At 69.4% G+C, this 55523-nt stretch carries 52 protein-coding genes (2 of these 52 only partly in view); 25 read left to right on the top strand and 27 right to left on the bottom strand.

Translation table 11 applies throughout. The features are described from left to right. Together GBB76_RS10715 and GBB76_RS10710 are read right to left on the bottom strand one after the other, a co-directional pair. On the bottom strand, nucleotides 1–198 hold the beginning of the coding sequence (locus GBB76_RS10715) for an ABC transporter ATP-binding protein (RefSeq protein WP_152303288.1). 618 nt of this gene lie to the left of the window's left edge; 198 of the gene's 816 nt are visible here — the first part of the coding sequence; the start codon lies at nucleotides 196–198; the stop codon falls past the left edge of the window. Beyond that, nucleotides 198–1289, bottom strand: a complete 1092-nt coding sequence (locus GBB76_RS10710; protein ID WP_152303287.1) for an iron ABC transporter permease — start codon at nucleotides 1287–1289, stop codon at nucleotides 198–200. Before GBB76_RS10710 ends, GBB76_RS10715 begins: the two co-directional genes overlap by 1 nt. Before the next feature lie 191 nt (nucleotides 1290–1480). Here GBB76_RS10710 and GBB76_RS10705 point away from each other — a divergent pair, with 191 nt between their 5' ends. Further along, the gene (locus tag GBB76_RS10705) at nucleotides 1481–2359 is read left to right on the top strand and encodes an alpha/beta hydrolase (RefSeq protein ID WP_152303286.1); all 879 of its coding nucleotides are present in this window, start codon (nucleotides 1481–1483) and stop codon (nucleotides 2357–2359) included. 75 nt (nucleotides 2360–2434) lie between these two features. Next, complete coding sequence (locus tag GBB76_RS10700) at nucleotides 2435–2965, top strand: disulfide bond formation protein B (RefSeq protein WP_202911078.1); 531 nt, start codon at nucleotides 2435–2437, stop codon at nucleotides 2963–2965. Nucleotides 2966–2986: 21 nt separating this feature from the next. On the opposite strand, the gene GBB76_RS10695 is transcribed toward GBB76_RS10700, so the two are convergent. The 4 genes from GBB76_RS10695 to GBB76_RS10680 all read right to left on the bottom strand — a co-directional run bounded on the left by GBB76_RS10695 (nucleotide 2987) and on the right by GBB76_RS10680 (nucleotide 7964). Then, nucleotides 2987–3544, bottom strand: coding sequence for an HNH endonuclease (locus tag GBB76_RS10695; protein WP_152303285.1), 558 nt, complete (start codon nucleotides 3542–3544; stop codon nucleotides 2987–2989). A gap of 157 nt (nucleotides 3545–3701) precedes the next feature. Further along, complete coding sequence (locus tag GBB76_RS10690; protein ID WP_152303284.1) at nucleotides 3702–4361, bottom strand: alpha/beta hydrolase; 660 nt, start codon at nucleotides 4359–4361, stop codon at nucleotides 3702–3704. 10 nt (nucleotides 4362–4371) lie between these two features. Further along, nucleotides 4372–6357 (bottom strand): M23 family metallopeptidase, encoded by a 1986-nt coding sequence (locus GBB76_RS10685; RefSeq protein WP_246668892.1) that lies wholly within the window; start codon nucleotides 6355–6357, stop codon nucleotides 4372–4374. A gap of 242 nt (nucleotides 6358–6599) precedes the next feature. Next, the gene (locus GBB76_RS10680; RefSeq protein ID WP_152303283.1) at nucleotides 6600–7964 is read right to left on the bottom strand and encodes a PHB depolymerase family esterase; all 1365 of its coding nucleotides are present in this window, start codon (nucleotides 7962–7964) and stop codon (nucleotides 6600–6602) included. 309 nt (nucleotides 7965–8273) lie between these two features. On the opposite strand from GBB76_RS10680, the gene sdhC reads away from it, so the two are divergent. The 9 genes from sdhC (at nucleotide 8274) to GBB76_RS10635 (ending at nucleotide 16152) form a co-directional block, all read left to right on the top strand. Next, nucleotides 8274–8666, top strand: a complete 393-nt coding sequence (gene sdhC, locus GBB76_RS10675; RefSeq protein WP_152303282.1) for a succinate dehydrogenase, cytochrome b556 subunit — start codon at nucleotides 8274–8276, stop codon at nucleotides 8664–8666. Between the two features lie 4 nt (nucleotides 8667–8670). Next, on the top strand, nucleotides 8671–9069 hold the full coding sequence (gene sdhD, locus GBB76_RS10670) for a succinate dehydrogenase, hydrophobic membrane anchor protein (RefSeq protein WP_152303281.1): 399 nt from the start codon (nucleotides 8671–8673) through the stop codon (nucleotides 9067–9069). A gap of 6 nt (nucleotides 9070–9075) precedes the next feature. Next, nucleotides 9076–10911: a succinate dehydrogenase flavoprotein subunit gene (gene sdhA / locus GBB76_RS10665; protein WP_152303280.1), complete on the top strand. Its 1836-nt coding sequence runs from the start codon at nucleotides 9076–9078 to the stop codon at nucleotides 10909–10911. A gap of 113 nt (nucleotides 10912–11024) precedes the next feature. After that, on the top strand, nucleotides 11025–11483 hold the full coding sequence (locus GBB76_RS10660) for a hypothetical protein (RefSeq protein ID WP_152303279.1): 459 nt from the start codon (nucleotides 11025–11027) through the stop codon (nucleotides 11481–11483). A 25-nt stretch (nucleotides 11484–11508) separates the two neighbouring features. Next, nucleotides 11509–12291 (top strand): succinate dehydrogenase iron-sulfur subunit, encoded by a 783-nt coding sequence (locus GBB76_RS10655; protein WP_152303278.1) that lies wholly within the window; start codon nucleotides 11509–11511, stop codon nucleotides 12289–12291. A 191-nt stretch (nucleotides 12292–12482) separates the two neighbouring features. After that, a complete protein-coding gene (gene gluQRS / locus GBB76_RS10650) occupies nucleotides 12483–13358 on the top strand; it encodes a tRNA glutamyl-Q(34) synthetase GluQRS (protein WP_152303277.1) in 876 nt (291 codons plus the stop codon). 67 nt (nucleotides 13359–13425) lie between these two features. Beyond that, nucleotides 13426–14115, top strand: coding sequence for a spermidine synthase (locus tag GBB76_RS10645; protein ID WP_152303276.1), 690 nt, complete (start codon nucleotides 13426–13428; stop codon nucleotides 14113–14115). 5 nt (nucleotides 14116–14120) lie between these two features. Further along, nucleotides 14121–14792 carry a DUF2161 domain-containing phosphodiesterase gene (locus GBB76_RS10640; protein ID WP_162375684.1) on the top strand — a complete coding sequence of 224 codons (672 nt, stop codon included), beginning with the start codon at nucleotides 14121–14123 and terminating at the stop codon, nucleotides 14790–14792. Between the two features lie 70 nt (nucleotides 14793–14862). Further along, complete coding sequence (locus GBB76_RS10635; RefSeq protein WP_246668891.1) at nucleotides 14863–16152, top strand: glycerophosphodiester phosphodiesterase family protein; 1290 nt, start codon at nucleotides 14863–14865, stop codon at nucleotides 16150–16152. A gap of 108 nt (nucleotides 16153–16260) precedes the next feature. Here GBB76_RS10635 and GBB76_RS10630 read toward each other — a convergent pair whose 3' ends face one another. The 4 genes from GBB76_RS10630 to GBB76_RS18755 form a co-directional block, all read right to left on the bottom strand. Then, nucleotides 16261–17205: an AEC family transporter gene (locus GBB76_RS10630; RefSeq protein ID WP_152303275.1), complete on the bottom strand. Its 945-nt coding sequence runs from the start codon at nucleotides 17203–17205 to the stop codon at nucleotides 16261–16263. A gap of 2 nt (nucleotides 17206–17207) precedes the next feature. Next, nucleotides 17208–17501, bottom strand: coding sequence for a hypothetical protein (locus tag GBB76_RS10625; RefSeq protein WP_152303274.1), 294 nt, complete (start codon nucleotides 17499–17501; stop codon nucleotides 17208–17210). 186 nt (nucleotides 17502–17687) lie between these two features. Then, the gene (locus GBB76_RS10620) at nucleotides 17688–18284 is read right to left on the bottom strand and encodes a disulfide bond formation protein B (RefSeq protein WP_152303273.1); all 597 of its coding nucleotides are present in this window, start codon (nucleotides 18282–18284) and stop codon (nucleotides 17688–17690) included. An 8-nt stretch (nucleotides 18285–18292) separates the two neighbouring features. Further along, nucleotides 18293–18448 carry a DUF5993 family protein gene (locus GBB76_RS18755; RefSeq protein ID WP_202911076.1) on the bottom strand — a complete coding sequence of 52 codons (156 nt, stop codon included), beginning with the start codon at nucleotides 18446–18448 and terminating at the stop codon, nucleotides 18293–18295. A 544-nt stretch (nucleotides 18449–18992) separates the two neighbouring features. Here GBB76_RS18755 and GBB76_RS18845 point away from each other — a divergent pair. Next, entirely contained in the window at nucleotides 18993–19217 is a 225-nt protein-coding gene (locus GBB76_RS18845) for a hypothetical protein (protein ID WP_246668890.1), read from the top strand. Between the two features lie 37 nt (nucleotides 19218–19254). On the opposite strand, the gene GBB76_RS10610 is transcribed toward GBB76_RS18845, so the two are convergent. Further along, nucleotides 19255–21471: a primosomal protein N' gene (locus GBB76_RS10610; protein ID WP_152303272.1), complete on the bottom strand. Its 2217-nt coding sequence runs from the start codon at nucleotides 21469–21471 to the stop codon at nucleotides 19255–19257. A 120-nt stretch (nucleotides 21472–21591) separates the two neighbouring features. On the opposite strand from GBB76_RS10610, the gene GBB76_RS10605 reads away from it, so the two are divergent. From GBB76_RS10605 to GBB76_RS18940, 3 genes are all read left to right on the top strand, one after another. Continuing rightward, complete coding sequence (locus GBB76_RS10605; protein WP_152303271.1) at nucleotides 21592–22593, top strand: tyrosine recombinase XerC; 1002 nt, start codon at nucleotides 21592–21594, stop codon at nucleotides 22591–22593. A 30-nt stretch (nucleotides 22594–22623) separates the two neighbouring features. Continuing rightward, complete coding sequence (locus tag GBB76_RS10600) at nucleotides 22624–23058, top strand: VOC family protein (protein ID WP_152303270.1); 435 nt, start codon at nucleotides 22624–22626, stop codon at nucleotides 23056–23058. A 114-nt stretch (nucleotides 23059–23172) separates the two neighbouring features. Next, nucleotides 23173–23301: a hypothetical protein gene (locus GBB76_RS18940; protein ID WP_256366624.1), complete on the top strand. Its 129-nt coding sequence runs from the start codon at nucleotides 23173–23175 to the stop codon at nucleotides 23299–23301. Between the two features lie 194 nt (nucleotides 23302–23495). Here the strand turns inward: GBB76_RS18940 and lpdA are convergent, their stop codons facing one another. Further along, nucleotides 23496–24896 carry a dihydrolipoyl dehydrogenase gene (lpdA, locus tag GBB76_RS10595; protein ID WP_152303269.1) on the bottom strand — a complete coding sequence of 467 codons (1401 nt, stop codon included), beginning with the start codon at nucleotides 24894–24896 and terminating at the stop codon, nucleotides 23496–23498. A gap of 290 nt (nucleotides 24897–25186) precedes the next feature. Between lpdA and GBB76_RS10590 the strand changes: the two genes are divergently transcribed. Continuing rightward, nucleotides 25187–26854, top strand: a complete 1668-nt coding sequence (locus GBB76_RS10590; RefSeq protein ID WP_152303268.1) for an L-lactate permease — start codon at nucleotides 25187–25189, stop codon at nucleotides 26852–26854. Nucleotides 26855–26959: 105 nt separating this feature from the next. Here GBB76_RS10590 and odhB read toward each other — a convergent pair whose 3' ends face one another. From odhB to zapE, 5 genes are all read right to left on the bottom strand, one after another. Then, nucleotides 26960–28201 (bottom strand): 2-oxoglutarate dehydrogenase complex dihydrolipoyllysine-residue succinyltransferase, encoded by a 1242-nt coding sequence (odhB, locus tag GBB76_RS10585; protein WP_152303267.1) that lies wholly within the window; start codon nucleotides 28199–28201, stop codon nucleotides 26960–26962. Between the two features lie 62 nt (nucleotides 28202–28263). Further along, nucleotides 28264–31245 (bottom strand): 2-oxoglutarate dehydrogenase E1 component, encoded by a 2982-nt coding sequence (locus GBB76_RS10580; protein WP_152303266.1) that lies wholly within the window; start codon nucleotides 31243–31245, stop codon nucleotides 28264–28266. 308 nt (nucleotides 31246–31553) lie between these two features. Then, entirely contained in the window at nucleotides 31554–32519 is a 966-nt protein-coding gene (gene mdh / locus GBB76_RS10575) for a malate dehydrogenase (protein WP_152303265.1), read from the bottom strand. Nucleotides 32520–32677: 158 nt separating this feature from the next. After that, nucleotides 32678–33394 carry a DUF1003 domain-containing protein gene (locus GBB76_RS10570; RefSeq protein ID WP_152303264.1) on the bottom strand — a complete coding sequence of 239 codons (717 nt, stop codon included), beginning with the start codon at nucleotides 33392–33394 and terminating at the stop codon, nucleotides 32678–32680. 85 nt (nucleotides 33395–33479) lie between these two features. Beyond that, a complete protein-coding gene (zapE, locus tag GBB76_RS10565; RefSeq protein WP_152303263.1) occupies nucleotides 33480–34700 on the bottom strand; it encodes a cell division protein ZapE in 1221 nt (406 codons plus the stop codon). Nucleotides 34701–35004: 304 nt separating this feature from the next. Between zapE and GBB76_RS10560 the strand changes: the two genes are divergently transcribed. From GBB76_RS10560 to GBB76_RS10545, 4 genes are all read left to right on the top strand, one after another. Next, entirely contained in the window at nucleotides 35005–35880 is an 876-nt protein-coding gene (locus tag GBB76_RS10560) for a trypsin-like peptidase domain-containing protein (protein ID WP_152303262.1), read from the top strand. 193 nt (nucleotides 35881–36073) lie between these two features. Beyond that, nucleotides 36074–36730, top strand: a complete 657-nt coding sequence (locus GBB76_RS10555) for a GNAT family N-acetyltransferase (protein ID WP_152303261.1) — start codon at nucleotides 36074–36076, stop codon at nucleotides 36728–36730. Nucleotides 36731–36812: 82 nt separating this feature from the next. Continuing rightward, nucleotides 36813–39401 (top strand): DUF3772 domain-containing protein, encoded by a 2589-nt coding sequence (locus GBB76_RS10550; RefSeq protein ID WP_246668889.1) that lies wholly within the window; start codon nucleotides 36813–36815, stop codon nucleotides 39399–39401. A 78-nt stretch (nucleotides 39402–39479) separates the two neighbouring features. Next, the gene (locus GBB76_RS10545) at nucleotides 39480–40103 is read left to right on the top strand and encodes a CAP domain-containing protein (RefSeq protein ID WP_152303260.1); all 624 of its coding nucleotides are present in this window, start codon (nucleotides 39480–39482) and stop codon (nucleotides 40101–40103) included. Nucleotides 40104–40141: 38 nt separating this feature from the next. Here the strand turns inward: GBB76_RS10545 and GBB76_RS10540 are convergent, their stop codons facing one another. Together GBB76_RS10540 and GBB76_RS10535 are read right to left on the bottom strand one after the other, a co-directional pair. Then, nucleotides 40142–41269 carry a GTP-binding protein gene (locus GBB76_RS10540; protein ID WP_152303259.1) on the bottom strand — a complete coding sequence of 376 codons (1128 nt, stop codon included), beginning with the start codon at nucleotides 41267–41269 and terminating at the stop codon, nucleotides 40142–40144. Between the two features lie 79 nt (nucleotides 41270–41348). Continuing rightward, the gene (locus tag GBB76_RS10535) at nucleotides 41349–42788 is read right to left on the bottom strand and encodes a D-alanyl-D-alanine carboxypeptidase family protein (RefSeq protein ID WP_152303258.1); all 1440 of its coding nucleotides are present in this window, start codon (nucleotides 42786–42788) and stop codon (nucleotides 41349–41351) included. 177 nt (nucleotides 42789–42965) lie between these two features. On the opposite strand from GBB76_RS10535, the gene hisE reads away from it, so the two are divergent. Together hisE and GBB76_RS10525 are read left to right on the top strand one after the other, a co-directional pair. Beyond that, nucleotides 42966–43400: a phosphoribosyl-ATP diphosphatase gene (gene hisE, locus GBB76_RS10530; protein WP_152303257.1), complete on the top strand. Its 435-nt coding sequence runs from the start codon at nucleotides 42966–42968 to the stop codon at nucleotides 43398–43400. Between the two features lie 86 nt (nucleotides 43401–43486). Further along, nucleotides 43487–44068 carry a YqaA family protein gene (locus GBB76_RS10525; protein WP_152303256.1) on the top strand — a complete coding sequence of 194 codons (582 nt, stop codon included), beginning with the start codon at nucleotides 43487–43489 and terminating at the stop codon, nucleotides 44066–44068. Between the two features lie 9 nt (nucleotides 44069–44077). On the opposite strand, the gene cysW is transcribed toward GBB76_RS10525, so the two are convergent. The 7 genes from cysW to GBB76_RS10490 form a co-directional block, all read right to left on the bottom strand. Beyond that, nucleotides 44078–44914, bottom strand: coding sequence for a sulfate ABC transporter permease subunit CysW (gene cysW, locus GBB76_RS10520; RefSeq protein ID WP_152303255.1), 837 nt, complete (start codon nucleotides 44912–44914; stop codon nucleotides 44078–44080). Then, entirely contained in the window at nucleotides 44911–45732 is an 822-nt protein-coding gene (gene cysT / locus GBB76_RS10515; protein ID WP_152304832.1) for a sulfate ABC transporter permease subunit CysT, read from the bottom strand. The genes cysW and cysT overlap by 4 nt, the downstream gene beginning before the upstream one ends. Nucleotides 45733–45923: 191 nt before the next feature. Next, nucleotides 45924–46946, bottom strand: coding sequence for a sulfate ABC transporter substrate-binding protein (locus GBB76_RS10510; protein WP_152303254.1), 1023 nt, complete (start codon nucleotides 46944–46946; stop codon nucleotides 45924–45926). A gap of 180 nt (nucleotides 46947–47126) precedes the next feature. Beyond that, a complete protein-coding gene (locus GBB76_RS10505; protein ID WP_152303253.1) occupies nucleotides 47127–47873 on the bottom strand; it encodes a phosphoadenylyl-sulfate reductase in 747 nt (248 codons plus the stop codon). Continuing rightward, complete coding sequence (locus GBB76_RS10500) at nucleotides 47870–48382, bottom strand: DUF934 domain-containing protein (protein ID WP_152303252.1); 513 nt, start codon at nucleotides 48380–48382, stop codon at nucleotides 47870–47872. The genes GBB76_RS10505 and GBB76_RS10500 overlap by 4 nt, the downstream gene beginning before the upstream one ends. Then, on the bottom strand, nucleotides 48369–50024 hold the full coding sequence (locus tag GBB76_RS10495; RefSeq protein ID WP_152303251.1) for a nitrite/sulfite reductase: 1656 nt from the start codon (nucleotides 50022–50024) through the stop codon (nucleotides 48369–48371). Before GBB76_RS10495 ends, GBB76_RS10500 begins: the two co-directional genes overlap by 14 nt. A 27-nt stretch (nucleotides 50025–50051) precedes the next feature. Next, the gene (locus GBB76_RS10490) at nucleotides 50052–50360 is read right to left on the bottom strand and encodes a DUF2849 domain-containing protein (protein WP_152303250.1); all 309 of its coding nucleotides are present in this window, start codon (nucleotides 50358–50360) and stop codon (nucleotides 50052–50054) included. Nucleotides 50361–50495: 135 nt separating this feature from the next. Here GBB76_RS10490 and cysD point away from each other — a divergent pair, with 135 nt between their 5' ends. Both cysD and cysC read left to right on the top strand, forming a co-directional pair. Next, on the top strand, nucleotides 50496–51302 hold the full coding sequence (gene cysD / locus GBB76_RS10485) for a sulfate adenylyltransferase subunit CysD (RefSeq protein WP_152303249.1): 807 nt from the start codon (nucleotides 50496–50498) through the stop codon (nucleotides 51300–51302). Nucleotides 51303–51312: 10 nt separating this feature from the next. Next, the gene (gene cysC, locus GBB76_RS10480; protein WP_152303248.1) at nucleotides 51313–53304 is read left to right on the top strand and encodes an adenylyl-sulfate kinase; all 1992 of its coding nucleotides are present in this window, start codon (nucleotides 51313–51315) and stop codon (nucleotides 53302–53304) included. 63 nt (nucleotides 53305–53367) lie between these two features. Here cysC and GBB76_RS10475 read toward each other — a convergent pair whose 3' ends face one another. Beyond that, nucleotides 53368–54540, bottom strand: a complete 1173-nt coding sequence (locus tag GBB76_RS10475) for an FAD-binding oxidoreductase (protein WP_152303247.1) — start codon at nucleotides 54538–54540, stop codon at nucleotides 53368–53370. Nucleotides 54541–54648: 108 nt separating this feature from the next. On the opposite strand from GBB76_RS10475, the gene GBB76_RS10470 reads away from it, so the two are divergent. Then, on the top strand, nucleotides 54649–55523 hold the 5' portion of the coding sequence (locus GBB76_RS10470; RefSeq protein WP_152303246.1) for a CoA ester lyase. Its footprint extends 25 nt past the window's final position; 875 of the gene's 900 nt are visible here — the first part of the coding sequence; it begins with the start codon at nucleotides 54649–54651; the stop codon falls past the right edge of the window.

The raw sequence follows: 55523 nt of genomic DNA, 5'->3' as shown, positions 1-55523 counted from the left end.
CAGGCCGGCGAGCGCGCGCAGCAGCGTCGTCTTGCCGGCCGCATTAGGGCCGATCAGCGCCGTGACGCCGCCGCCCTCAATGGCGGGCAGGGTCAACCCGTCGAGGATGCGGCGCTTTCCATAGCCGGCCGACAGGGTGTCGATGCGCAGGCGCGGGGCGGCAAAGGCAGGGGCAGGGGCAGGGGGAGGCGGCGCCATCACAGCCGCTCCCGCCGCGCGAAGATGAGCGCCATGAAGAAGGGCACCCCGATCAGCGCGGTGACGATGCCCACCGGCAGCAGCGCGCCGGGCACCAGCGTCTTCGAGGCCACCGAGGCCAGCGACATGATCGCCGCTCCCGCCAGCATGGAGGCGGGCAGGAAGAAGCGGTGATCCTCGCCGACCAGCATCCGGGCGATGTGCGGCGCCACCAGCCCGATGAAGCCGATGGTGCCGACAAAGGCGACCGAGGTCGCCGCCAGCAGGCTCACCCGCAGCAGCGAGAAGAAGCGCAGCCGCGCCACCGAGATGCCGAAGGAGCGCGCGCGGTCCTCACCGAGCCGCAGCGCCGTCATCCGCCATGAGGCCCGCAGCGCGAAGGGGACGACGGCGAGGATCACGAGGCCCAGCACGCCGAGCTTGGGCCAGGTCGCCCGCGAGAGGCTGCCCATGCTCCAGAACACCAGCTGCTGCAACGCCTCCTGGCTGGCGACGAACTGCACCAGCGCCACCAGCGCGTTGAAGGTGAACACCAGCGCGATGCCGAACAGCACCAGCGTCTCCACCCCGGTGCCGCGCAGGCTGGACAGCGCCTGCAGCAGCAGCACCGAGCCGAAGGCGAACAGGAAGGCGAAGGCCGGCAGGTTCCAGTCGGCCGGCAGGAAGGGCAGGCTGGCGCCGAGCACCAGCGCCAGCGCCGCGCCGAAGGAAGCGGCGGAGGAGACGCCGAGCGTGAAGGGGCTGGCCAGCGGGTTGTTGAGGATGGTCTGCATCTCGGCGCCGGCCAGCGCCAGCGCCACGCCCACCAGCACCGCCATCAGCGCATAGGGCAGGCGCACCTCCCAGATGATGACGCGGGCGGGCGCGTCCAGCGCGGCGGGGTCGAGAAGGCCGGTCACGACCGTGCCGATGGGCAGGTTGGAGGGGCCGGTGGCGATGTCGAGCACCAGCGCCACCAGCATCAGCGCGCCGAGCCCGGCGAGGATGGCGAGGCGCCGGCGCACGAGGCGCGCATAGGCGGCCAGTGCCGCCACGGGTGCGCCCGTGCCGGCCCCCGGTCGGTCGTCGGCTCTGGCGGAAGGCTCGCTCATCCTGTCTCCGGTGGCCGGTCGGCGGCGGTCAGAGGGTTCTGCATGAGCGGCCGAAGGCGGTCAAGTTCCTGTTACGGAAAGGAAATTCCTTGGAATGGTTCCATTGTCGGAGCGTGCGCTTGCGCTGCCTCGCCCATGGGCTAGAGCTTGGCTATCGCCGATCTTTTCGCCCCACCTTTCCGCGACTGCCGATGAACCCCGTCACCCTGCCCGATGCCGAATGGTTCGACCTCGCCCCGGCGCGCGGAGGGGGCGCGAGCGACGGCCGGCCGTGGCGCATCTTCCTCGCCCGGCCGCCCGGCGAGGCGCCGCCGGCGGGGTTCCCGGCGGTCTTCATGCTCGACGCCAATGCGGGTTTCGCCACCTTCGCCGAGGTGATGCGGCGCGGCGCGGTGCGCCCGCCGGCCACCGGCATTTCACCGGCCGTCATCGTCGGCATCGGCTATCCCGAGGGCGACGACCACCGGGCGCGGCGAAGCTTCGACTACACCGCCGGCCCCGGCGCGGAGGCCGGCCGGCCCGGACAGGCGCGTCCGACCGGCGGGCGCGACGCCTTCCTCGCCTTCATCGAGGGCACGCTGAAGCCGCATGTCGCGGGCATGCTGCCGCTCGATCCGGCGCGGCAGACGCTGTTCGGCCATTCGCTGGCCGGCTGGCTGGTGCTCGACGCGCTGGCGCGCGGCGGCGCCACGTTCCGCTCCCATGTCGCGGTGAGCCCGTCGATCTGGTGGGACGAGGCGCGGCTGGTCGAGGGGCTGGCGCAGGCCCGGGGCACGCCCGCGCGGCTGGCGGTGCTGGTGGGGGAATGGGAGCAGGCGCTGGCGCCCTGGCAGGCCTCGCGGCCGGAGGCGGCCGAGATGGCGGCGCGCCGGGCGCGGCGCGGCATGGTCGACCGGGCGCGGGATTTCGCCGCCCGGGCGGCGCGCGAGCTGGGTCCGCAGGCGCGGGTGGAATTTGAGCTGATGGCCGGCGAGGACCACGCCTCGATCCTGCCGGCGGCGATGGCGCGGGCGCTGCGCTTCGCCCTCGCCGACGCGCCGCCCGGAGATGCCGTCGCTTCAGACAAGTGACCTGCGCGGACAAGTGACTTGCACCGGGCGGGCCAGCGGCTAGTTGTAGCGCGAACCGACCAGATGGGGCCTTTCATGACCGCTTCGCACACCGCCGCCGCACCGCTTTCCTCGCCCGCCGTGCGCAACCGGCAGATCACCGCGGGGCTGATCGTCGCCGTCATCGGCGCGGGCACGCTGGCGGGGGCGTGGTACTTCCAGCTCGTCGTCGGCCTCGCCCCGTGCCCGCTCTGCCTGGAGCAGCGTATCCCCTATTACATCGGCGTTCCGCTGGCGCTGGTCGGCGCGTTGCTGGCCTTCGCCCGCCGGCCGGGACAGGCCCGCATCGCCATCGTGCTGGCGGCGATGCTGATGGCGCTCGGCACCTTCCTCGCGGTCTATCACGCCGGCAACGAATGGGGCTTCTGGGCCGGGCCGACCGCCTGTTCGGGCAGCGGGCCGGCGATGCAGAACGGGGATATTCTCGGCCAGCTCCAGCAGGCCCGCGTGGTGCGCTGCGACGAGGCGCCGTGGCGGCTGCTCGGCCTCTCGCTCGCCGGCTACAACGCCTTCATCGCCGCCGCGCTGACGCTGGTCGCCATGTGGGGCGCCGCCGCGCGCGACTGAACGGGCCGGCGGCGCGTCCGCTTACGGGTCGAGTTCGGTGTCCCAGTAGAGATAGTCGACCCAGCTACCGTGCAGGTAGTTCGGCGGGAAATGCCGGCCGTTCTGGTGCAGATCGAAGATCGACGGCTGGAAGGGCCGCTGGCGCGGGATCATGTGCGCGTCGGCCGGCATCATGCTGCCCTTGCGCAGGTTGCAGGGCGAGCAGGCGGCGACGACGTTCTCCCAGGTGGTCTGGCCACCGCGCGAGCGCGGGATCACATGGTCGAAAGTCAGGTCGTCGCGCGAATCGCAGTACTGGCAGGTGAAGCGGTCGCGCAGGAACACGTTGAAGCGGGTGAAGGCCGGCTGGCGCGCGGGCCGGATGAACGCCTTGAGCGAGACCACGCTCGGCAGACGCATCTGGAACGTCGCGCTGGAGACCTGACGCTCGTAATATTCGACGATGTTCACGCGGTCGAGGAACACGGCCTTGATCGCGTCCTGCCAGGACCAGACCGAGAGCGGGTAATAGCTCAGCGGCCGGTAATCGGCGTTGAGCACGAGGGCCGGCCAGGCACCTGGAGACAAAGTCGCCGTCAACGCTCGCTCCCTGCATGAAGCGCCGCCAACGGCTGAATCGGCGCCGCTCGACGCACCGCGATAGTCTATATGTAGCGTGTCAATCTTGTGAAGCGCCTGTATGCGCGCGAGCCGCGCCGGCGCCGCCCTTCATCCGCGCGACCGTCGCGCGCGGCGCTCAGGCGAGGACTTCGCCCAGGAAGCTGCCGGCCAGCGTCAGCCCGATCTCGTCGATGCCGTGGGTGAGCCCGCTGGAGAGGCGCGCGCGCACCGCGATGCCGCGCTTCTCAAGGCTTTCCACCGCGCGTGGCAGGGCGACGGGGGGAATCACCGGGTCGAGATCGCCATGGATCAGCAGCACCGGCGGGCGGGCGACGATTTCGGCGTCGAACGCCTCCAGCGCGCGCTCTGGCGGCAGCACATGGATGCCGGAGAAGCCGACAATGCCGGCGGGCGCGACCTTGCGGCGCAGCCCGGTGTGCAGCGCCATCATCGTGCCCTGGCTGAAGCCGACCAGCGCGAGCCGCGAGCCGGGCAGGCCGAGCCGGGCCAACTCGGCGTCGAGGAAGCCGTCGAGCGCGGGATGGGCGCTCTGCACCCCGGTCCAGCGCTCGCGGTCGTCGCGCTCGACATAGCCGAACCATTGCCGGCCGACCGGGGCGATGGCCAGCGGCTCGGGCGCGTGCGGGGAGACGAAGGCGGTGTCGGGCAGCTGCGGCGCCCAGTACTGGCCGAGGTCGATCAGGTCGCGCCCGTCGGCGCCGTAGCCGTGCAGCAGCACGACGAGCGAGGTGGCCGGACGGCCGGAGCGGGGCGGCAGGCGCGGTCCGTCCAGCATGGCGCGGCCCTCAGTTGGTGCCGTCGTCGCGCGCCCCGGCGCCGGAGGCGACCTTGGCGGCGGGGCCGTGGTTCAGCAGCGAATCGATGCGCGTGCGCTCCTGCTCGAAGGCGGCGAGGACGCGCCCGTCGAGCGCCCGCCCGCGCGGCAGGCGGATGCGCATCGGATCGACGAAGCGCCCGTTCACCAGCACCTCATAGTGCAGGTGGGCGCCGGTGGAGAGGCCGGTCGAGCCGATATAGCCGATGAGCTGTCCCTGCCGCACCCGCAGCCCCTCGCGTATGCCCTTGGCGAAGCCGGACTGGTGCGAATAGGTCGTCACATAGCCGTTGGCGTGCTGGATCTCGATGCGGCGGCCATAGCCGGACGTCCACGCCGCCTTGGTGATGACGCCGTTGCCGGCGGCATAGATCGGTGTGCCGGTGCGGTCGGCCCAGTCGACGCCGGAATGCAGGCGGCTGTAGCCGAGAATGGGATGGCGGCGCATGCCGAAGCCCGAGCGCAGCTGGCCGGCCGAGATCGGCTTGCGGACGAGGAACTTCTTCGCGCTCTTGCCGGCCTCGTCGTAGAAGTCGATCAGCCCGTCGTCCTGGGTCTGGTAGCGGTAGTAGCGCCGCTCCTCGCCGCCGACCGAGAGCCCGGCGAACAGCACGCCGCCGGCGCCGCCCGCCTCGTCCGGCTCATAGACCACTTCGAGCGAATCGCCCGCCCGCACCCGGCGCTGGAAATCGACGTCGAAGGAATAGACCCGGATCATGCTCTCGATGACCGGGCGCGGCACCTCGTGGCGCAGCGCGGTCTCCCAGATGCTGTCATAGAGCGTGATGCCGCGTCCGCCGCCCTCGTCGTCGCCCTCGTCCGGGGCCACGTCGGCGACCTGGATGTCGGCCGGCTCCTGCACGGGGAGGAACTTGCCGAGATCGGAGAGCGCCACCGTGCCCTGATGGCCATTGTCGCCGAATACGGCGACGCGCAGCGGCACCACGCCATTGCCCGAGGCGTCGAGCAGCACCTTTAGCCGCAGGCCGGGGGTGAGGTTGCCCTGCAATTCGCGGGCGTTGAAGGCGGAGGAGGCGGCATCGGCCGAGACCTCGGCGACGCCCATGTCGACGAGGATCGAGGCGATGGTGTCGCCCGACTTGGCGACGACGGTGCGCTCCGACCAGTCATTGCCGCCGGAGGCATCCTCGGCCGATTTGTCGACCGAGCTGACATTCTCCGGCTGGTGCAGCGCCTTCACCGGGTCGGCGGCGCCGGCGGGCGCATAGGCGAGCGGCCCGACGCCGGCGGTCGCGATGCCGGGCAAGGCGGGCGCGCGGCTTTCGGCCGGCAGGCTGAATTCGGCGGTCTCGCGCACCTTCATCAGCACGTCTTCCATCGGAAGCTCGGCGGCGAAGCGTGTGCTCGGCGGCAGGCTGCCAATGTCGCGCAGGGCGATGGTGAGGTCGCCCGTCGGCTCGGCCTGAGCGGTTTCCGCGTCGTTGGTGTTGCTGGATTCGGCGACCAGCTTGGCCGGATTGAAGCGCGGCACGTCGACCGAGGCGGAGGTGATCCCCTGGGCGAGATTGGTGGCGACCTTGGTGACGGCGCGCACCTTGATGATCTCGCGGTCGCCGTCCTTGGAGGTGGTGGCCAGGCGCAGCGTCTGCTTGGCGCTGAAGCTTTCCGACAGGATCGACATGCGGTCGCCCTTGCGGGCAACGTTGGAGGGGCGCTCGCCGGCGGCGAGCGCGCCGCGCAGGGCCGAGCGCACCGTCTCCGGGGTCTGTGCGAAGCGATATTCGCCATCGAGCGCGGCATAGACCGCCCCGCCCATCAGCGCGGCGCCGCAGATGCCGGTGAGCAGCGTGGCCATGAGCCAGCGCAGGGAGACCCGGCGGCGGTTGATCGGCTCCTCGGCGTCGCCGTCGACGCCGAGCGGTGGCTCGTCGCCGAGGTCGAAACCCGCCGCCTGGGAGCGCCTTACGCTGGCCGGTCCGCGTCTGGTCTCCAACAAGCTTCCCCGCGTTCCCCGGCGCTCCGTTGCTGCGGTTGCTGACCGCCGCCGGACGCCCTGTTCGACTTGGAGCCCGCCGGGGCGGACCTGTTCGGATGGTTCGGCAATACCTTGCCGGATCGGGTCGCGACGATGGCGCCGGCAACCTCGGCCGTCAACCCGTCCAGCCGGCGAATCGCCTTCCGGGCAGGGCCGGGGATCTAGACCCGGCGCTCACGGCGAAAGCATGGCGGCGTGGGCGATTACTGCACGCTTGCGGCGCGCCGCCGCAGCGGGGAGGGCGGCGGCAGCGGCACCATGGCGACGGTGGTGCGGGCGCTCGCCGCGGCCGCCGGCGCGGTTCCGGCACGGACGAAGTCGGACTGGAGCGGCATCGGCGCGCCGGCCACGAGCGGGCGGTGCAGCGCGGGAACGGCGGCCTGCGCCGCCACCGGCGCGCCCGGCGTCGTCGGGACGATGCCCTGCCAGGCGGTGGCCGGAGAATCCGGGTTGCGCAGGATCGGCGCGGGGCCGGAGAGCGGGGCCGGCTTCGCCCCGGTCGTCGAGGCGAGGGCGAGCGCGGGGCGCGCCGGCGGGGTGGGGGCGGCCGAGGTGGAGGCAACCGGGGCGGTGGCAGGCTGGGCGGGTCGGCCGGCGATGACGGTCTCGGGCGCCACCGGCGCGGCCGAGGGGCCGCCATAGCGCTTGAAGAAGCTCCATATCTCCTCGGGCGCGTCGAGCCCGCTGCTGCGGGGCCCGAGCAGCACGGAGGCCAGCGCGTCGACCGCTCCGGTCGACTGCGAGGGCGGCTGATGGCCGCCGGCGACCTCGTAATAGGCGACCTCGCCGCCCGGCGCGCAGCGCTTCCAGCGGGTGATGCGCGCGTGCGGGGCGCTCGAAATCTCGGGCTTGGCGCAGCCGTCGAGGCGGGCGAACAGCGCGGCGGTGGCGTTGGCCGACATCAGCCGGGCGCCGGGGGTGGGGCGGCCGAACATCGGCACGATGGGATCGTACGTGCCGTTCATCAGCAGGATCGGTATCGGCCGCGAGGGACGGCAGCTGTCAGAATAGCCGACCGGCACCGTCATCATCAGCGTCGCATAGGCCTGGAAACGGTCGGCGTAGCGGCAGGCGATGTAGGCGGTCAGGAAGCCGCCATTGGAGAAGCCCATCAGATAGACGCGCGAGGGATCGGCTATCCCCTCGGCGACGAGCCTGTCCAGCAGGTCGACGATGAAGCGGCCATCGTCGCGCTTGTAGAGCAGCGGGATGAAGCCGGCGATCGAGCTGCGCCCGTCGTTCCACAGCAGGTTCAGGCCCTTGGGATAGGCGACGACGAAGCCTTCGCGGTCGGCGACCGCGTCGAGGTCGAGATAGCGCTGCATCATGCCGGCCGGCTGCAGCGCGCCGTGCAGGGCGATCACCAGCGGGCGCGGGCCGGGCGAGGCAGCGGCGCCCCGGGGCATGTGGAGGATGTATTCGCGGTTGAGGCCGCCCGAGGCGACGGTGCGCTCGGTGTCGGGCGCGGCGCGGCGCGCCTGCGCACGAGCGTCGCCGGTCCCCGCGAGCAGGGCGCAGGCGGACAGGATCAATGCGCCGATCAGGACACTGGGTTTCGCGAAATGCATGGAACGCAACCTCGAACGCGGCGGGTTTCGCGCCAAACCCGTTCAGACAGCCGATTTCGGACAATTAAAAGGCAAAGGTGGTTAATGACCCGTCTCCATGCCGCTTCGTCTGTCACGTCGACGTGGCCGAAACTCTGCAAAAGAGGGTGGCCGGGCCGGGAAGCGGTGCGCTAGGGTGCGCCTGCTGCGGCGCAACCGGAACAATGGGCGCTGCGGGAGGAACGATAGACGCCACCTTTGGAATGATTGCGAACTGCAATCGTTTCCGCTACGCACACATCATCTTCCTGAGTGATCTGGGACACCGACATGGCAGGAGCGGCCGAGCGGCCCCTTTCCCCACATCTGCAGATTTACCGGCCGATGCTGACGATGATGATGTCCATCGTCCATCGAATCACCGGCGTGGCGCTGTATTTCGGCACGCTTTTGCTGGTGATCTGGCTCATCGCCGTGGCAAGCTCGGAGCAGGCCTTCGGCCTGGTGAACGGGCTGTTCGGCAGCTGGCTCGGCCTCCTCGTGCTGGTCGGCTACAGCTGGGCGCTGATCCACCACACGCTGGGCGGCGTACGCCACTTCGTCTGGGACACCGGCGCCGGCTTCGGCCCCGAATGGCGCGAGGTTCTGGCCCGCGCCACCATCGGCGGGTCGATCGGCCTGACGGTGCTGCTGTGGATCGTCATCTGGCTGGTGAAGGGCTGACGCGATGAGCGCAACTCCGGGTTCTTCGCTGCGCACGCCGCGCCGCCGGGTCGCCGGCCTCGGCTCGGCCCGCTCCGGCACCGGCCATTTCTGGCTCCAGCGCGTCACCGCGCTCGGCAATCTCATCCTCCTCGTCATCGCGCTGCCGATCCTCATCTGCGTGGCCGGCAGCGGCTACGCGGCGACGGTGGCGACGCTCGGTCATCCGCTGGTGGCCATCGTGCTGCTGCTGCTGCTGCTCTCGGTGACGATGCACATGCGCCTCGGCATGCAGGTGGTGATCGAGGACTATGTCCATCACGAGGGGGCCAAGGTGCTCGCGCTGGTCGCCAACACCTTCTTCACGACGGCGGTCGGGCTGGCCGGCGCCTTCGCCATCCTCAAGATCAGTTTCGGAGGCTGACAGACCATGGCCGGGACGACTTCCGCCAATGGCGCTTCCAACGGCGCGGCGCGCGCCGCCTACCCGATCACCGATCACACCTATGACGTCGTCGTGGTGGGAGCCGGCGGCGCCGGCCTGCGCGCCGTCGTGGGCTGCTCGGAGGCCGGGCTGCGCACCGCCTGCGTGACCAAGGTGTTCCCCACCCGCTCGCACACTGTCGCGGCGCAGGGCGGCATCGCCGCCTCGCTCGGCAATATGGGCACCGACGACTGGCGCTTCCACATGTACGACACCGTGAAGGGGTCGGACTGGCTGGGCGACCAGGACGCCATCGAATATCTGGTGCGCCATGCCCCCGCCGCCGTCTACGAGCTCGAGCACTGGGGCGTGCCCTTCTCGCGCACCGAGGAAGGCAAGATCTACCAGCGCCCGTTCGGCGGCATGACGGTGGAATACGGCAAGAGCCCGGCGCAGCGCACCTGCGCCGCCGCCGACCGCACCGGCCACGCCATCCTGCACACGCTCTACGGCGCCGCGCTGAAGCATTCGGCCGAGTTCTTCATCGAGTATTTCGCGCTTGACCTGATCATGGACGATGACGGCCGCTGCCGCGGCATCGTCGCGCTGAAGATGGACGACGGCACGCTGCACCGCTTCCGCGCGCAGACCGTGATTCTCGCCACCGGCGGCTATGGCCGCGCCTATTTCTCCGCGACCAGCGCCCATACCTGCACCGGCGACGGCAACGCCATGGTGCTGCGCGCCGGCCTGCCGCTGCAGGACATGGAGTTCGTGCAGTTCCACCCGACCGGCATCTACGGCTCGGGCTGCCTGATCACCGAGGGCGCGCGCGGCGAGGGCGGCTATCTCACCAATTCGGACGGCGAGCGCTTCATGGAGCGCTACGCGCCGTCCGCCAAGGACCTCGCCTCGCGCGACGTCGTCTCGCGCTCCATGACCATGGAGATCCGCGAGGGCCGCGGCGTCGGCAAGAACAAGGACCACATCTACCTGCACCTCGACCATCTCGACCCGGCGATCCTGCATGAGCGCCTGCCGGGCATTTCCGAGAGCGCGAAGATCTTCGCCGGCGTCGACGTGACCAAGGAGCCGATCCCGGTGCTGCCGACCGTCCACTACAACATGGGCGGCATCCCGACCAACTTCCACGGCGAGGTCGTCACCAAGAAGGCCGGCAATCCCGACCATGTGGTGCCGGGCCTGATGGCGGTGGGCGAATGCGCCTGCGTGTCGATCCACGGCGCCAACCGCCTCGGCTCCAACTCGCTGACCGACCTCGTGGTGTTCGGCCGCGCGGCGGCGCTGCGCTGCGCCGAACTGCTGACCCCCGGCGACAAGCAGCCTGAGCTGCCGTCGGACTCCGCCGAGCTGGCGCTCTCGCGCCTCGACCATTTCCGCAACGCCCATGGCGGCACCCCGACCGCCGAGCTGCGCCTCTCCATGCAGAAGGTGATGCAGAACAACTGCGCGGTCTACCGCACCGGCGAGGTGCTGGAGGAGGGCCGCAAGCTGATCGCCGACGTGTTCGCCGGCACCAGCGACATCGACGTCACCGACCGCTCGCTGATCTGGAACTCCGACCTCATCGAGACACTTGAGTATGACAACCTGATCGCGCTCGCGACGGTGACGATGGAAAGCGCCGCCGCCCGCACCGAGAGCCGCGGCGCCCATGCGCGCGAGGATTTCCCCGAGCGCGACGACGCCAACTGGATGAAGCACACGCTGGCCTTCGTGGATTTTGAGAAGCAGAGCGTGCGCCTCGACGAGCGCCCGGTGCACACCTACACGCTGTCGAACGACATCCAGTACATCGAGCCGCGCAAGCGGGTGTACTGATGATAACTCAGGGTTGTGAGCAGCTCTTGTCCAGCCGTATGATGATAGGGGGCGGCCCCTTTCAGCCACGGCACTATGCGGGCCGGCCTCTACTCAACGCTAGGGGGCGGAGCATGTGGTATCAGGAGCTGGTTCAACTCGCTGTCAGCAATATCTACGTTTCGGCGGCGGCGCTTACCGCCGTGGTCTGCTCGATCATCGCTCTGTTGTTCGTGTTCTCGAAGAACCGGAGCCCCGAATCGAAGCGCGATTCCCGGCTGGTCGCCGTCGCTCATTCCGAGAATGTATCAAGAATAGAAGAAGACATTGTCACTATAATCGTCGAAAAAAGCTTCATCAAAAGTAATATACAGAGAATACTGGACGAGCGAAAAGTCGAGCCTCGGTTCACGTTTCGGGAGTTTGCGCTTTTCGGAATGCCGGCTCTGATAACGCTCTGTCTTATCGTGTTTTCAGGCATCATCATATTCAAGGCCAGCAATCCGGCCAAGGCTGAGTTGCCTGCCTTTATGGCTCAGGCGTTTACGGCGGTCGTTGCCTATTATTTCGGTGCGGCGACAGCGAAGAGATAAAGAGCATATTGGCGAAGGTAGAGAGATGGTCCAGCTTACCCTGCCGAAGAACTCTCAGCTTGTCGAAGGCAAGGTGTGGCCCAAGCCCGCCGGCGCCAACCGGCTGACCGAGTACAAGATCTACCGCTGGAACCCGGATGACGGGAAGAATCCGAGCGTCGACACCTATTATGTCGACCGCGACGATTGCGGGCCGATGGTGCTGGACGGGCTCATCTACATCAAGAACATCATCGACCCGACGCTGACCTTCCGCCGCTCCTGCCGCGAGGGCATCTGCGGCTCCTGCGCGATGAACATCGACGGTACCAACACGCTGGCCTGCCTCAAGAGCATGGACGACGTGACGGCCTCGTCGGTGAAGATCTACCCGCTGCCGCACATGCCTGTGGTGAAGGACCTGGTGCCGGACCTCACCCAGTTCTACGCCCAGCACGCCTCGGTCGAGCCCTGGCTGCACACCGAGACGCCCGCCCCCGAGAAGGAGTGGCGGCAGGCGCGCGGCGACCGCGAGAAGCTCGACGGTCTCTACGAGTGCATCCTGTGCGCCTGCTGCTCGACCTCCTGCCCGAGCTACTGGTGGAATGGCGACCGCTATCTCGGCCCGGCGGCGCTGCTTCAGGCCTATCGCTGGCTGATCGACAGCCGCGACGAAGCCACCGGCGACCGGCTCGACGATCTGGAAGACCCGTTCCGGCTCTATCGCTGCCACACCATCATGAACTGCGCCAAGGCCTGCCCGAAGGGGCTGAACCCGGCCAAGGCGATCGCCGAGATCAAGAAGATGATGGTGGCGCGCCAGTTCTGAGGCGGCCTGCCGGCCCTACCGCGTCAGGGCGCCGACGTCATCCTGAGGCGCGCGCGACGCGCGCCTCGAAGGACGCAGGTCGCTGATGCGAGCCTGGTCGCCCACGCCTGCGTGCTTCGAGGCCGGCCGTCCCGGCCGGCACCTCAGCATGACGGGTGGACGTCGCCGCCCCGCCGGTATTCTCTCCTGCTATGTCCGCCCCCCGCCCCGTCTTCCGCTTCGCGCCGAGCCCGAACGGGCTGCTGCATCTCGGCCATGCGCGCTCGGCGCTGCTGAACGCCGCGATGGCGGAGGCCGCCGGCGGGCGGCTGCTGCTGCGCATCGAGGATATCGACGCCACGCGCTGCCGGCCGGACTATGAGGCCGCCATCCATGAGGACCTCGGCTGGCTCGGCCTCGACTGGGAGCGGCCGGTGCGCCGGCAGTCGGAGCATCTGGCCGAACACGCCGCCGCGCTGGCGCGGCTGGAGGCGATGGGCCTCGTCTATGCGAGCTTCGAGAGCCGGGGCGACATACGCCGCGCGCTGGAGAACCGGCCGGACTGGCCGCATGACCCGGACGGGGCGCCGCTGTTTCCCTTCCCGCGCGTGGCGACGGACGAGGCCGAGCGCGCGCGCCGGGCGGCGGCGGGCGAGCCCTTCGCGCTGCGGCTCGACATGCGCCGGGCGGCGGCGCTGGCACGGGCGCGCGGCGGCCCGCTCGACTGGCGCGAGGTGCCGGAGCGCGGGGGCGAGGGCGAGACGGTCACCGCCGATCCGCTGGCCTGGGGCGACGTGGTGATCGCCCGCAAGGAGGTGCCGACCTCCTATCATCTCGCCGTCGTCGTCGACGATGCGCTTCAGGGCGTGAGCCATGTGGTGCGCGGCGCCGACCTGAAGGCGGCGACCTCGGTGCACCGCGTGTTGCAGGCGCTGCTCGGCCTGCCGGCGCCGCTCTACACCCACCATTCCCTGCTGCTGGACGACGAAGGGCGCAAGCTCTCCAAATCCATCGGCTCGGAAAGCCTCGCCGCGCTGCGGGCGCGGGGGATGACGCCGGACGAGGCGCGACGTCGGGCGGGGGTATGACCGCCGGGCCTTGTCCCCGCTCCGCGATCGGCGCTACCGAAGGGCAGCCCTTGCCCCGGATGGCCCGATGATTCCCTGGATCCTGCTCGATACCGCCCAAGTGCCCGACGGGGGCGAGCTGCGCCTCAAGCGGCGGGGCGACGAATTCTCCATCATGGCGGGCGCCACCGAGCTGATGAACAGCCGCCTCAGCGGCTCCGAGCAGGCGCTGGCCACGCTGGCCTGCGCGCGGCTCGGCCCGCGCCCGGCGCTGCGGCTGCTGATCGGCGGGCTCGGCATGGGCTTCACCCTGCGCGCCGCGCTCGGTGAGGTGGGTGCCGACGCGCAGATCGTGGTGGCGGAGCTGGTGCCGGCGGTCATCGCCTGGGCGCGCGGGCCGATGGCGGCGATTTTCGGCGACAGCCTGACCGATCCCCGCGTGAGCCTGCATGAAGGCGACGTCGCCGGGGCGATCCGCGACGGGCGGGGGAGCTATGACGCCATCCTGCTCGATGTCGACAACGGGCCGGGCGGGCTAACCCGGGCGGCCAATGACGGGCTCTACAGCCCCGCCGGGCTCGGCGCCGCGCGCGCGGCCCTGCGCCCCGGTGGCGTGCTGGCGGTGTGGTCCTCGGCGCCGGACAGCGGCTTCACCGCACGCCTGCGCCGGGCCGGCTTCGCGGTCGAGGAGGCGCGGGTGCGCGCCCATGGCAAGAGCGGGGCGCGGCATGTCATCTGGCTCGCCGTCAGGCCGGACGGCCGGGCGCCGCAGGAGTAACGGCGCTGGAAACCTCGCTCTATCTACCGATCAAACGGTTCCTCGAAGAACGCGGCTTCGCCGTGAAGGGGGAGATCGGCGGCTGCGATCTGGTGGCGCTGTCGGACGACGCGGTGCCGCTGGTGGTGATCGGCGAACTGAAGCTCAGCTTCAATCTGGAGCTTGTGCTGCAGGCGGTCGACCGCGCCGGCGCCGGCGACGAGGTGTGGCTGGCGGCGCGGGCCTCGCTGCGCGGCAAGGGTCGCGAGAGCGATTCGCGCTTCCGCAATCTCTGCCGCCGGCTCGGCTTCGGCATGCTCGCCGTCTCGCCGGAAGGCGAGGTGACGATTATCGTCGCCCCGGACGCGCCGATGCCGCGCAAGGACCCGCGTCGGCGCTCAAGGCTGGTGGCGGAGCACAAGCGGCGGCAGGGCGATCCGGCGGTGGGCGGCGGCTCGCGGGTGCCGATCATGACCGCCTATCGCCAGCAGGCACTGGCCTGCGCCGCCGCGCTTGTCGCCGGGCCGGCGCGCCCGCGCGACCTGCGCGCCACCGCGCCCGATGCCGGCAAGATCCTGCTGGACAATGTCTATGGCTGGTTCGTCCGCGCCGAGCGCGGCGTCTACGCCCTCACCCCGGCGGGGCACGAGGCGCTGGCCCGCTGGCCGCAGGCGTCCAAGGAGGAGGCGCCCGGCTGAGCCCGCGTCAAACCGCTGTCACCGCCAGCGGATAGCCAAGGCGCACCGCCCGAGCCGACAGGAACCCCCCATGTCCATGTTTCACGCCCTGCGCGCATCCCTGCATCCCGCCCTCCGGCCCGCTCGCCGGACTTTGACCACGGCCCTGTTCGCGCTGGCGCTTGTCGCCCCGGCGGCTGCCGAGACCGGCGTTGCCGGGATCGGCAGCATCGAGATCGGCCCGCGTCCGTTCTATCTCGTCGGCGAGATGAAGGACGGGGCGTTGAAGGACCAGCTGGCCCAGTGCAAGGGCCCGTTCACGGCGAAGAATTTCTCCATCGCCCATCGCGGCGCGCCGCTGCAGTTTCCCGAGCACACCCGCGAGGGCTACATCGCCGCCGCGCGCATGGGCGCCGGCGTGATCGAATGCGACGTCGCCTTCACCAAGGACCGCGAGCTGGTGTGCCGCCATGCCCAGTGCGACCTGCACACCACGACGGACATTCTCGCCCGCCCGGAACTCGCCGCGAAATGCTCGGAAGGGTTCCAGCCGGCCGACCCCGCCACCGGGCGCAAGGCCAGCGCGAAGTGCTGCACCAGCGACCTGACGCTCGCCGAGTTCAAGTCGCTGCGGCCGAAGATGGACGGCTTCAACCCGCGCGGGGTAACGGCGCAGGAATATATGGACGGCACGCCGAGCTGGCGCACCGACCTTTATGTGAACCGGGCGACGCTGGTCTCGCACAAGGAATACATCGAACTGGTGAAGTCGCTCGGCCTGAAGTTCACCCCCGAGCTGAAGACCCCTGATGTCGCCATGCCCTTCGAGGGCGGCTACACTCAGGAGCATTACGCCCAGCAGATGATCGACGAGTACAAGGCGGCCGGTGTCGACCCGCGCGATGTCTACGCCCAGTCCTTCCGCCTCGGCGACGTGCTCTACTGGCTCAAGGCCGAGCCGGCCTTCGGCGCCCAGGCGGTCTATCTCGACGGGCGCGACGAGGAGAGCAAGGGCTTCGACAATATGAAGCCCGAGACCTGGCAGCCTTCCATGCAGGAACTGGCGGACAAGGGCGTGAAGATCCTTGCCCCGCCGCTGTGGATGCTGGTGACGCACAAGGACGGCCGGATCGTGCCCTCCGTCTATGCCGAGGAAGCGAAGAAGGCGGGACTCAGCCTGATCGCCTGGTCGCTGGAGCGCTCCGGCCCGCTCAATACCGGCGGTGGCTATTACTACCAGTCGGTCAAGCCGGTGATCGACCGCGACGGCGACACGCTGGCGCTGCTCGATGTGCTCGCCCGCGACATCGGCGTGATCGGCGTGTTCTCGGACTGGCCGGCAACCACCACCTTCTACGCCAACTGCCTGAAGCTGAACTAAGGGCGACCATCGTCATCCCGGCCGAGCCTCTGCGAGAGCCGGGATCGCTCGCCCTCCCGCCAACGATCCCGGATCGGCCCTACGGGCTGTCCGGGATGACGGCAGAAACTAACTGACGCCGAGGATCAGGAACCAGACCGTCACCGTGAACAGGCTGGCCGCCGTCGAGAGCGAGACGGCGCTGGCCGAGGCGGTCACGCCGGCCTGATAGCGCTGCGCCAGCAGATAGGCGTTGATCCCGCACGGCATGGCGGCGAACACCACCGCCACGTCCGCCCACACCGGCGGCATCGGCAGCACCCGGGTCAGCGCGTAGACGATGGCGGGGTGCACCGCGAGCTTGAGCGTCGAGATGACAAGCGCCGGGCCGATGTCGCCGCGTATGGGATAGCGGTGCAAAGCGAGGCCGAGCGAGACCAGCGCGCAGGGCACGGCGGAGGCGGCCAGCATGTCGAGCGTCTGCTTCAGTACGCCGTCCGGGGTGTAGCCGAGAAGCTTGGCGATGCCGCCGGCATAGATGCCGAGCAGGATCGGGTTGAAGGCGAGCATCCGCCCGAGCCGGCGCAGGCTGCCGAGCGAGATTCCGGCGGCGGCGCCCTCGGCCAGCACGGTCGCCAGCACCATCATGATCGGCAGATGGATGGCGATCAGCAGGAACAGCGGCACCGCGCCCTCCGGCCCGAAGGCCTGGAGGATCAGCGGCACGCCGACGAACACCGTGTTGGCCTGCCCCGAGGTGAAGCCCTGGATCACCGCCTCGATATGCCCGCGCCCGAAGACGCGCTTCGCCACCAGCATGCCGATGGCGAAGACGATGAAGGCGCCGGTGAAATAGGCGATCCAGTAGCCCCAGGGCTGGCCTTCCTCGGGCAGCCGCGCCTCGGCCAGCGTCTTGAAGATGAGCACCGGCACGGCCAGCCCGAACACATATTCGGACAGGCCCTCGGCGGCGCGCTCGCGCAGATGGCCGGACAGGGAGGCGACGAAGCCGAGCCCGATGAGCCCGAAGACCGGCGCCACGACGAGGGCGATGGCGCCGAGCTGGGCCAGCATGCTCAGGCTGCCGCTTCGCTCAGGGCGCTCGACACGAGGTGGGAGGTGCGCACCGGCACCATCACGTCGATCCGCGCCCACAGGCGCTCGGCGAGCGCGTGGGAGGCGACGAAGGCGATCTCCGCCCGCATGCCGCCGAGATTGGCGGGGTCGATCCTGCCGTCCGCCGGGCCGTCGAGCCGGATGCGGGTCGGCTGGACGTCGTGGATGGCGAAGGGTTCGAGCAGGCGGAGCATGAGATTGGGATGGGCATCGGCCTCGACGACGAGGCGATGGCGGGAAAGGCCGGCGGTCATGGCAGCATCCGATGACGGGAGTGCGGGGAGAAGTCGTGCGTCAGGAATCCCGGCCGATCTCATCGGCCGGGCGGCGAATTCGCCGTCCCGCGCGCAGGCGCCCGCTCTCGTTGGTCATCAGCATCATGGGGCTGGAAGCTAGGCGCCGCGCGCGCGCCCGTCAATGGCGCGTGCGGCGCTTCCCGCTCAGGGCGCCGGCGAGGTCTCGGGCGCCGGGCCGTCGAGCAGCAGGTAGCCCTCGGGATTGTCCGGGCACAGGCCGCCGGCGCATTCGAGCACGGTGGAGGCGCCGTTGCCGAGCGCCAGCAGCGCGATCAGCACCACCGCCACCAGCCCGAGGCCGGTGAGCCGATGGAGCCGGCCCGGCAGTTCGAACTGCGTGTCGAACAGCAGCAGCACGGCGCAGCCGGCGACGATGACGATGAACAGCGCCAGCGCCCAGCTGTAGAAATGCATGCCGAGGAAGGCCTCGCCATAGGTGCCGGTGCCGGGCACGATGTGCAGCAGCACCTGCCGCGCCGAGATCACCCCGCCGGCAATGGCCGACACGATGGCGATGCCATAGTGGCTCGGCCGGGGGCCGAAGCGCACATTGAGCGCCAGCCCGACGCCGACGCCGACGAAGCCGGCGCGTTGCAGGATGCAGAGCGGGCAGGGCAGCTCGCCGCCGACCAGCTGGTCGTAGAAGGCGAACAGCAGCACCACGCCGACGGCGAGCAGGCCGAGCGCGTTGAGCTGGCGCGACAGCGCCGGGGTGAGGAAGCCGTGCGGTTCTGTGCTCATGGCGGTACTCACAGCACGATGTCGAGTGCGTCGGTGGCGTGGAGGCGGAACAGCGTGAGCAGCGCCGCGATCGAGACCAGCCAGGCCAGAACGGCAAGGGCCCGCTGTCCCGCCCCGGCGAAGACCAGGGCGAGGAACATGCCGAAGAAGGGTAGGCTCATCATGATTGCCGCTCCGCTTTGCCGGCGAATGATACCGCCACAGAGAAGCAGTTGCGTGTCGCAATGTCATGACGCGGTGCGGTAGACCGTCAATCGGCGTCGAGGTTACAAATTACCTCCATGACGGCCATGCGGGCGGGTCGCATGAACGTCGCGCGGCATGGTTAATCCAGTTGACGCTGGGGACGAGCGGCGGCACGCTCCACCTCGCCGGCGGCCGGCGGAACAAGGCCGCTTACAGCGCCAAGAACGATACCTTTCATCCAGTTTCGGGGACTATCCGATGAGGTTGCTTTCCGTGAGCCTTGTGCTCGCTTCCGCGCTGCTCGTCGCCTCGTGCGGCGAGCCCACTCCCGGCCCGGCGGGTCCCGCCGGCGCCAAGGGCGAGACCGGGGCCGCAGGCTCCGCCGGTCCGGCTGGTCCCGCAGGTCCTGCCGGCCCGGCCGGTCCCAAGGGCGATGCCGGCGTCGCGGGTCCCGCAGGTCCTGCGGGCCCGGCGGGTCCTGCCGGTCCCGCTGGCCCTGCCGGTCCGCAGGGTGAGGCCGGCGTGGCCGCCGCCGGCTCGAATGTGCGGGTCTACACCCGCCGCGAGTGCTTCTCGCCGGAAGGCTGCCACATGACCTGCGAGCAGGGCGAAGTGGTGGTGAACGCCTATCTTGCGCCGCATGAGGGGGCGACGACCATCCGCAGCGAGCGCGAGGTGCATTTCGCGCCGAAGCCGGCGGATGCGGCGCGCGCGCCGCTCATGGTGCTGATCTGCGCCAAGGAGTGAGCGCCGGCTGGAGAAAGCCGGACTAGAGGAAGCCGGACTAGAGAAAGCTCTGCGGGTCGATGTCGATCTCGACCCGCAGGCTGCCGGTCGCGCGCGGCGCGCCGGCCATCCAGCCGCGCACATAGGACGACAGGTCGAAGCCGCGCTCCGAGCGGGCCAGCAGCCGGTAGCGGTGGCGGCCACGGATCAGCGCCAGCGGCGCCTCGGCCGGGCCGAGCACGCGCACCGCCTCGGTCATCGGCGAGCAGGCGGCGAGCGCGCGGGCATGCGCCTGCGCCGCATGGGCATCCGTGCCGGAGACGACGAGCGCGGCGAAGCGGCCGAAGGGCGGCAGGTGCGCCTCCTCGCGTATGGCGATCTCGCGGTCGTAGAAGGCGTCGCGGTCGCCGGCCACCAGCGCCTGCATCACCGGATGCTCGGGCATGTAGGTTTGCAGGAAGGCGCGGCCTTCCGCCTCGTGGCGCCCGGCGCGGCCGGCGACCTGATGCAGGAGCTGGAAGGTGCGCTCGGCGGCGCGCGGGTCGCCATGGCCGAGCCCGACATCGGCGTCGATCACCCCGACCAGCGCCAGGCCCGGGAAATTGTGGCCCTTGGCGACGAGTTGGGTGCCGACGATCACGTCGACCTCGCCATCCTCGATGGCCTTCAGCTCGGCGCGCAGCCGCTCCACCCCGCCGGCAAGGTCGCTGGAGAGAACCTGAAGCCGGGCCGTCGGCATCAGCTTCGCCACCTCCTCGTGCAGCCGCTCGACGCCCGGCCCGCAGGGGATCAGCGAATGCGGCTCGTGGCAGTGCGGGCAGGCTTCCGGCACCGGCGTCGCGAAGCCGCACTGGTGGCATTCGAGCCGGCGGCGGAAGCGGTGCTCCACCAGCCAGCTCGAACAGGACGGGCAGCGTATGCGGTGGCCGCAGGCGCGGCACAGGGTCAGCGGGGCGTAGCCGCGCCGGTTGAGGAACAGCAGCGCCTGCCCGCCCGCCTCGATGGTGCGCTCCATCTCCTGCGCGAGGCGCGGGGCGATCCACTGGCCGCGCGGCGGGCCTTCCCGGCGCAGGTCGATGGGCTCCAGCCGGGGAACCTTGGTGCCGGCGAAGCGCTCGGGCAGGGCGAGGCGCGTGTAGCGCCCGCGCCTTGCGTTCACCTCGGTCTCCAGCGACGGGGTGGCCGAGACGAGGGCGATGGCCGCGCCCTCCAGCCGCGCCCGCACCACCGCCATGTCGCGGGCGTGGTAGTGGACGCCGTCCTCCTGCTTGTAGGCGCCGTCATGCTCCTCGTCGACGATGACGAGGCCGAGGTCGCGGAAGGGCAGGAACAGCGCCGAGCGCGCGCCCGCCACCACGCTCACCTCGCCCGAGGCGACGCCCCGGAAGATGCGCCCGCGCCGTTTGGTCGATACCGCCGAGTGCCATTCGGCCGGGCGCACGCCGAAGCGGCGGGCGAAGCGGTCGAGAAATGCCTGGGTGAGGGCGATTTCCGGCATCAGGATCAGCGTCTGCCGCCCCTGCCGGATCGCCTGTGCCACCGCCTCGAAATAGGCTTCCGTCTTGCCGGAGCCGGTCACGCCGTCGATGAGGAAGGGCCGGAAGGCGCGCGCCTCCACCGCCTCCACCAGCCGGGCGGCGACCTCGGCCTGCGCCGGGAGAAGCGTCGGCGCGGCATGGTCCGGGTCCGGCGTCTCGGCCGCCGGCTCGGGCGGCAGCACCACCGTCTCCAGCACGCCGTCGTCGATGAGGCCGTCCACGACGGAGGGCGAGACGGCGGCCTCGCGCGCGGCCTCGGCCTTGGCGCGGACGAAGCCGTCGGTGAGCGCCTCGATGACGCGCCGCCGCGCCGGCGTCGACCGTTCCGGCCGGTGATCGGTGAGCCGCACGCCGGTGCGCTCGCGGGCGATGCCGGCGCTCTCGTCATGGCGCAAGGCGAGGCGCAGCACCATGCCGGGCGGCGTCACCGTGTAGTCGGCGATCCACTCGATGAAGGCGATCATCTCCGGGCGCAGCGGGGCGACGTCGTAGCGGCGCTGGATCGCTTTCAGTTTGGCGGGGTCGACCGGCTTGGGATTCTCCGCGCGCGGCCAGACGCAGCCGAGCATGTTGCGGGTGCCGAGCGGCACCACCACGATGTCGCCGACCGCCACCTGCATGCCCTCCGGCACGCGATAGGAATAGGCCGAGCCGACCGCGACGGGCAGCAGCACGTCGACGACGCTCTCGCGCGGCGGAAACAGGGAGATGGAATCGCTGGCATCGGGGCTCGGCATGGGGCCTTCATAGCGTATCGCGGCGAGCGCCGGCATAGCGTCGTCCCGGCTGTCATCCGTCCGGGATGACGAATCTTAACCGCCAGCGGACACTATGGCCGCCGGTTCGGAGGACAGCCCATGGCGAGCACCGATGCACAGAAGGCGGAGCGGGCCGAGCGGGGCCTGCTCGCCGGGGCGACGCCGGAGATGGGCGCGGCGCTGGCCGGCTGGCTCGCCCGCCTCGGCCATGAGCGCCGGCTTTCGCCGAAGACCCGCGAGGCCTATGCCCGCGACGTCTCCACCTTTCTCGGCTTGCTGGCGCAGCATCTGGGGCGCCGGCCCGGCCTCGACGATCTCGCCGGCCTCAATCCGCGCGACGTGCGCGCGGTGATCGCGGCGCGGCGGGCGGAAGGCCCGGAAGGCATCGCGCCGCGCACGCAGATGCGCTTCCTCGCCGCTGCGCGCTCCTTCGCCCGCCATCTGGAGCGCGAGGGGCTGGGCAAGGTCGGCGCGCTGGCGGCGGTGCGGGCTCCCCGCATCGCCCGCACCCTGCCGCGCCCGCTGGCCCCGGCCGATGCGCGCGCGCTCGCCGACCCCGCCACGCGGGCGGGGGAGGAGCGCGAGCCGTGGGTGCTGGCGCGCGACGCGGCGGTGCTGGCGCTGCTCTACGGCTCGGGGCTGCGCATTTCCGAGGCGCTGGGGCTGATGCGGCGCGACATGCCCGAGCCGGGGCGCGGCGACCAGATCCTCGTCCACGGCAAGGGCGGCAAGACCCGCATGGTGCCGGTGCTGCGGCCGGTTCTGGAGATGATCGACGCCTATGCCCGCGCCTGCCCCTACGATCTTGAGCCGACCGCCCCGCTGTTTCGCGGCGCCAAAGGCGGGCCGCTCTCGCCGCGCATCGTTCAGCTCGCGGTGGAGCGCATGCGCGGCGCCCTCGGCCTGCCCGACAGCGCCACCCCGCACGCGCTGCGCCATTCCTTCGCGACGCATCTGCTCGGGCGCGGCGGCGACCTGCGCTCGATCCAGGAACTTCTCGGCCACGCCTCGCTTTCCACCACGCAGATCTACGCGGCGGTGGATTCGGCGACGCTGATGGCGGCGTGGAAGGCCGCCCATCCGCGCGCGCGGCAGGACTAGTCGCAACAAGCGCGGGACAGGGAGAACGCGATGACGCCGATCCAGCCGATGATCGAGCACATGTCGATCGGCGTGTCCGACTATGAGCGTTCACTCGCCTTCTACGCCGCCGTTCTGGCGCCGCTCGGCTTCGTGCGGGTGTCCTCGCATGCGGAGGCCGAGGGCGAATCCGCCTGCTGGGGGCCGGAAGGCGAGCTACCCTCGCCGGAGGGCACGCCGGGCGCGGCGCCGTTCTGGATCCAGCACCGGGCCGAGCGCATCGTGCCGGTGCCCGGCTTCCATCTGTGCTTCATGGCCCCCACCCGGCGGGCGGTGGAGGCGTTCCACGCGGCGGGGCTGGAGGCCGGCGGGCGCGACGGCGGGCCGCCGGGGCTGCGCCCGCATTATGGCGAGGGTTACTATGCCGCCTTCCTGTTCGATCCCGATGGCTGGAAGATCGAGGCCGTGACCTACACGGATGCGTGAGATGCCCGCTATTGAGGCGCCCGGCGGCATTCCGGTGCCGGCGCCGGCCTTTTCATCAGCGCGGGGCCGGGTGAGACTTTCCCCATCGGCAACAACTCCACAGGAGACCGTTCGATGAAACGTCTCGTGACCGCTCTGTGCGCCCTTGCCTTCACCACCGCCGTCGCCGGCACCGCCTTCGCCGAATGCTCGGCGGGGCACGCCGCGGCCAAGCCCGCGCAGACCGACAGCAAGGGCTCCTGAGCCCGCTTCGCCAGGTTCCGACCCCTGAAAATGTCGACGGCCCGGAGGTGACTCCGGGCCGTTTTGTGTTTGTCCGAGAAGCCGTCATCCCGGCCGGAGCCCGCAAGGGCGGAGAGCCGGGATCGTGCGACATTCTCTGAACGCGATCCCGGATCGCGCCGGCGGCGCGTCCGGGATGACGGGGGAGGTGCCCCTCACATGTGGATGGCGCGCTTCTCCACCGCCATCGCGGCTTCCTTCACCGCTTCCGAACGGGTCGGGTGCGCGTGGCAGGTGCGGGCGAGATCCTCGGAGGAGCCGCCGAACTCCATCAGCACCGCCGCCTCGTGGATCAGTTCGCCGGCCTCGGCGCCGACGATGTGGACGCCGAGCACGCGGTCGGTCGCCTCGTCCGCCAGTACCTTCACGAAGCCCTCGGTCTCGTCATTCGCCTTGGCGCGGCCATTGGCGAGGAAGGGGAACTTGCCGACCTTGTAGGCGATGCCGGCCTGCTTCAGCTCTTCCTCGGTCTTGCCGACCGAGGCGACTTCCGGCGAGGTGTAGACCACCGCCGGAATGACGTCGTAGTTCACATGGCCGGCCTGCCCGGCCAGCAGTTCGGCGAGCGCGACGCCCTCGTCCTCGGCCTTGTGGGCCAGCATCGGGCCGGCGATGGCGTCGCCGATGGCGAAGATGCCGGGCACGTTGGTGCGGTAGAAATGGTCGGTGACGACGCGGCCGCGCTTGTCGGTCTCGACGCCGAGCGCCTCGAGGCCGAGGCCCTGCGTGTAGGGCACGCGGCCGATGGCGACGAGCACCACGTCGGCGTCCAGCACCTGCGCCTCGCCGCCGGCGGCGGGCTCGACCGAGACCTTGGCGACCTTGCCCTTGGTGTCGACGCCCGTCACCTTCGAGCCGAGCTTGAAGACGATGCCCTGCTTTTCGAGGATGCGCTGGAAGGACTTCGCCACGTCGAGGTCCATGCCGGGCAGGATGCGGTCGAGGAACTCGACCACCGTCACCTGCGCGCCGAGGCGGCGCCACACGCTGCCAAGCTCCAGCCCGATGACGCCGGCGCCGACCACGACCAGCTTGCCCGGCACCTTGTCCAGCGCGATGGCGCCGGTCGAGGAGACGATGCGGGTCTCGTCGATCTCGACGCCCGGCAGCTTCGCCACGTCCGAGCCGGTGGCGATGACGATGGCGGTGGCCTCGATGGTCTGCTTGCCGCCGTCCTCGGCGGTCACCTCGACCTTGCCGGGGGCGGTGATGGCGGCGACGCCGCGATAGGGCGTGATCTTGTTCTTCTTGATGAGGAAGTCGACGCCCTTGGTGTTGCCCTCGACGGCCTTGTCCTTGAAGCCGAGGAACGCCGCATGGTCGAGCCTGGGCGCGTCGACGACGATGCCGAGCTTGGCGAAGTTGTGCGCCGCCTCCTCGAACAGGTGGGAGGCGTGCAGCAGCGCCTTGGAGGGGATGCAGCCGATGTTGAGGCAGGTGCCGCCGAAGGTGGCACGCTTCTCGACCACCGCGACCTTCAGGCCGAGCTGGGCCGCGCGGATGGCGCACACATAGCCGCCGGGGCCGGTGCCAATGACGATCAGGTCGTAGGACATGCTCATCTTCTCGTGGGGATTGTTTGCCTACCGGGAATGCCTGCCCGGAGCTTGCCGCGGGAAAGTACAGGCGGTGGAGTCTCTTGGTGGAGTCTCTGTGGACGCGCGGGGAAACTACATGCCGCCTGCCCGGAAGTCACGTGCGCTCAGGGCGCATCAGGCTCACGCTTTTGGCGGGGGTTGACCTTGCGTAATATAGTTATACGACTTTAGTCTTAATTGCAACTTTATTGCGTTCAGGCACCTTAGTAGAACAACAATAATGATATTACCTAGGGGAAGGTTACGCTATGTGGAGCCAAGTATATAATCCATTGAATAGCATGGTATTGTCGACGATTGCAGCGGCGATACCTGTCGTGTTGCTTCTCGTTATGATCGCCTCGGGAAAGATAAAGGCGCATCTGGCGGCGATAACAGCGCTTGTCGTTGCTATCCTGATCTCGGTCGTCGTGTTCACAATGCCTGCGGGGCTGGCGATCCGCGCCTCGATCCTCGGTGTCGTCACCGGCCTGTTCCCGATCGGCTGGATCGTCCTCAACGTCATATTCCTCTACCGCCTGACCGTGGCGACGGGGCGGTTCAAGATTCTCGAACAGGCCATTGGCGGCGTGACGCCGGACCGGCGCCTGCAACTCCTGCTGATCGCCTTTTCCTTCGGCGCCTTCTTCGAGGGCGCGTCGGGCTTCGGCACCCCGGTCGCGGTCACGGGCGCCATCCTGATCGGCCTCGGCTTCTCGCCGCTGGCCGCCTCCGGCCTGTCGCTCATCGCCAACACCGCCCCCGTCGCCTACGGCGCCCTGGGCACCCCGATCGTCGGTCTCGCCAGCGTTACCGGGCTCGATCCCTATCTGCTCGGCGCCATGGTCGGGCGGCAATTGCCGTTCTTCTCGCTGATCGTGCCGTTCTGGGTGGTGTGGGCCTTCGCCGGATGGCGCGGAATGCTCGCCGTGTGGCCGGCGATCCTGGTCTGCGCGCTCTCCTTCGCCATCCCGCAATTCGTGATCTCGAACTTCATCAATCCGTGGATCGTCGACATCGGCGCCTCGCTGATCTCGATGGCGGCGCTGATCCTGTTCCTGCGGGTGTGGCAGCCCAAGAAGCTCTGGCTGTCGCCGGCGCTGCGCTCCAAGGACGAGTCGATGGGCACGCTGCCGCCGCCCTCGACCGAGCCGGCGGTCAAGCCCTCCCGCCGCGAGGTGTGGAGCGCCCTGCTGCCCTGGATGATCGTCTGCGTGCTGCTGCTGGTCTGGGGCTCGGGCTGGTTCAAGAACCTCGTCAACCCGATCTTCACGTGGAACTACACGGTCGAGGGCCTGCACAAGATGGTGCAGAAGGTGCCGCCCGTGGTGGCGCAGCCCGCTACCGAAAGTGCGATCTTCTCCTTTACCTATCTGTCCTACACCGGCACGGCGATGCTGATCGCGGCGCTCATCTACGGCGCGGTGATCCGGTTCTCGCCGTGGCGGCTGATCCAGGAATATGGCCGCACCATCTGGCTGCTGCGCGCCTCGCTTGCCACCATCTCGGCGATGCTGGCCATCGGCACGCTGACCCGGTTTTCCGGCCTCGACGCCACGCTCGGCCTCGCCTTCGCGGCGACCGGCGTGCTCTACCCGTTCTTCGGCACGCTGCTGGGCTGGCTCGGCGTGGCGCTGACCGGATCGGACACCGCCTCCAATGTGCTGTTCGGCGGGTTGCAGAAGATCACCTCCGAGCAGCTTGGCCTCTCGCCGATCCTGATGGGCGCGGCCAACTCGTCCGGCGGCGTGATGGGCAAGATGATCGACGCGCAGTCCATCGTCGTCGCCTCGACCGCGACCGGCTGGTACGGCCATGAGGGCACGATCCTGCGCTTCGTGTTCTGGCATTCGATCGTGCTGGCCTGCCTCGTCGGCTGCCTCGTCATGCTGCAGGCCTATGTGCATCCCTTCACGCTGATGGTCATCCATCCCTGAGGGCGTGAAAAGAAAAGCCCCCGCGACCGGCCGGTCGCGGGGGCTTTTGGTGTCGTCATCATCCCGGATCGGCCTGCGGCCGTCCGGGACGACGGAACCTTCAGATCAGAGGTCGAGCACGAGGCGGGTCGGGTCTTCCAGCGCTTCCTTGACGCGCACGAGGAAGGTCACGGCGCCCTTGCCGTCGACGATGCGGTGGTCGTAGCTCAGCGCCAGATACATCATCGGACGCACCACGACCTGCCCCTTCACCACGACCGGACGCTCCTCGATGCGGTGCATGCCGAGAATGCCGGACTGCGGCGCGTTGAGGATCGGGGTCGACATCAGCGAGCCGTAGATGCCGCCATTGGTGATGGTGAAGGTACCGCCCTGAAGATCCTCGATACCGAGCTTGCCGTCGCGCGCCTTGCGGCCGAGACCGGCAATGGTCTTCTCGATGCCGGCGATGGAGAGCTCGTCGGCGTCGCGCACCACCGGGACCACGAGGCCCTTGTCGGTGCCGACGGCGATGCCGATGTGGTAGTAGTTCTTGTAGACGAGATCGGTGCCGTCGATCTCGGCGTTGACCTCGGGCACGTCCTTGAGGGCCTGGATCACCGCCTTGGTGAAGAAGCCCATGAAGCCGAGCTTCACGCCGTGCTTCTTCTCGAACACATCCTTGTACTGCGCGCGCAGGCTCATCACCGCGCTCATGTCCACGTCGTTGAACGTGGTCAGCATCGCGGCGCTGTTCTGCGCGTCCTTCAGGCGCCGGGCGATGGTCTGGCGCAGCTTGGTCATCTTCACGCGCTCTTCGCGCGAGGCGTCGTCGGCGCTCGAGGGCGCCCGGGCGGCGACCGGGGCCGGAGCGGCGGCGGGAGCCGGAGCGCCGGTGGCGATGGCGGCCAGCATGTCGCCCTTGGTCACACGGCCATCCTTGCCGGAGCCGGCGAGCAGGGCGGGATTGATGCCGCTCTCGGAGGCGAGCTTGGCGACGGCCGGGCCGTTGGTACCGGCCGGGGCTTCCGTCCTGGCCGGAGCCGCGGCGGCGCCAGCGGGCGCTGCGGCCGGGGTCGGGGCGGGAGCCGGAGCAGGGGCCGCGGCGGGAGCGGCCTTGGCGCCGGCGGCGCCTTCGCCGATCGAGCCGAGCAGGGCGCCGACGCCGACCGTCTCGCCATCCTTGGCGACGATCTCGGAGAGCACGCCGGCCGCCGGCGCGGGCACCTCGATCGTGACCTTGTCGGTCTCCAGCTCGACGATGGGCTCATCGGCGGCGACGGCGTCGCCCGCCTTCTTGAACCACTTGCCGATGGTTGCCTCGGTGACCGATTCGCCCAGCGTCGGAACGCGGATCTCGGTGGCCATGCTCGTCTTTCCTCACCGTTTGCCGGCCCAAGGCGGCCGGTGCTCCTTCGTCTCGTGAATGCTCAGCCCAGCGCGTCCTGAAGGAAGGACTTGAGCTGGGCGAGATGCTTGGACATCAGGCCCGTCGCCGTGGCGGCGGAGGCCGGGCGGCCGGTGTAGCGCGGCCGCGCCGAGGCCGAGCCCGCCTGCTCCAGCACCCATTCCAGATAGGGCTGGACAAAGGCCCAGCCGCCCTGGTTCTTGGGCTCTTCCTGGCACCAGACGATCTCCGCCTGCTTGAAGCGCACGAGCTCCTGCACCAGCGTCTTGAGCGGGAACGGGAAAAGCTGCTCGACGCGCATGATGTAGATGTCGTCGATGCCGCGCCGCTCGCGCTCTTCGTAGAGGTCGTAATAGACCTTGCCCGAGCACAGTACCACGCGCCGGATCTGGTCGTCGGCCTTCAGCTTGACGGCCTCGGCCGGCAGGCCGGCGGCGAAGCTGCGGTCGGCATCGTCCCACAGCACCCGGTGGAAGGTGGTCTGCGGGCCGAACTCGGCCAGCGTCGAGACGGCGCGCTTGTGGCGCAGCAGGCTCTTCGGCGTCATCAGGATCAGCGGCTTGCGGAAGTCGCGCTTGAGCTGGCGGCGCAGGGCGTGGAAGTAGTTCGCCGGCGTCGTCAGGTTGGCGACCTGCATGTTGTCCTCGGCGCACATCTGCAGGAAGCGTTCGAGGCGGGCCGAGGAATGTTCCGGACCCTGGCCCTCATAGCCGTGCGGCAGCAGGCAGACGAGGCCCGACATGCGCAGCCACTTGCGCTCGCCCGACGACAGGAACTGGTCGAAGATCACCTGCGCGCCGTTGGCGAAGTCGCCGAACTGGGCTTCCCACAGGGTCAGCGCGTTCGGCTCGGAGAGCGAGTAGCCGTATTCGAAGCCGAGCACCGCCTCTTCCGAGAGCATCGAGTTGATGACCTCGTAATGGGCCTGGCCCTCGCGCACATGGTTGAACGGCGTGTGGCGGTCCTCGTTCTCCTGGTCGATCAGCACCGAATGGCGCTGGGAGAAGGTGCCGCGCTCGCAGTCCTGGCCGGACAGGCGGACCGGATGGCCCTCGAGCTGGAGCGTGGTGAAGGCGAGCGCCTCCGCCGTCGACCAGTCGATGCCGGTGCCGTCCTCAAGGATCGCCTTGCGGCGCGAATCGAGGAAACGCTGGATGGTGCGGTGAAGGTGGAAGCCCTCTGGCACCGAGGTGATGCGCTGGCCGATCTCGCGCAGGGTGTCGAACTCGACGCCGGTATTGCCGCGGCGCGGGTCGTCGGCGTCCGCGGCGGCCTTGAGGCCCGCCCAGCGGCCGTCCAGCCAGTCGGCCTTGTTCGGCTTGTAGGCCTGGCCGGCATCGTACTCGCCGTCGAGGCGCGCGCGCCATTCGGCGCGCATGCGGTCGAGCTCGCCGGGGTCGATGACGCCTTCGGCCTCCAGCTTGCGGCCGTAAATCTCCAGCGTCGTCGGGTGCTGCTTGATGAGCTTGTACATCAAGGGCTGGGTGAAGGCCGGCTCGTCGCCCTCATTGTGGCCGTAGCGGCGGTAGCAGAACATGTCCACCACCACCGGCTTGCGGAAGCGCTGGCGGAATTCGGTGGCGATCTTGGCCGCGAAGGTCACGGCTTCCGGGTCGTCGCCGTTCACGTGGAAGATCGGCGCCTCGATGGTCTTGGCGACGTCCGACGGGTAGGGCGAGGAGCGCGAGAAGCGCGGATAGGTGGTGAAGCCGATCTGGTTGTTGATGATGAAGTGGATCGAGCCGCCGGTGCGGTGACCCTTCAGCCCGGAGAGCCCGAGGCACTCGGCCACCACGCCCTGGCCGGCGAAGGCGGCATCACCGTGCAGCAGCAGCGGCAGCACCTGGGTGCGCTCGGTGTCGCCGAGCAGATCCTGCTTGGCGCGCGACTTGCCGAGGACGACCGGGTCGACGATTTCCAGATGCGACGGGTTGGCGGTGAGCGACAGGTGGACCTGGTTGCCGTCGAACTCGCGGTCCGAGGAGGCGCCGAGGTGGTACTTCACGTCGCCGGAGCCCTCGACCTCGTCGGGCGCCCAGGAGCCACCCTTGAACTCGTGGAACAGCGCGCGGTGCGGCTTGCCCATCACCTGCGTCAGCACGTTCAGCCGGCCGCGATGGGCCATGCCGAACACGATCTCCTTCACGCCGAGATTGCCGCCGCGCTTGATGATCTGCTCGAGGGCGGGGATCAGGCTCTCGCCGCCGTCGAGGCCGAAGCGCTTGGTGCCGGTGTACCGGACATCGAGGAACTTCTCGAAGCCCTCGGCCTCCACCAGCTTGTTGAGGATGGCGCGCTTGCCCTCGCGGGTGAAGGTGATCTCCTTGTCGGGACCCTCGATGCGCTCCTGAATCCACGCCTTCTCCTCAGGCGAGGAGATGTGCATGAACTCGACGCCCAGCGTCTCGCAATAGGTGCGCTGGAGGATGGCGACCATCTGCCGGACGGTGGCGAATTCCAGGCCCAGCACGTGGTCGATGAAGATCGGCCGGTCGAGATCGGCCTCGCGGAAGCCGTAGGAGGCGGGGTCGAGCTCGGGCGCGGCGCGCACCGGCTCCAGACCCAGCGGGTCGAGCTTGGCGTGGAGATGGCCGCGCATGCGGTAGGCGCGGATCATCATCAGCGCCTTGACCGAGTCGCGGGTGGCCTGCTGCACGTCGGCGGAGGTCAGCTCCACGCCGGCCTTCTGCGCCTTCTCGGCCGCCTTGGCCTTGAGCTTGTCGGCGACCGCCTTCTCGACCTCGATCCAGTGGCCGTCGAGCGCCGAGACCAGCTCGCCATTGGCGTGGATCGGCCAGCCCGGCTGCTTCCACGAGGCGCCGCGCGCGCTCTTCTCCACGTCGGCCGGTGCGTCCCTCAGGCCGGCGAAGAAGGCCTGCCACTCGGCATCGACGGAGGCCGGGTCCGCCTCGTAGCGGGCGTACAGATCCTCGATCCAGGCCGCATTGGCGCCGTAGAGGAAGGAAGTGTTGAGGAAGGTCTCGTTCAAGTCCGCGCGCGACATCGTCGGCTCCTGGAGGACCGGTCGGGTCCGTTGGCGTGCTTTCTTGCCGAAGATCGCCGGCGGGCGTGGCCCGAGGCTGCCTTGCGGCGCTCCGAAGGACGGAGCGAAAGTCGGTAGGCGTCTATATAGGTCCCGTATTCACGTCAGGAATGCCGCAGGAATGCGGCACTGCGATGCGAAAACGCAACGCCTGGCAGGCAAGCAATATCGGCACCATTCGCCGGGTGCGCCAGCGGCGGGATACCCCCGCCGCCGCCGTCCGGCCCCGGCCGGGATCACGTCCTCGCGACCCCGCCCGCACGACCTGCCTAGCTGGCGAGGACGGGCGCGATCTTCTGGCACTCGGCCACCAGTTCGCGCACCGAGGCGACCGACTTGTGGAGCATGGCCTGCTCGGCGCCGTCGAGCGCGATCTCGACCACCTTCTCCACGCCGCCGGCGCCGATGACCACCGGCACGCCGAGATAGAGGTCGTTCAGGCCGTACTGGCCGGAAAGGAAGGCGGCCGCCGGCAGCAGGCGCTTCTTGTCGCGCAGATAAGAGGTCGCCATCTCGATCGCCGAGGCGGCCGGAGCGTAGAAGGCCGAGCCGGTCTTGAGCAGGTTGACGATCTCGCCGCCGCCCTTGCGGGTGCGCTCGACGATGGCGTCGACCTTCTCCTGCGAGGTCCAGCCCATCTTCACGAGGTCCGGCAGCGGGATGCCGGCGACGCCGGAATAGCGCACCAGCGGCACCATGTCGTCGCCATGGCCGCCCAGCACGAAGGCGGTGACGTCCTCGACCGAGACGTTGAACTCGTCGGCGAGGAAGTAGCGGAAGCGGGCCGAGTCGAGCACGCCGGCCATGCCGACGACCTTGTGGGTCGGCAGGCCGGAGGCCTTCTGCAGCGCCCACACCATGGCGTCGAGCGGGTTGGTGATGCAGATGACGAAGGCGTCGGGCGCGAACTGGGCGATGCCGGCGCCGACCTGCTGCATGACCTTGAGGTTGATGTCGAGAAGGTCGGAGCGGCTCATGCCGGGCTTGCGCGGCACGCCGGCGGTGACGATCACGACGTCGGCGCCCTCGATGGCGTCATAGCCGTTGGTGCCGACCAGCTTGGCGTCGAAGCCCAGCACGGGGGCAGCTTCGGCGATGTCGAGGCTCTTGCCCTGAGGAATGCCTTCCGCCACGTCGAAAAGGACGACGTCGCCGAGTTCCTTGAGTCCAGCGAGAAGGGCGAGAGTACCGCCGATCTGGCCGGCCCCGATCAGTGCAATCTTTGCTCGAGCCATGAGATTTCCTGACTTTCCGAGGGGAGGGTGCGGCGGTCCGCCGCGCGGGTTTCCGATAGACCTTATCGCTGCATGGTTCAAGCGACGAAGCCAAAGAGCCCATTTGCCCCCGGCTACGACTTTCGGTCATGCGTTATGGTATACGAAATACGGGATACCTACCGGCGCCGCTGTACGAGATCTTCCATAAGCTCGATCTGTATCGCCTGTATTTCGGCGAGCCGTTCCCATTGCCGCGTGAGCATGTGGTCGATCTTCTCGTGCAGGTGCCGAATCTCGAGTTCTGCCTTCAGATTGATCCGGTAGTCGTTCTCCGAACGCAGCCGGTCCTTCGCCTCCTGACGTTTCTGACTCATCATGATGACGGGGGCTTGAAGGGCGGCGATGCAGGACAGGACGAGGTTCAGCAGGATGAAGGGGAAGGGGTCGAACGCGCCCATCAGCCCGGCCACGTTCAGCGCCATCCAGATGGTGATGAACACCATGAAGGAGATGATGAAGGTCCAGCTGCCGCCGAAGGAGGCGATCAGGTCGGCGGCGCGCTCGCCGAAGGTGCGCTCGCTGCGGATGGTCTCCTCGACATTCTCGGTGAGGATGTCATTGGCCGCGAGGCTGTCAATGACGTCGTGGTCGAGCTGGCTGAGGTCGCCGCGCTCGGCCTGAAGGGTCGCGGCGAGGAAGGCGGCGCGCTCCTTGGCCAGCGCCGGGCGGGAGATAAAGGCGTCCGGCGCGATCCCTGGATGCAGCGCGCGGATGTGGTCGGCGAGGGAGGGGCGGATCATGTCGAGCCGGATGCCGTCGCGCGCGGAGATGACATGCCCGCTCAGCGCGCAGACATGGGGCGGCGCGTCGTTCCTGCGATGGTGCGCGCTCATGACGGATCGTCCATCGGGAAGAACTCCTGAGGAAACTCTTGCCGTCGGGATGTGAGCCCTGCCGGGAGCCGATCAAGCCCCGCGATCAGGTTTCGACGAGGCCGGTCGTGTTGCCGCTGGCCTGCGAGTCGCCACGGCCGTGCGGACGGGCAATATAGTCGTCCGAGCGCATCTCATGCAGGCGGGAGACGGTGCGCGCCCATTCGAACGCCTCGGCGCCCTCGGTACCGAGATAGAGCTTCTCCGGCTCGGCCTGTGCCGAGGCGACGAGCTTCACGCCCTTCTCGTAGAGTTCGTCGATCAGCGTGATGAAGCGCTTGGCCTCGTTGCGCCGGTCCTGGTCGAGGGTCGGAACGTGGTCGATGACTAGCGTGTGGTAGGCGCGGGCGAGGCGCAGATAGTCCGAGGCGCCGAGCGGCACGCCGCACAGGTCGTGGAAGGTGAAGCGCGCCGCGCCGCCGCCCGCGCGCGGCACCTGGAGGACGCGCCCGCCGGCGGCGATGCTCGCCGGGACGCCCCCGTCCGTGCCGGCCAGCCGATGCCAGATCTTGTCCATCTCGCGGTCGACGTCGGGCATGGTCTCGTGGGCGGCCGGCACGTACCAGCTGCGCGCGCCGCCGAGCTTTTCCATGCGGTAGTCGGTGGGCGATTCGATCCGCACCACTTCCATGTGCTTCTCGATCATGCCGATGAAGGGCAGGAACAGCGCGCGGTTGAGGCCGCCCTCATAGAGGTCCTGCGGCGCCACGTTGGAGGTGGCGACGATGACGACGCCGAGGTCGAACAGCTTCTCGAACAGCCGGCCGAGGATCATCGCGTCGGCGATGTCGGTCACGTGGAACTCGTCGAAGCACAGCAGCCAGGCTTCCTCGTAGAGCGCGGCGGCGACGAGGGCGATGGGGTCGCCGTCCTTGATGCGGCCCTGCTTCATGTCGCTGCGCACCTGGAAGATGCGGGCGTGCACGTCGGCCATGAATTCGTGGAAATGGGCGCGGCGCTTGCGCTTGCGCACCGACACGCTCTCGTAGAACAAGTCGACCAGCATGGTCTTGCCGCGCCCGACCGAGCCGTGAATGTAGAGGCCGCGCACCTTCGGGATGGCGTCCTCGCGCTTGGCGAACAGCCAGCCGAGCGCCGAGGTCTTGCGGGCGAGGCGGCGCGAGGCGATGCGCTGTTCGAGGCGGGCGAGGGCGGCGACCACCTTGGCCTGGCCGGGATCGGGCACGATGTCGCCGACCGCCATACGTGCGACATAGCGTGCCGCCAGCACCGAACCGCCAGCTTCCGCCGTCACCATGTCCGTCATATCGGGCCACCCCCGCTATATTGCAGCGCACGCTTAGCCCCAGCGAGGCGCGGCAGCAAGCCGGCAAGGGTGGATGGCGCCGCTGCGGAAGGCAGGGCCGGCCGCCTGTCATAGTGCCGGCGGGGCTCCGGCGCGGCTTTTGCGGCATGGCGGGGCGGTTCCGGTCCACGGGATTGTGCTTCGCGCATGACAGGTCTGCGGGAACCGAAGACGTCGCCCCGGCGTTGCTTCGCCTCGCGCCTTGACGCCGTCACGGTTGTCCACGCAATGTTCCCGCTCTTTCACCAGCCGAGGCGGGCAGCGTATGCGGTCGTGGTGCGTTCTCAAGATCGGCCGTGCCGTATCGGCGCTGTCACTCGCCTTTCTCGCCTTCTGCACTCTCGCTGTTCCGGCTTCCGCGCAGGAGAGCAAGAACGTCGCGGTGCGCGGACTTCCGCCGTCGGCGGTGATGATCGACGAGGACAACCGCCTCTCCCGCGCCGATTTCGCCCGCGCCAGCGGCCTGCCGCTCGCCACCGTCGCCGCCCGCTTCGGCGCGACCGGGCTGGTGCGCTGCGGTTCGGCGGTCGGGACCGGCCAGCTCGTCGGCGCCAACAATGTCCTGGTGACGGCCGCCCATGTGCTGTTCGCCCCCGGCGGCCAGCCGCGCGGCGAGGGCGCCGGCTGCACCTTCCAGATCGAGGCCGGTGGACGGCGCCAGGTGGTGCCGATCGACGTCGATGGCGTCGTGTGCGGCGCGCGCGAGCCCTATGCCGAGCCGGCGGTGAAGGACTGGGCGGTGGTGCCGCTCGCCGGCGCGGTCGTCGGCGCCACGCCCTACAAGCTGGCGAAGCCCATGCCGGTGCCCTCCGACATCGTTCTGGCGGCGGCGCGCTCCGGCGGCGTGGAGTCCTTCTCGCTGCAGAGATGTCGCGCCCGGCAGGTGACGGCGGCGACGCCGAGCGGCCTGCGCGAAGTGGCCGTCGACTGCGATGCCGAGGGTGGCGTCTCGGGCGCGGCGCTGTTGACGCCCGGCGGCGCCTTTCTCGGCGTCTATGTCGGCTTTCGCTCCGCCCATCCGGGCGCGGCCGGCCCCTTTTCCATGAGCCATTACAATTTCGGCGTCACCGCCGAAGGATCTCTGCGGCAGGCGATCGCCGAGGTGGTCGGCCGCAACCGCTCGGCGAGCGTGGGTCCCTGACGACCGACGCCCGCTCCAGCACCGCCGCCCGCGGACGGGCATGCATTGGCCGGAGGGCGATTGAGGCGTAGGCTTGGCATCGGCTCGCATCCGTCGCATGCGAGCCATGCAGTCGCAGGAGTTGTGTTGTTGTGCGGTGCGCATAGTTATGCTGCGCCGCAATAATCACGGCGGTTCAGATCAGGCCTGTGCCATGACAACGTCCGCGAAAGCCATAGCCACGGAGGGGAGCGCCGCTCCCGCCACCACGCCGCACCCCCATGCGGGCGAGCGGCTGGAAGGGCATATCCGCAAGCTGTTGCCGGCCGAGCGTCATCTCATTCTCGAACATTTCCTGCGCCTCGATCCGCTGAGCCGCTTCATGCGCTTCGGCGGGGTCGTCTCCGACAATGCGCTGGCGCGCCATGCGACGCGGGTGGTTTCCAGCGAGGTGAGCGCGCTCGGCTATTTCGTCGAGGGCGAGCTGCGCGCGGTGGCGGAACTGCATCCGCTGGCGCGGCGGCCCGGCAAGACGGTCTCCGCCGAGGCGGCCTTCAGCGTGGAGCGGCCCTGGCAGGGCAAGGGTGTGGGCTCGGCGCTGATGCGTCATCTCGTGCTGCTGGCGCAGAACCGCGACATCGAGGAGCTTCAGGTCGTGTTCCTGCCGAATAACGGGCCGATGAAGAACCTCGCCGTGCACAGTGCCGCCGAGCTGAAGCTCGACGACGAGGAGATGGTCGGCCGCATGCGCGCTCCGCCGGCCACGCCCTTCTCGCAGGCCCGCGAGTTCCTGGGCGACGTCTTCGCCGTGTTCTCCTCCGCCTTCGACATGCAGGAGCGGCTGCTGCCGCCGAATCTGCGCGGCAACTGACGCCCGCCAACGCAGCGGACGCCTTGACTTGGCCTTTATCGGGCACGAGACAGGGAGGGCGTTTGGCTCGAATCCGCCCTTCATGATGATCTTCAGTTCTCTCGTCACCGATACGGCCATCGGCGAACGTCCCGGCGTGTTCGGCGGGCGCCGAGGAGCGGGCATGCACGGCCGCAGAACGGCAGGCCTCGGCCGGATGCTGCTTGCGGCATTTGGCGTCCTGCTTCTCGCGCTGGCGATGGCCGGAGCCGCGCGCGCCCAGATTGCGGCGCAGATTCCGCCCGAACAGCTTCAGGTCCAGGAAAGGCTGGAGGGCCAGCGCGCCATCGTCGACAGCGTCGAGGCCGGGCTCGGCCGCGAGGCGCTGCGCTCGACCGATCTCGACGAACTGCGCAGCCGCCTCGATCCGGTGCGCAGCGACCTCACCACCGCCATCACCACGCTGGAGCCCCTGCTCGCTAATCTCAATCATCGCGTGAAGGAGATCGGCGCCAAGCCGGGAGCCGATTCCCCGCCGGAAGATGCCTCGATCACCTCCGAGCGCGACGTGCTGACCGCCCGGGCGAGCGAACTCGATGCGGTGCTGAAGCAGGCCAAGCTGCTGAAGGTGCGCGCCGACCAGCTCGCCGACCGCATCACCGGCCGCCGCCGCGCCCTGTTCACCGATACGCTGCTGGCGCGCTCCTACAGCGCGCTGGATCCCGCGCTCTGGATCTCCGCCGCCACCGCCGTGCCGATCGAGTTACGCGGCGTCAGCTACCTGCTGAGCGACTGGGCGGCCTATGCCAATGCCCGCATGTCGGTCTGGGGGCAGGCGGGCGTGGCCTTCGGGGCGCTGCTGGTCATCGCGCTGGTCGTCTTCGTCCAGAACATGTTCGCCCGGCCGCTGAGGCGTGCCGAGTTCGGGGCGAACGGCGAGCCGCTGCCCCGGCTCAAGGCCTGCCTGCTTTCGGCCCTCGATGCCCTGCTGCGCATGGCGGCGGCCCCGCTGGCGGCGTTCGCGGTGCTGGCACTGTTCAACGCCTTCGACCTCGTGCCCGAGCGGGTGAACGAGGTGGCGCAGGGCGTGCTGCTGGGAATCGTGGTCGTCGCCGTCGGCCGCGGGCTGCTGGCCGGCGCTCTGGCGCCCGGCGAGCCGCAGCGCCGCGTGGTGCCGCTCTCCGAGGAGATGGCGCGGCTGATCTACGGCAATGCGGCGACGGGGCTGTGGATTCTCGGCGCGGCGGCGGTGCTGAACGGGCTGCACCGGGCGCTGGTCGTGCCGGTGCCCCTGACGGTCGCCACCAGCGCGGCGATGTCGATCGCGCTGGTGCTGGTCGCGACCCGCAGCATGCGCGCGCTCACCGCGCTGTCCGCCGACGGCGACGAGGCCGAGGCGGGCACTGGCTCGGCCGCCGCCCGGCCCGGCGCCGATGGCAAGGGCGACAAGGACGACGGCAGGGACGATGGCGCCGGGCCCTCGTCGAGCGCGCTGCAGTGGATCAAGCTGCCGTTCTGGATACTGAACTCCGCCACCGTGGCGGCTCTGGTCGCCGGCTATGTGAGCTTCGCCTCCTTCCTGTCGTCGCGGGCGCTGGTCGCGGTGGTGATGGCGGGCACGCTCTATCTCGTGCTCGCGCTGATCAACGCGCTGTTCATCGACGCCATCGCCACCGGGCCGCGGGCGCGCAACGTGGCCAAGACGCTCGGCGTGCGCCCGGCGAGCCTCGAACTGCTGTCAGTCCTCGTCGCCGGCCTGCTGAAGGCGGTGGCCATCATCCTGATCGTGGTGGTGGTGGTCGGCACCTTCGGTACCTCGACGGCGGACCTGCGCGATCTGGTGAGCCGCATCACCTTCGGCATCACCATCGGCAGCTCCACCATCGCGATCGGCGACGTGCTGAGCGCGGTGCTGTTCCTGGTGCTCGGCATCGTGGTGGCGCGCGCGGTGCAGCGCTGGTTCGCGGTGGCGATCCTGCCGAAGACGGCCTTCGATCAGGGCCTGCAGAACTCCATCGCCACCATCATCGGCTATATCGGCTCGATCGCCGTGATCGCGATGGCGATGGGCCAGCTCGGCCTCAATCTCGAGAACATCGCCCTTGTCGCCGGTGCCCTCTCGGTCGGTATCGGTTTCGGCCTGCAATCCATCGTCTCGAACTTCGTCTCGGGGCTGATCCTGCTGGCGGAACGCCCGATCCGGGTGGGCGACACCATCTCGGTGAAGGGCGAGGAAGGCTATGTGCGGCGCATCAGCGTGCGCGCGACCGAGATCGAGACTTTCGACCGCGCGGCGGTGCTGATCCCCAATTCCGACCTCATCACCGGCATGGTGAAAAACTTCACCCACGCCAACACGACAGGGCGCGTCATCGTGGCGGTGAACGTCGCCTATGACGCCGACGCCGACGAGGTGCGCGACATCCTCATCGGCTGCGCCTGCGACCACCCGCAGGTGCTGCGCAGCCCGCCGCCGCGCGTGTTCCTGATCGGCTTCGGCGACAGCTATCTGAAATTCGAGCTGCGCTGCGTGGTCGCCAATGTCGACTATGCGCTGACCGTGAAGAGCGACCTGCATTTCGCGGTGCTCGACCGGATGAAGGCGGCGAAGATCGGCATTCCCTACACGCCGTGGAACATCTATCGCGGCGGCACGATCGGCGAACCCGCCGCCGGCGGCGACGATGCCTGAGCCTGCATCGGCGCGCCACGCGATGCCCTGCCGCCCGGTTCCGTCTTCCGCGGCCGTCCTCCCATGCGAGAGAACCCCATGCCCTGCCTTCCGCTGAAGCGCCTTGCCGGTCTTCTGCTGCTGCCGCTTCTTCTCGCCGCCTGCGCCGCCGGGCCGACCATGACGCCGGTGGACGAGACCTTCTACGCCAACATCGCCAAGGGCGGGGCGCTCGACCCGCAGGCGGCCGCCGCGCTGCTGAGCGACTACCGGCGCGGGCGCGGCCTGCAGGAAGTGACGATCGACCCGGTGCTGATGACGGTCGCCGAGCGGCAGGCGAAGGCGATGGCGGCGGCCGACCAGCTCTCCCACAATGTCGGCGGGCGCGGCCTCACCACGCGGCTCAAGGCGGCCGGTTTCAACGGGCTGAAGGCGGCGGAGAATGTCGGCGCCGGCTACCATACGCTGGCCGAGGCCTTCTCGGGCTGGCGCGATTCGCCCTCGCACAACAAGAACATGCTGCTGCCCGGCGCGACACGGCTCGGCATCGCCGCCGTGCGCGCGCCGCGCAGCAAATACGGCGTCTACTGGGCCATGGTGATCGCGGTGCCGGACCCTAAGACCGAGGCGCCGGCGGCCTCTCCTGCCGCCTCCACGGCGGCCGCGCCGTCTGCGGGTGGCACGCAGATCATGATCAACGGCGCCCCGGTGCCGGGCCAGTAGCCCCTCGCGTTCAGCGGCGCCGGGTCCGCGTCGCCGGGTCAGCGTCGCATCGTTGCCGGCGCCAGCGGATTGTCGGCGACGACGAGGCCGTCGGGCTGGTCCGGTACCGGAAGCCCCATGAAGGCGTCGAACAGCCGGCGTATCACCGCCGGCTCGACATCGCGCACGATCATCACCAGACGGGTGCGCCGGTCCTCGTCCGGCCAGGCGGGAAGCTGGCTCGGCGGGTGCAGCACGTGCTGCACGCCGTGCAGCACCAGCGGGTGCTCGGGGTCCTCGGCGAGCTTCACGATGCCCTTGAGCCGTAGGAGCTTGGACCCATGGGTGCCGCGCACCAGCTCAAGGAACATGTCGATGGCGGCGGCCGAGACCGGCGCCTCGGTGGCGACGGTGAAGGCGCGGATGCGGTCGTCGTGGCGGTTGGCGTCGTGGGCATGGGCGCGGTGTTGGGCTTCGGCCTCCGCCACCGCCTCGTCGGCGAGCCAGCGCGACACGTCGGGAATCTTGGTCGCGGGATCGTAGAGGCCGGCGCCGAACAGGGCAGCGGGCGCCGCCTCGCCCTTCGCCGCGTCGAGCACGGGGGCGCCGGGCGCGAGACGGCCGAGCCGCGCCAGGAGCGCCGCGAGGTTCGCCTCCCGCTCGGGCGTGTCCACCAGATCGGTCTTGGTCAGCACAAGGCGGTCGGAGATCGCCGCCTGCCGCACCGATTCAGGGTGTTCGTCGAGGGTGCCGAGCCCGTTCACCGCATCGACGACCGTCACCACGCCGTCGAGCCGGAAGCGCAGCACCATATAGGGATGCATCATCAGCACGTGCAGGATCGGCGCCGGGTCGGCGAGGCCGGTGGTCTCGATGACCACGCGCCGGAAGGGCGGGATGGCGCCGTTGTCCATCCGCCGGAGCAACTGCTCCAGCCCTTCCACCAGATCGCCGCGCACGGTGCAGCACAGGCAGCCCGAGGCGAGCAGCACGGTCGCCTCGTCGAAATGCTGCACGAGCAGATGGTCGAGCCCGATCTCGCCGAACTCGTTGATGAGCACCGCCGTGTCGGCGAGGCCGGGGTCCTGCAGCAGCCGGTTGAGCAGCGTGGTCTTGCCGGCGCCGAGAAAGCCGGTGAGCAGCGTGACCGGAATGGGCTCCGGCGGGAGACGGGTCTCCTCGCTCATGTTCGCGATCCTGTTGGCCGGCGTGGGCGCGCATGGCCCCGGGGCGGGAATGGACGATCCCGCCGCGTCGCGCGCGGCGTCACTGCGGCGGAGGCGGCGGGACGAGCGGATAGGTAGGCGCGGCGGCCGGCTTCGGCAACGGCTTCGCGGCGGGCTTGGGCGCAGGTTTGGGCGCGGGCACCGCCGAGGCCTGCGCGGGGGCAGGCTTCGGGGCGGGCTTGGCTGCCGGCTTTGGCGCGGGGGTCGTCTTGGCGGCGGGCTTCGGCGCCGCGCCGGGCGCCGCCTCGTCCGTCGGGGCGGAGGTGTCGATCACCGCCGTCGTCTGGCCCTTCTTCTTGCCGGCGGCAGCCTTGTCCTTGACCACCGGCTTCTTCTTCTCCGGCGGCGGCGGATAGGCGGCGGCGAGCGCTTCCGCGCTCGGCACCGGGCCGACCCACACCTCGACCGGCGGCATGGAGGGCGGCAGCTTCTGCAGCAGGCTGGCGCCGGTGACGTTCTCGCCGAGCCCGCCCATGCCGGCCGCGACATAGCCGCTGGCGGTCGAGGGCGTGTCGTCATCCTCGGAGGCGGTGTTCTTGCGCTTGCCGCCGCAGACCTGCAGCCGCATGTCGGTCGGCGCGCCGCCCTCGTTGCGCAGCCCCTCCACCGTCGGCGCCACGGCACCGAAGATGTGCCAGGAATGCTGGAAGCCGCGCTCCAGCAGCAAAGCGGCCTGCTCGGTGCGCTCGCGCCCGGAACTGGTGCCGAGCACCACGGCGATCAGGTGGCGGTCGCCGCGCTTGGCGCTGGCCACCAGATTGAAGCCCGAGGCGCAGACGAATCCGGTCTTCATGCCGTCGGCGCCGGGATAGCGGTCGATCAGCTTGTTGTAGCTGCGGATGACGGCCGGCCCGATCCTGATCGCCGGAATGCGGAAGAGGTCCGTCTGCTCCGGGAAGTCGAGAAAGATGTGCCGGGCCAGCACGGCGAGATCGCGCGCGGTCGAGATGTTGTCCGGGTCGGGCAGGCCGTTCGGATTGGCGAAGTGGGATCCGGTCATGCCGAGCTGGGCGGCGGTGGCGTTCATCTCCGCGACGAAGGCCGGGAGCGAGCCGCTCACCCCTTCGGCCAGCACGACGGCCATGTCGTTGGCCGACTTCACCAGCATCATCTTGAGGGCGTTGTCGACCGTCACCTGGGTGCCGACCTTGAAGCCCATCTTGGACGGCTTCTGCGCCGCCGCATTCGCGGAGACGGTGATCAGCGTTTCCGGAGTCAGCCGGCCGGCGCGCAGCGCCTTGAAGGTGACATAGGCCGTCATCAGCTTGGTGATGGACGCCGGATACCACGGCTTGGTGGCCTCCTCCGCCAGCAGGACCTTGCCGCTCTCGACCTCGATCACCAGCGCCGGCGTCGCGTGCGCCGTTGCGGGCAGGAGCAGGACGGGCGCCAGCAGGATGGCCGCGACCAGCCCGGCGGCGAGCCGGGCGAAGCGGGAGCGGGGGCGTGGGGAGGGAAGATGAAACACGCTTTCGAACATCCGTTTCCAGCATGGGCCGGCGGCGGGCGGGGCCGCCGCCCCCTGAATAACCCGATCCCTGCGGCGGTGCAAAAGACAATGGCGGCCGGGTGCGTTCACAGGGGCGCTAGCGGCCGGCGCCGCCCTCGCTCGCACACCGCTACAACGGCTTCACATAATTGGATCTAAGATCGTGACATGACTGATTCGATCCGTCGCCTGCATGCCGCCGTGGTCGCCACGCGAAAGGGACACAATCCCTCCCCGCGTACCGAGCGGCTGTTCCGCAAGGGGCGCGGCACCATCGCCAAGAAGGTCGCCGAGGAGGCGGTCGAGGTGGCGCTGGACGGGGTGATGGGCGACCGGCCGGCCGTCGTGCGCGAAAGCGCCGACCTCATCTACAATCTCGTCGTGCTGTGGGCCGAGCTCGGCATCACCCCCGAGGATGTGTGGGCCGAGATGGACCGGCGCGAGCGCCTGCTCGGCATTGCCGAGAAGCTGCCCAAGCGGCAGGTGCGTCCGGGACGGGACGGGGCATCCGATGCCCATTCCCGCCAGTCGCCGGCGCTGCTATGGGACATCGCCGACGGCGCGGGCGAGGTATCTCCCGAGCGGGTCGGCCGCCGCCGCTAGGGCCACGCGCGCCAGCGCACCCGCTGCCGGAGGCGTTGCCCTTCCCGCCCGGCGCAGGCCGGACCTTCGAGCCCCGGCAGGACCACATGCTGCGCCGTCTCTACCAATGGGTGATCGATCTCGCCGAGCGCCCTTCCGCGCCCTGGGCGCTGGCCGGCGTCTCCTTCGCGGAGAGCTCCTTCTTCCCGGTGCCGCCGGACGTGATGCTGGTGCCGATGTGCCTGGCCCGCCCCTCGCGCGCCTGGTGGTACGCGGCGGTCTGCACGCTCGCCTCGGTGGTGGGCGGGCTGTTCGGCTACGCCATCGGCGCGCTTCTTTATGAATCGCTCGGCCTGTTCCTGATCCAGCTCTACGGCTACGGCTCCAGAGTGGAGGCCTTCACGCAGGCCTACCAGCAGTACGGGCACTGGATCATCCTCATCAAGGGCCTGACGCCGATCCCCTACAAGGTGGTGACGATCACCTCCGGCTTCGCCCATTACAGCCTGTTCTGGTTCGTCGTGCTGTCGGTCATCACGCGCGGGCTGCGCTTCTTTTTGGTCGCCGGCCTGCTGTACTGGATCGGCCCCTCGGCCCGGCGCTTCATCGAGGAGCGGCTGGGGCTGGTGACGGCGATCTTCGCCGTGGTGCTGGTCGGCGGCTTCGCGGCGGCGGTGTTCCTGTTCTGACGCGCGCCTTCAGTGCCCCCGCGAGCGGGCGTTGAGCCGCGCCTCCAGCAGGGTCTTGGCGACGAGCGTCACGATGGCGAGCAGGGCGAGCAGCGAGGCGACCGCGAAGGACGCCTGGAACTGGTACTCGTTGTAGAGGATCTCGACCTGCAGCGGGATGGTGTTGGTCTCACCGCGCACATGGCCCGACACCACCGACACCGCGCCGAACTCGCCCATGGCGCGGGCGTTGCAAAGCAGGATGCCGTAGAGCAGCGCCCATTTGATGTTGGGCAGGGTGACGCGCGTGAAGACGCGCCAGCCGCCGGCCCCGAGCGTCACCGCCGCCTCCTCCTCCGTCGTGCCCTGCTCCTGCATCAGCGGAATGAGTTCGCGGGCGACGAAGGGGAAGGTGACGAAGATGGTGGCGAGCGTGATGCCCGGCCAGGCGAAGATGATCTTCCAGCCATGGTCGATCAGCCAGAAGCCGAAGAAGCCCTGCGCGCCGAACAGCAGCACGAAGACGAGGCCGGCGACCACCGGCGACACCGAGAACGGCAGGTCGATCAGCGTGATGAGGAAGCTCTTGCCTCTGAACGAGAATTTGGTGATGGCCCAGGCCATGACGAGGCCCATCGCCGTATTGGCGATCACCGAGATCGCGGTGACGAGCAGCGTCAGTTCGATCGCCGCCAGTGCATCCGGCTCCACCAGTGCGAGGGCATAGGCCTGCCAGCCCTTCACGAAAGCCTGCGCGAAGACATTGAGCAGCGGCAGCAGGATGAACAGGCCGATGAAGGCCACGGCAAGGGCGATGATCGCCCATCGGACCGGCGCGGCCTCGTTGCGGATCGGGGGCGTGCTCATCCGGCTCTCCCGGTGCGGCTCTGCGACCAGCGCTGCAACCCGTTGATGACGAAGAGCAGAAGGAAGGCGGCGACCAGCATGGCCGCGGCGATGGTGGTGGCGTCCGCGTAGCGGAACTCCTCCAGCCGGATGACGATGAGCAGCGGGGCGATCTCGGAGACGTTGGGCAGATTGCCGGCGATGAAGATCACCGAGCCGTATTCGCCGACCGCGCGCGCGAAAGCGAGGGCGAAGCCGGTGAGGAAGGCCGGCAGCACGGCAGGCAGCACGACGCGGCGTATGGTGGTCCAGCGACCGGCGCCGAGGGTGGCGGCTGCCTCCTCCAGTTCGTGGTCGAGGTCCTCCAGCACCGGCTGGACGGTGCGCACCACGAAGGGCAGGCCGATGAAGATGAGGGCGACGAGGATGCCGAGCGGGGTGAAGGCGACCTTGATGCCGAACGGCGCCAGCACGCCGCCGATCCAGCCATTCTCGGCATAAAGGGTGGTCAGCGCGATGCCGGCGACCGCCGTCGGCAGGGCGAAGGGAATGTCGATCAGCGCGTCGAACACGCGACGGCCGGGAAAGTCGTAGCGCACCAATGCCCAGACGATCACCGCCCCGAAGACGAGGTTGACGGCGGCGGCGGCGAGGGAGAGGCCGAAGGAGATCTTCAGCGCGTTCAGCGTGCGTGGCGCGGTGAGGATGTTGAGTATCTGCCCGGGCGTCAGTTCGGCGGTCTTCACGAACAGCGCCGCCAGCGGAATCAGTACGATCAGCGACAGCCACAGCAGCGTCAGGCCGAGGGTGAGGTTGAACCCGGGAATGACGCTCTGCATGCGCCGGCCGGGCGCGGAGGGCGGCGGCGCGGCGCCCGCCAGCGCGGGATGCTCCAGCGCGATGTGTTCCCGCGTGATTTGGCTCAAGGCAGGCTCCGATCGGATTTTCGGTCACAGGAGCGCCGGGTCCGGCGACAGACCCGGCGCGGACGTCGGGAGGTTGGTACGCCGCGGCCCGCGAGCCGTCGACGTCAGTTGGAATAGATCTGGTCGAAGATGCCGCCGTCGGTGAAATGCGTCTTCTGGGCCTTGCGCCAGCCGCCGAAGGCCGGGTCGTCGACGGTTACAAGCTCGACCTTCGGGAACAGCGTCTCGTATGCCTTGGCGATTTCGGGATCGCGCGGGCGGTAGAAGTTCTCGGCGGCGAGCTTCTGGCCTTCCTTGGTGTAGAGGGCCTTGAGATAGGCCTCGGCCACGGCGCGCGTGCCCTTGCGGTCGACATTCCTGTCGACGACGGCGACCGGCGGCTCCGCCAGGATGGACAGCGAGGGGACGACGATGTCGAACTTGTCGTCGCCGAGTTCCTTCTTCGACAGGAACGCCTCGTTCTCCCACGCCAGCAGCACGTCGCCGACGCCGCGCTCGGTGAAGGTCACGGTCGAGCCACGCGCGCCGGTGTCGAGCACGGGCACGTTCTTGAACAGGGCGCGGATGAACTCCTTGGCCTTGGCCTCGTCGCCGCCGTTCTGCCTGAGCGCGTAGGCCCAGGCGGCGAGGTAGTTCCAGCGCGCGCCGCCGGAGGTCTTCGGGTTCGGCGTGATGACCTGGACGCCCGGCTTCACCAGATCGTTCCAGTCCTTGATGCTCTTCGGGTTGCCCTTGCGGACCAGGAACACGATGGTCGAGGTGTAGGGCGAGGAATTGCCGGGCAGACGCTTCTGCCAGTCATCGGCCAGGAAGCCCTTGTCGGCGATGGCGTCGATGTCATAGGCGAGCGCCAGGGTGACGACATCGGCGTCGAGGCCGTCGATCACCGAGCGGGCCTGCTTGCCCGAGCCGCCATGCGAGGTCTTGATCTCGACGGTCTTGCCGGTCTCGGCCTTGTAGATCTCGGCGAAGGCTTTGTTGAACTGCTGATAGAGCTCGCGCGTCGGGTCGTAGGACACGTTGAGCAGGCTGACGTCGGCGGCGCGAGCGGCCGGCGCGAGGCCGAGCGGCGCCGCGAGTGCGGCGACAAGCGCGGCGGCGGCCGCGTGCTTGAAATGGAACGACATGGCTTCTGTTCTCCCCAGCGGCGCCTGCGCGCCGGCACTTCGGAAGGGGAGAGTTCCACTCGGCAAAACGCCGGTCAATAGAAAAATATAAAATCTATAGATAATATGCTTTATTTACGCACGCCTCGCGTAGAATCCTGCGCGACGACGCCTGGGCGACGGCCGCGGCAGCGTGCCGGCTCAACGGTCGACGGTGTTCAGCAGCGTGTGGATGCCGCACTCGGTCTTGGCCTGGCCGCGCCAGCGTCCGGCGCGGGCGCCCTCCGCGCCCGAGGCGCGGCTGGTGCAGGGCATGCAGCCCACCGAGTTGAAGCCCTTGGCCAGCAGCGGATGGTCGGGAAGCCCGAAGCGCTTGTGCGCGGCCTCCACCTCCTCGCGCCCGAGATTGGCGAGCGGATTGAACTTGAGCCGCGCGCCGTCGCGCTCCACCACCGGGATGTCGGCCCGCAGCCCGCCCTGATAGCGCTTGCGCCCGTTGAGCCAGGCATCGAAGCCGGCCAGCGCCCGGGCGAGCGGCTCGACCTTGCGGATGCGGCAGCAGGCGTCGGGATCGGAGAACCAGAGGTCGCGTTCGGCGTCGAGTTCGGCCAGACGCGCCGCGTCCGGCTGAAGGGTGCGCACGCCGGTCAGGCCGAGCTGCGCGGTGAGCGTGTCGCGATAGGCGAGCGTCTCCTCGAACAGCCAGCCGGTGTCGAGGAAGACGACCGGGATCGAGGGATCGACCTGCGCCATAAAGGCGATCAGCACGGCCGATTCCGTGCCGAAGGAGGAGACGAGGCAGAGCCGGCCGGCACCGGCGCTCGCCGCCGCCTCCCTGATGATCTCGGTCGGCGTGGCCTTCTCCAGCGCAAGGTTGAGCGCCTCCAGCCGCGCCTCGGAGGGAAGCGTGACGATGGGGCTCGTTTCCGTGCGCCGGGCGAGGGTCATCGCGCGACTCCGGGCAGGGTGCGGCCGAGGCGCTGGCGCAGCAGGCTGGGGCGCTCGTCCGTCGCCGGCTGGTAGAACACCGTGTAGCGGTGCACCGCCTCGTCGAAGGCTTCCGCGTCGGCTTCCTTGACCGCCTCGACCTGATCGAAGCCGGAGCGCTGCATGAGCAGGAACTGGTCGCGCAGCACATTGCCGATGGCGCGCAGCGGGCCGGTCCAGCCGAGCCGCTCGCGCAGCAGGCGGGCCTGGCTGTAGGCGCGCCCGTCGCGGAAGCTTGGGAAGTTGAGCGCGATCAGCGAGAGCTGGCCAAGATAGGGCGCGATCCCGGCGATGGGCCGGTTGTTCGGCCAGATCACCCCGACCGGGGCCTGCCGGCCCTTCAGCGCCTCGGCCTCCTTCAGGAAGCGGTCGACGCCGATCAGCACGGGCACGCCCTCGGGCAGCGCGTCCTCGTCGGACACGCGCACGAACCTGTCCTCGATGATATGTCCGTTCTCAATGAGCGGCATAGACGCGCTCCTTGAAGGGCTCGACGCCGAGCCGGGCCACGGTGTCGATGAAGAGTTCCTGCGGGCCGGCGCGCAATTCCATATAGGTATCCACCACGTCCTCGATGAGCCCGGGGACCTGCTCGTAGGGCACGGCAGGTCCGAGCAGGGTGCCGAGCTGGGCCTGCTCGTCGGCCCGCCCGCCCAGCGTGATCTGGTAGAATTCCTGGCCGTTCTTCTCGACGCCGAGAATGCCGATATGGCCCACGTGATGGTGTCCGCAGGCATTGATGCAGCCGGAGATGTTGATGTGCAGCCGGCCGATGCCGCGCGCGCGGTCGAGATCGGCGAAGCGCCGGGCGATCTCCTGAGCGACGGGAATCGCGCGGGTATTGGCCAGCGCGCAGTAATCGAGGCCGGGGCAGGCGATGATGTCGTTGACGAGGTTGACGTTCGGCGTGGCGAGGCCCGCCGCGTCGAGCGCCGCCCACAGTGCCGGCAGGTTCTTCTGCGCGATGTTGGGCAGGCACAGATTCTGCTCGTGGCCGACGCGGATCTCGTGGAAGCCGTAGGCGTCGGCGAGGTCGGCGATGGTGTCCATCTGGTCGGCGGTGGCGTCGCCCGGCGGCGCGCCGACCGGCTTCAGCGAGATGGTGACGATGGAATGGCCCGGCACCTTGTGCGGGTGCACCGAATTGGCGAACCATGTCGCGAAGCGCGTGTCCTTCAGCGCCTCGACGAGTTCGGCCGGCCGGTCTTCGAGGGTCTCGTAGTCGGGATAGAGGAAGCGCCCGCGGATTTCGGCGATCATCTCGTCGGAGAGATGGAGCGCGCCCTCGCGGATCGCCGCCCATTCGGCCTCGACCGCCTCGGCGAAGGCCTCGGCGCCGATCTCGTGCACCAGGATCTTGATGCGCGCCTTGTAGATGTTGTCGCGGCGTCCGTACTGATTGTACACGCGCATGATGGCTTCGATGTAGCTCAGCAGTTCGCGCGCCGGCAGGAAGGCGCGGATCGACTTGCCGACGAAGGGCGTGCGGCCGAGACCGCCGCCGACCAGAACCTCGAAGCCGAGCTCGCCGTCCGCGTTGCGATGCAGGCGCAGGCCGACATCGTGCACCTTGATCGCGGCGCGGTCGTGCGGGGAGGCGGCGAGGGCGATCTTGAACTTGCGCGGCAGGTAGGTGAATTCGGGGTGCAGCGTCGAGTACTGGCGCAGGATCTCCGCCCAGATGCGCGGGTCGTCGCATTCTTCCGGCGTGGCGCCGGCCCACTGGTCGGTGGTGACATTGCGGATGCAGTTGCCGGAGGTCTGGATGCCGTGCACGCCGACTTCGGCCAGCGCCGCCATCGCTTCCGGCAGCTCCTCCAGCTTGATCCAGTTGAACTGGATGTTCTGCCGGGTGGTGAAATGGCCGTAGCCGCGGTCATAGATGCGCGCGACATGGGCCATGCGGCGCAGCTGGTGCGAGCTCAGCGTGCCGTAGGGGATCGCGACGCGCAGCATGTAGGCGTGCAGCTGGAGGTAGACGCCGTTCATCAGCCGCAGCGGCTTGAACTCGTCCTCGTTCAGCGCCCCGGAGAGGCGGCGCGCCACCTGGTCGCGGAACTCCACGACACGTTCGGCGAGGAAGGCGCGGTCGAATTCATCATAGGCATACATTTTGTACTATGGCCTTGTGCGTCGACGTCAGTGCGGCAGTTCGAAGGTCGGCCCGGCAACGCGGATGCGCTCGCGCAGATTGCCCGGCCTCACCGAGCCGTCCGCCTCGAGAAGGACGGGGGCGACATAGGCGCCGACCGCGTCGATGTCGCGCTTCTGGGCGTCGGCCAGCAGGGCGATGGCCGCGTCGGCGGTGGTGACGATGGCCGCCTCGGCAAGATCCGCCGACCAGCCGTCGCCACGCGTGCGCCACACCACCGCGCCATCAGTCAGACGGTTGGCGGTGACGGCGACGGGGCCGTGTACCTTCAATTTCTGCTGCTGGGGCGATGCCATCGAGACCTAATTTCCTGTTGACGGATGGGATGTCCCTGCATAACACCAATTTAGAACGTGCAAAAGAATTAAATGCACGAAAATTACGTGTAATTAGTCCCCGCGGGATCACGGGGCATGACGGATATCTCACCCATGTCCACTGCCGATGAACGGCTCGACGAGCTTGAGGCTCAGAGCATCTACATCTTCCGCGAGGCCTTCGCGCGGATGAAGCGCATGGCGCTGCTCTGGTCGCTGGGCAAGGATTCGAACGTGATGATCTGGCTGGCGCGCAAGGCTTTCCTCGGCCATGTGCCCTTCCCGGTGCTGCACGTCGATACGGGCAAGAAATTCAAGGAAATGTACCAGTTCCGCGATCATTACGCGGGCGAGTGGGGGCTGGACCTGCGGGTCGACCCGTGCCCGCCGCTGGAGACCATCGACCCGACGCTGCCGCCGGCCACGCGCTCGGCGGCGCGCAAGACCGAGGGGCTCAAGCTGGCGCTGGAGAAGTACGGCTTCGACGCCGTGGTCGCCGGCATCCGCCGCGACGAGGAGGCGACCCGCGCCAAGGAGCGCGTGTTCTCCCCGCGCGGGCTGGAGGGCGACTGGAACGTGCGCGAGCAGCCCCCCGAGTTCTGGGATCACTTCAACGCGGCCCTGCCGGCCGGCGCGCATCTGCGCGTGCATCCGATCCTGCATTGGACCGAACTCGACATCTGGGCCTATACGCGGCGCGAGGGGATTCCCGTCATTCCGCTGTATTTCTCGAAGGACGGCAAGCGCTACCGCTCGCTGGGCGACGAGGACATCACCTTCCCGGTTGCCTCGGACGCCTCCACCATCGACGAGATCCTGATCGAGCTGGCCACCACCAAGGTGCCCGAGCGCTCCGGCCGCGCGATGGACCACGAGGCCGAGGATTCCTTCGAGCGACTGCGCGTCGCCGGCTATCTGTGAGGTGGAAACCATGTCCGCGACAGTCCTTTCCACGTTCGCCCCTTCCGCTTCCGGCCCTTCCGCCGCTGCGTCGGTGACCGTCACCTCGCGCCCCAACACGACCGCCGCCGCCGACCGCCAGCTTGTGCGCATCGTCATCGTCGGCCATGTCGACCACGGCAAGTCGACGCTGATCGGCCGCTTGCTGCATGAGACCGGCGGGATCACGCCGGAGAAGCTCGACCAGCTCAAGGCCATCTCGGCCCGGCGCGGCATGCCCTTCGAATGGTCGTTCCTGCTCGACAGCCTGCAGGCCGAGCGCGACCAGGGCATCACCATCGACACCAGCCAGATCCGCTTCCAGACGCCTTCGCGCGACATCATCCTGATCGATGCGCCCGGCCACGCGGAATTCCTGCGCAACATGATCACCGGCGCCTCGCAGGCCGATGCTGCGCTGCTGCTGATCGATGCCGCCGAGGGCGTGCGCGACCAGACGCGCCGGCACGGCTACCTGCTGCACCTGCTCGGCGTGAAGCAGGTGACGGTGGTGGTGAACAAGATGGACCGGGTGGATTTCGCCGAGCCGGTTTTCCGCGCCATCGAAAGCGAGATCGCCGGCTATCTCTCCGGCCTCGGCGTGCGCGCCAGCGCGGTCATCCCGATTTCCGCCCGCGAGGGCGACGGCGTGTCCGAGCGCGGCCCCCGCACCCCCTGGTATGAGGGGCCGACCGTGCTGGAGGCGCTGGACGGCTTCGACCCGGCCCGCGCGCCGGGCGACCTGCCGCTGCGCCTGCCGGTGCAGGCGGTCTACAAGTTCGACGACCGCCGCATCGTCGCCGGCCGCATCGAGACCGGCGACCTGAAGGTCGGCGAGGAAATCGTCTTCCAGCCCTCCGGCAAGACGGCGGTGGTGAAGTCCATCGAGACCTGGCCCGCGCCGGCGGCCGGGCAGGAGGTGACGGCCCTCGCGGCCGGCGCCCCGGCGGCGATCACGCTCGACCGCGAGATCTTCGTCGAGCGCGGCGAGATCATCGCCACGCCCTCGGCCCGCCCGCACGCCGCGCGGCGCATCCGCGTGCGCCTGTTCTGGCTGGCGGACGAAAAGCTGGAGGTGGGCACCCAGATCATCGCCCGGCTCGCCACCTCGGAAGCGCGGGCGACCGTCGCGGTCGTGCATCAGGTGGTCGATCCGGGGCATCTGTCGACCTTCGAATCCACCAGCATCGGGCGCAACCAGGTCGGCGAGGTGGAACTCGTCCTGTCGCGCCCCATCGCCGCCGACCCGCACGGGGTGAACCCCCGCACCGGGCGCGTGGCGCTGGAACTGGGCGGGCGCATCGCCGGCGGCGGCCTCGTGGTTTCGGTGCTGGACGGCGAGGGGACCAAATCCGCCGCTGCCCGCAACATCACGCCGGTTTCCTCCGCCGTGACCGGGCCGGAGCGCATCGCCCGCTTCCGCCACGACGGCGCCGTGGTTTGGTTCACCGGGCTTTCCGGCTCCGGCAAGTCGACGCTGGCGCGCGCGCTGGAGCGGCGCCTGTTCGCCCGCGACGGCCTCGTGACGCTGCTCGACGGCGACACGCTGCGTGCCGGGCTGAACAGCGACCTCGGCTTTTCCGACGCCGACCGGGCCGAGAACAACCGGCGGCTGGCCGAAGTGGCGAACCTGCTCAAGGGGCTGGGCCATATCGTGCTGGTGGCGGCGGTCTCGCCCTCGGCGGCGGCGCGGGCGCGGGTGCGCGAGATCGTCGGCGACCGTTTCTTCGAGGTGCATGTGTCGGCCCCGCTCGCCGTCTGCGAGGCGCGCGACCCCAAGGGGCTCTACGCCAAGGCGCGGGCCGGCGAGATCCGCGGCTTCACCGGCATCGACGCGCCCTATGAGGTGCCCGTCGCGCCCGAGCTGGTGATCGAGACCGACAAGATCGACACGCCGGCGGGGGTCGACCGGGTGGAGGAGCAACTGGTGCAGGCCGGCGTGTTCCACGCGCCCCCGCGCGCCGTCGACGACGCCGGGCTGTGAGGGCAGGGGCGGCGGCGCGCCGCCGCTCCGCGCCATAGCGTCGTCCGCACGGGCCGCGTGCGCTCAGATGATGTTCAGCTCGGCGTGCGGGCGCCCGCTCGCGATGCGCTCATAGCCGAACACGTCAAGGTCCAGCGAGACCGAACGGCCGTGCACGATCCATTCGGCGATGGCGCGCCCGGCGGCGGGGGCCTGCTGCAGCCCGTGGCCGGAAAAGCCATTCATGAAGTAGAAGTTCGTCACCTCCGGGTGCGGGCCGATGACCGCATTGTGGTCGAGCAGGTTCATCTCATAATGGCCGGCCCAGGCCCGCACGACCTTCAGCTCCTCCATCGCCGGGATGCGGTGGGCGAGGTTGGGCCAGATGCCCTCCTCGAACACCGACCAGTCGACCTCGAAATCGCCATGCGCGTCGGGGTCGCTGTCCTCGGGCGGCGGCGCGCCGCAGATCTGGTAGATGCCCTCGGGGCGGATGTAGAAGCCGGTAGGGTCGACCAGCAGCGGCAGCTTCGGCAGCGGCGCGCGGCAATGCACGACGAAGACGCAGCGCTTGCGCGCCTCCACCGGCAGCGCGATGCCGGCAAGGCCGGCAAGCCTTCCCGCGCGCGGGCCGGCGGCGTTGACGAGGGCGCCGCAGCCCAGGCGCCGCCCGTCCGCCAGCGTCGCGCCGGTGATGCGGCTGCCCTGCCGCTCGATGCCGACCACCTCGCCATTGATGAACTGGGCGCCCTGCGCCTTCGCGGCCGTGCGCAGGCAGGCGAGGAAGGCGTGGGCGTCGAACCAGCCCTCGCCCGAGCGCCCATAGGCGCCGGCGGCGAGGTCGTCGACATTGAGCCAGGGGAAATGCGCCTTCAGCGCCTGCGGGTCGAGCAGGGCGATGTCGGCGCCCTCGGCGACCTGCACGCGGTGATTGGCTTCGAGGATGGGCAGGCCGGCGGCGCTGGCGAGGATGAGATAGCCGCCCTCGTGCCAAGCAAGGTCGGTGCCGGCGCCGAAGCGCTCCTTCGCGCTCCTCAGGAATTCCAGCCCGAACAGCGACATGCGGATGTTCTCGGGGATGGAGAATTGCTGGCGCAGCGAGGCCGCCGACAGGGTGGTGGAGGACTCCGCGAAGGTTGTGTCGCGCTCCACCACGGCGACGCGGCCGCGAAAGGCGGGGTCGAGGGTAAGGAAATAGGCGGTGGCCGCCCCCATGATCGCCCCGCCGACGATCACCACATCGAAATTCTCGTCCATGACCTTCACCACGCTGATCCACGCCGCCGCGCGCGCAGGCCCGATTGGCAGCCCGCCTTTCAGCGGGATAGGCTCATCGCTCCTTCCTGCCAATTAGCCGAGCGAATCATGTCCACAATCGTCCGTCCGCGCCGCAGCGTGCTGTTCATGCCGGGCTCGAACGCCCGCGCGCTGGAGAAGGCGCGGACCCTGCCGGCCGACGCCATCGTGATCGACCTCGAGGATGCGGTCGCTCCGGATGCCAAGGGGCTCGCGCGCGGGCAGGCGGTCGCGGCGCTGGCGCAGGGCGGGTTCGGCCCGCGCGAGGTGGTGGTGCGCACCAATGCCGCCGACACGCCCTGGTTCGAGGCCGACCTGGCGAGCCTCGCCCGCGCGAGCGCGCAGGGCGCGGGCCCGGAGGCGGTGCTGATCCCCAAGATCTCCGATCCCGAGACGCTGGTGCTGGCCGGGCGCCGGCTGGAGGCGATGGGGGCGGCGCCGTCGCTTCGCCTATGGGCGATGATCGAGACGCCGATCGCGGTGCTGCGCGCCCTCGACATCGCGCTGGCGGCGAAGAACCCGGCGACGCGGCTGGCGGCGCTGGTGCTCGGCACCAACGACCTCTCCAAGGAGACCGGCGCGCGCATCGTGCCCGGCCGGGCGCCGATGGCGAGCTGGCTCTCCCATTGCGTGCTGGCGGCGCGGGCCGGCGGGGTCGAGGTGCTGGACGCGGTGTGGAACGATTTTCGCGATCTCGACGGGTTCGCGCGCGAATGCGCGCAGGCCGCCGATCTCGGCTTCGACGGCAAGACGCTGATCCACCCCAGCCAGATCGAGCCGTGCAACGCCGCCTTCTCGCCGCCGCCGGCGGAGGTGGAGGCGGCGCGGGGGCTGATCGCGCTGTTCGACCAGCCCGAGAATGCCGGCAAGGGCGTGGTGCAGATCGAGGGGCGGATGGTCGAGCGCATGCACGCCGACATCGCCCGCAGGACAGTGGCGCTCGC

This window comes from Ancylobacter sp. TS-1 (assembly GCF_009223885.1).
Taxonomy (GTDB): Bacteria; Pseudomonadota; Alphaproteobacteria; order Rhizobiales; family Xanthobacteraceae; genus Ancylobacter.
The sequence above is the reverse complement of the archived record's forward strand: the minus strand, read 5'-3'. Positions and strand labels throughout refer to the sequence as shown.

Coding starts and splice junctions, on each gene's coding strand:
- GBB76_RS10610 (WP_152303272.1), bottom strand. CDS start 21,471: ATGCCGAGCCCCGATGCCAGCGATTCCATCTCCCTGTTTCCGCCGCGC.
- cysT (WP_152304832.1), bottom strand. CDS start 45,732: ATGCAGAGCGTCATTCCCGGGTTCAACCTCACCCTCGGCCTGACGCTG.
- GBB76_RS10490 (WP_152303250.1), bottom strand. CDS start 50,360: ATGGCATCGCCCCAGCAGCAGAAATTGAAGGTACACGGCCCCGTCGCC.
- GBB76_RS18755 (WP_202911076.1), bottom strand. CDS start 18,448: ATGATGAGCCTACCCTTCTTCGGCATGTTCCTCGCCCTGGTCTTCGCC.
- cysW (WP_152303255.1), bottom strand. CDS start 44,914: ATGAGCACGCCCCCGATCCGCAACGAGGCCGCGCCGGTCCGATGGGCG.
- GBB76_RS10505 (WP_152303253.1), bottom strand. CDS start 47,873: ATGACCCTCGCCCGGCGCACGGAAACGAGCCCCATCGTCACGCTTCCC.
- gluQRS (WP_152303277.1), top strand. CDS start 12,483: ATGTCCGCCCCCCGCCCCGTCTTCCGCTTCGCGCCGAGCCCGAACGGG.
- GBB76_RS10545 (WP_152303260.1), top strand. CDS start 39,480: ATGCCCTGCCTTCCGCTGAAGCGCCTTGCCGGTCTTCTGCTGCTGCCG.
- GBB76_RS18940 (WP_256366624.1), top strand. CDS start 23,173: ATGAAACGTCTCGTGACCGCTCTGTGCGCCCTTGCCTTCACCACCGCC.
- lpdA (WP_152303269.1), bottom strand. CDS start 24,896: ATGTCCTACGACCTGATCGTCATTGGCACCGGCCCCGGCGGCTATGTG.
- mdh (WP_152303265.1), bottom strand. CDS start 32,519: ATGGCTCGAGCAAAGATTGCACTGATCGGGGCCGGCCAGATCGGCGGT.
- GBB76_RS10540 (WP_152303259.1), bottom strand. CDS start 41,269: ATGAGCGAGGAGACCCGTCTCCCGCCGGAGCCCATTCCGGTCACGCTG.
- GBB76_RS10525 (WP_152303256.1), top strand. CDS start 43,487: ATGCTGCGCCGTCTCTACCAATGGGTGATCGATCTCGCCGAGCGCCCT.
- GBB76_RS10570 (WP_152303264.1), bottom strand. CDS start 33,394: ATGAGCGCGCACCATCGCAGGAACGACGCGCCGCCCCATGTCTGCGCG.
- sdhA (WP_152303280.1), top strand. CDS start 9,076: ATGGCCGGGACGACTTCCGCCAATGGCGCTTCCAACGGCGCGGCGCGC.
- hisE (WP_152303257.1), top strand. CDS start 42,966: ATGACTGATTCGATCCGTCGCCTGCATGCCGCCGTGGTCGCCACGCGA.
- GBB76_RS10600 (WP_152303270.1), top strand. CDS start 22,624: ATGACGCCGATCCAGCCGATGATCGAGCACATGTCGATCGGCGTGTCC.
- GBB76_RS10500 (WP_152303252.1), bottom strand. CDS start 48,382: ATGCCGCTCATTGAGAACGGACATATCATCGAGGACAGGTTCGTGCGC.
- GBB76_RS10625 (WP_152303274.1), bottom strand. CDS start 17,501: ATGACCGCCGGCCTTTCCCGCCATCGCCTCGTCGTCGAGGCCGATGCC.
- GBB76_RS10630 (WP_152303275.1), bottom strand. CDS start 17,205: ATGCTGGCCCAGCTCGGCGCCATCGCCCTCGTCGTGGCGCCGGTCTTC.
- sdhC (WP_152303282.1), top strand. CDS start 8,274: ATGGCAGGAGCGGCCGAGCGGCCCCTTTCCCCACATCTGCAGATTTAC.
- GBB76_RS10495 (WP_152303251.1), bottom strand. CDS start 50,024: ATGTATGCCTATGATGAATTCGACCGCGCCTTCCTCGCCGAACGTGTC.
- GBB76_RS10555 (WP_152303261.1), top strand. CDS start 36,074: ATGACAACGTCCGCGAAAGCCATAGCCACGGAGGGGAGCGCCGCTCCC.
- GBB76_RS10680 (WP_152303283.1), bottom strand. CDS start 7,964: ATGCATTTCGCGAAACCCAGTGTCCTGATCGGCGCATTGATCCTGTCC.
- GBB76_RS10690 (WP_152303284.1), bottom strand. CDS start 4,361: ATGCTGGACGGACCGCGCCTGCCGCCCCGCTCCGGCCGTCCGGCCACC.
- GBB76_RS10475 (WP_152303247.1), bottom strand. CDS start 54,540: ATGGACGAGAATTTCGATGTGGTGATCGTCGGCGGGGCGATCATGGGG.
- GBB76_RS10635 (WP_246668891.1), top strand. CDS start 14,863: ATGTCCATGTTTCACGCCCTGCGCGCATCCCTGCATCCCGCCCTCCGG.
- GBB76_RS10700 (WP_202911078.1), top strand. CDS start 2,435: ATGACCGCTTCGCACACCGCCGCCGCACCGCTTTCCTCGCCCGCCGTG.
- GBB76_RS10605 (WP_152303271.1), top strand. CDS start 21,592: ATGGCGAGCACCGATGCACAGAAGGCGGAGCGGGCCGAGCGGGGCCTG.
- GBB76_RS10580 (WP_152303266.1), bottom strand. CDS start 31,245: ATGTCGCGCGCGGACTTGAACGAGACCTTCCTCAACACTTCCTTCCTC.
- GBB76_RS10510 (WP_152303254.1), bottom strand. CDS start 46,946: ATGTCGTTCCATTTCAAGCACGCGGCCGCCGCCGCGCTTGTCGCCGCA.
- GBB76_RS10560 (WP_152303262.1), top strand. CDS start 35,005: ATGCGGTCGTGGTGCGTTCTCAAGATCGGCCGTGCCGTATCGGCGCTG.
- zapE (WP_152303263.1), bottom strand. CDS start 34,700: ATGACGGACATGGTGACGGCGGAAGCTGGCGGTTCGGTGCTGGCGGCA.
- GBB76_RS10705 (WP_152303286.1), top strand. CDS start 1,481: ATGAACCCCGTCACCCTGCCCGATGCCGAATGGTTCGACCTCGCCCCG.
- GBB76_RS10550 (WP_246668889.1), top strand. CDS start 36,813: ATGATGATCTTCAGTTCTCTCGTCACCGATACGGCCATCGGCGAACGT.
- GBB76_RS10660 (WP_152303279.1), top strand. CDS start 11,025: ATGTGGTATCAGGAGCTGGTTCAACTCGCTGTCAGCAATATCTACGTT.
- cysC (WP_152303248.1), top strand. CDS start 51,313: ATGTCCGCGACAGTCCTTTCCACGTTCGCCCCTTCCGCTTCCGGCCCT.
- GBB76_RS10655 (WP_152303278.1), top strand. CDS start 11,509: ATGGTCCAGCTTACCCTGCCGAAGAACTCTCAGCTTGTCGAAGGCAAG.
- GBB76_RS10535 (WP_152303258.1), bottom strand. CDS start 42,788: ATGTTCGAAAGCGTGTTTCATCTTCCCTCCCCACGCCCCCGCTCCCGC.
- GBB76_RS10620 (WP_152303273.1), bottom strand. CDS start 18,284: ATGAGCACAGAACCGCACGGCTTCCTCACCCCGGCGCTGTCGCGCCAG.
- GBB76_RS10645 (WP_152303276.1), top strand. CDS start 13,426: ATGATTCCCTGGATCCTGCTCGATACCGCCCAAGTGCCCGACGGGGGC.
- cysD (WP_152303249.1), top strand. CDS start 50,496: ATGTCCACTGCCGATGAACGGCTCGACGAGCTTGAGGCTCAGAGCATC.
- GBB76_RS10590 (WP_152303268.1), top strand. CDS start 25,187: ATGTGGAGCCAAGTATATAATCCATTGAATAGCATGGTATTGTCGACG.
- GBB76_RS10710 (WP_152303287.1), bottom strand. CDS start 1,289: ATGAGCGAGCCTTCCGCCAGAGCCGACGACCGACCGGGGGCCGGCACG.
- odhB (WP_152303267.1), bottom strand. CDS start 28,201: ATGGCCACCGAGATCCGCGTTCCGACGCTGGGCGAATCGGTCACCGAG.
- sdhD (WP_152303281.1), top strand. CDS start 8,671: ATGAGCGCAACTCCGGGTTCTTCGCTGCGCACGCCGCGCCGCCGGGTC.